At 67.3% G+C, this 48,536-nt stretch carries 42 protein-coding genes (1 of these 42 cut by a window edge); 18 read left to right on the top strand and 24 right to left on the bottom strand.

Features of this window, described 5'->3' with window-relative positions; translation table 11 throughout:
* Positions 1-282 precede the first annotated feature (282 nt).
* Positions 283-1,410 (bottom strand): methyltransferase, encoded by a 1,128-nt coding sequence (locus tag Ssi02_RS01000; protein WP_204020033.1) that lies wholly within the window; start codon positions 1,408-1,410, stop codon positions 283-285.
* Between the two features lie 216 nt (positions 1,411-1,626).
* Here Ssi02_RS01000 and Ssi02_RS00995 point away from each other — a divergent pair, with 216 nt between their 5' ends.
* Together Ssi02_RS00995 and Ssi02_RS00990 are read left to right on the top strand one after the other, a co-directional pair.
* Entirely contained in the window at positions 1,627-1,944 is a 318-nt protein-coding gene (locus Ssi02_RS00995) for an alpha/beta fold hydrolase (RefSeq protein ID WP_204020031.1), read from the top strand.
* Positions 1,945-2,253: 309 nt separating this feature from the next.
* Positions 2,254-2,595, top strand: a complete 342-nt coding sequence (locus Ssi02_RS00990; RefSeq protein ID WP_204020030.1) for an alpha/beta fold hydrolase — start codon at positions 2,254-2,256, stop codon at positions 2,593-2,595.
* A 331-nt stretch (positions 2,596-2,926) separates the two neighbouring features.
* On the opposite strand, the gene Ssi02_RS00985 is transcribed toward Ssi02_RS00990, so the two are convergent.
* The 3 genes from Ssi02_RS00985 to Ssi02_RS00975 form a co-directional block, all read right to left on the bottom strand.
* Positions 2,927-3,769 carry a class II fructose-bisphosphate aldolase gene (locus tag Ssi02_RS00985; protein WP_204020028.1) on the bottom strand — a complete coding sequence of 281 codons (843 nt, stop codon included), beginning with the start codon at positions 3,767-3,769 and terminating at the stop codon, positions 2,927-2,929.
* Between the two features lie 143 nt (positions 3,770-3,912).
* On the bottom strand, positions 3,913-5,319 hold the full coding sequence (locus tag Ssi02_RS00980; protein ID WP_204020026.1) for a 1-phosphofructokinase family hexose kinase: 1,407 nt from the start codon (positions 5,317-5,319) through the stop codon (positions 3,913-3,915).
* Positions 5,320-5,990: 671 nt separating this feature from the next.
* Positions 5,991-6,926, bottom strand: coding sequence for an SIS domain-containing protein (locus Ssi02_RS00975; protein ID WP_204020024.1), 936 nt, complete (start codon positions 6,924-6,926; stop codon positions 5,991-5,993).
* Positions 6,927-7,176: 250 nt separating this feature from the next.
* On the opposite strand from Ssi02_RS00975, the gene Ssi02_RS00970 reads away from it, so the two are divergent.
* Entirely contained in the window at positions 7,177-7,944 is a 768-nt protein-coding gene (locus Ssi02_RS00970) for a DeoR/GlpR family DNA-binding transcription regulator (RefSeq protein ID WP_204020021.1), read from the top strand.
* Between the two features lie 518 nt (positions 7,945-8,462).
* Here Ssi02_RS00970 and Ssi02_RS00965 read toward each other — a convergent pair.
* On the bottom strand, positions 8,463-9,536 hold the full coding sequence (locus tag Ssi02_RS00965) for a protein kinase family protein (protein ID WP_204020019.1): 1,074 nt from the start codon (positions 9,534-9,536) through the stop codon (positions 8,463-8,465).
* A gap of 174 nt (positions 9,537-9,710) precedes the next feature.
* On the opposite strand from Ssi02_RS00965, the gene Ssi02_RS00960 reads away from it, so the two are divergent.
* Positions 9,711-9,956, top strand: coding sequence for a DUF2630 family protein (locus Ssi02_RS00960; RefSeq protein WP_204020017.1), 246 nt, complete (start codon positions 9,711-9,713; stop codon positions 9,954-9,956).
* Between the two features lie 74 nt (positions 9,957-10,030).
* Here Ssi02_RS00960 and era read toward each other — a convergent pair whose 3' ends face one another.
* The 7 genes from era to Ssi02_RS00925 all read right to left on the bottom strand — a co-directional run bounded on the left by era (position 10,031) and on the right by Ssi02_RS00925 (position 15,651).
* On the bottom strand, positions 10,031-10,933 hold the full coding sequence (gene era / locus Ssi02_RS00955) for a GTPase Era (RefSeq protein WP_204020015.1): 903 nt from the start codon (positions 10,931-10,933) through the stop codon (positions 10,031-10,033).
* Positions 10,930-11,265: a cytidine deaminase-like protein gene (locus Ssi02_RS00950; protein ID WP_204020013.1), complete on the bottom strand. Its 336-nt coding sequence runs from the start codon at positions 11,263-11,265 to the stop codon at positions 10,930-10,932. The genes era and Ssi02_RS00950 overlap by 4 nt, the downstream gene beginning before the upstream one ends.
* Before the next feature lie 13 nt (positions 11,266-11,278).
* Positions 11,279-11,983: a hypothetical protein gene (locus Ssi02_RS00945; protein WP_204020011.1), complete on the bottom strand. Its 705-nt coding sequence runs from the start codon at positions 11,981-11,983 to the stop codon at positions 11,279-11,281.
* Between the two features lie 361 nt (positions 11,984-12,344).
* Entirely contained in the window at positions 12,345-13,649 is a 1,305-nt protein-coding gene (locus Ssi02_RS00940; protein ID WP_204020008.1) for a hemolysin family protein, read from the bottom strand.
* Entirely contained in the window at positions 13,646-14,125 is a 480-nt protein-coding gene (gene ybeY / locus Ssi02_RS00935) for an rRNA maturation RNase YbeY (RefSeq protein WP_204020006.1), read from the bottom strand. Before ybeY ends, Ssi02_RS00940 begins: the two co-directional genes overlap by 4 nt.
* A gap of 14 nt (positions 14,126-14,139) precedes the next feature.
* Positions 14,140-15,177, bottom strand: coding sequence for a PhoH family protein (locus tag Ssi02_RS00930; protein ID WP_204020004.1), 1,038 nt, complete (start codon positions 15,175-15,177; stop codon positions 14,140-14,142).
* Positions 15,178-15,306: 129 nt separating this feature from the next.
* Complete coding sequence (locus Ssi02_RS00925) at positions 15,307-15,651, bottom strand: histidine triad nucleotide-binding protein (protein WP_204020002.1); 345 nt, start codon at positions 15,649-15,651, stop codon at positions 15,307-15,309.
* Between the two features lie 282 nt (positions 15,652-15,933).
* Between Ssi02_RS00925 and Ssi02_RS00920 the strand changes: the two genes are divergently transcribed.
* Positions 15,934-16,413 carry a SigE family RNA polymerase sigma factor gene (locus Ssi02_RS00920; RefSeq protein ID WP_204020062.1) on the top strand — a complete coding sequence of 160 codons (480 nt, stop codon included), beginning with the start codon at positions 15,934-15,936 and terminating at the stop codon, positions 16,411-16,413.
* Positions 16,410-17,054 carry a hypothetical protein gene (locus Ssi02_RS00915; protein ID WP_204020000.1) on the top strand — a complete coding sequence of 215 codons (645 nt, stop codon included), beginning with the start codon at positions 16,410-16,412 and terminating at the stop codon, positions 17,052-17,054. Before Ssi02_RS00920 ends, Ssi02_RS00915 begins: the two co-directional genes overlap by 4 nt.
* Positions 17,055-17,218: 164 nt before the next feature.
* Here the strand turns inward: Ssi02_RS00915 and Ssi02_RS00910 are convergent, their stop codons facing one another.
* From Ssi02_RS00910 to hrcA, 3 genes are read right to left on the bottom strand one after another with little or no spacing between them, the layout of a single operon-like run.
* Positions 17,219-17,950 carry a 16S rRNA (uracil(1498)-N(3))-methyltransferase gene (locus Ssi02_RS00910; RefSeq protein ID WP_204019998.1) on the bottom strand — a complete coding sequence of 244 codons (732 nt, stop codon included), beginning with the start codon at positions 17,948-17,950 and terminating at the stop codon, positions 17,219-17,221.
* Positions 17,947-19,074 (bottom strand): molecular chaperone DnaJ, encoded by a 1,128-nt coding sequence (dnaJ, locus tag Ssi02_RS00905; protein ID WP_204019996.1) that lies wholly within the window; start codon positions 19,072-19,074, stop codon positions 17,947-17,949. The genes Ssi02_RS00910 and dnaJ overlap by 4 nt, the downstream gene beginning before the upstream one ends.
* Positions 19,075-19,085: 11 nt before the next feature.
* A complete protein-coding gene (gene hrcA, locus Ssi02_RS00900; protein WP_204020061.1) occupies positions 19,086-20,093 on the bottom strand; it encodes a heat-inducible transcriptional repressor HrcA in 1,008 nt (335 codons plus the stop codon).
* A gap of 708 nt (positions 20,094-20,801) precedes the next feature.
* Between hrcA and Ssi02_RS00895 the strand changes: the two genes are divergently transcribed.
* Genes Ssi02_RS00895 through Ssi02_RS00885 form a run of 3 tightly spaced genes read left to right on the top strand, consistent with a single transcriptional unit; the run spans position 20,802 to position 22,913 of the window.
* Positions 20,802-21,338, top strand: coding sequence for a hypothetical protein (locus Ssi02_RS00895; protein ID WP_204019994.1), 537 nt, complete (start codon positions 20,802-20,804; stop codon positions 21,336-21,338).
* A 27-nt stretch (positions 21,339-21,365) separates the two neighbouring features.
* On the top strand, positions 21,366-22,184 hold the full coding sequence (locus tag Ssi02_RS00890) for a DUF3097 domain-containing protein (protein ID WP_204019992.1): 819 nt from the start codon (positions 21,366-21,368) through the stop codon (positions 22,182-22,184).
* A gap of 24 nt (positions 22,185-22,208) precedes the next feature.
* Positions 22,209-22,913: a DUF4870 domain-containing protein gene (locus tag Ssi02_RS00885; protein WP_204019990.1), complete on the top strand. Its 705-nt coding sequence runs from the start codon at positions 22,209-22,211 to the stop codon at positions 22,911-22,913.
* Between the two features lie 73 nt (positions 22,914-22,986).
* Here the strand turns inward: Ssi02_RS00885 and hemW are convergent, their stop codons facing one another.
* On the bottom strand, positions 22,987-24,198 hold the full coding sequence (hemW, locus tag Ssi02_RS00880; protein WP_204019988.1) for a radical SAM family heme chaperone HemW: 1,212 nt from the start codon (positions 24,196-24,198) through the stop codon (positions 22,987-22,989).
* A gap of 128 nt (positions 24,199-24,326) precedes the next feature.
* Here hemW and Ssi02_RS00875 point away from each other — a divergent pair, with 128 nt between their 5' ends.
* A complete protein-coding gene (locus tag Ssi02_RS00875; RefSeq protein ID WP_204019986.1) occupies positions 24,327-25,592 on the top strand; it encodes a glycoside hydrolase family 18 protein in 1,266 nt (421 codons plus the stop codon).
* A gap of 9 nt (positions 25,593-25,601) precedes the next feature.
* Positions 25,602-25,934: a hypothetical protein gene (locus tag Ssi02_RS00870; protein ID WP_204019983.1), complete on the top strand. Its 333-nt coding sequence runs from the start codon at positions 25,602-25,604 to the stop codon at positions 25,932-25,934.
* Here the strand turns inward: Ssi02_RS00870 and Ssi02_RS00865 are convergent, their stop codons facing one another.
* Both Ssi02_RS00865 and lepA read right to left on the bottom strand, forming a co-directional pair.
* Positions 25,935-26,546 (bottom strand): MOSC domain-containing protein, encoded by a 612-nt coding sequence (locus Ssi02_RS00865; RefSeq protein ID WP_239128486.1) that lies wholly within the window; start codon positions 26,544-26,546, stop codon positions 25,935-25,937.
* A 129-nt stretch (positions 26,547-26,675) separates the two neighbouring features.
* Positions 26,676-28,517, bottom strand: a complete 1,842-nt coding sequence (lepA, locus tag Ssi02_RS00860; protein ID WP_239128485.1) for a translation elongation factor 4 — start codon at positions 28,515-28,517, stop codon at positions 26,676-26,678.
* 743 nt (positions 28,518-29,260) lie between these two features.
* On the opposite strand from lepA, the gene rpsT reads away from it, so the two are divergent.
* Both rpsT and holA read left to right on the top strand, forming a co-directional pair.
* Positions 29,261-29,530: a 30S ribosomal protein S20 gene (rpsT, locus tag Ssi02_RS00855; RefSeq protein ID WP_204019977.1), complete on the top strand. Its 270-nt coding sequence runs from the start codon at positions 29,261-29,263 to the stop codon at positions 29,528-29,530.
* 452 nt (positions 29,531-29,982) lie between these two features.
* A complete protein-coding gene (gene holA, locus Ssi02_RS00850) occupies positions 29,983-30,954 on the top strand; it encodes a DNA polymerase III subunit delta (RefSeq protein ID WP_239128484.1) in 972 nt (323 codons plus the stop codon).
* Between the two features lie 5 nt (positions 30,955-30,959).
* Here holA and Ssi02_RS00845 read toward each other — a convergent pair whose 3' ends face one another.
* Together Ssi02_RS00845 and Ssi02_RS38480 are read right to left on the bottom strand one after the other, a co-directional pair.
* Positions 30,960-33,131, bottom strand: coding sequence for a ComEC/Rec2 family competence protein (locus Ssi02_RS00845; RefSeq protein ID WP_239128483.1), 2,172 nt, complete (start codon positions 33,129-33,131; stop codon positions 30,960-30,962).
* A 992-nt stretch (positions 33,132-34,123) separates the two neighbouring features.
* Positions 34,124-34,567, bottom strand: a complete 444-nt coding sequence (locus tag Ssi02_RS38480) for a ComEA family DNA-binding protein (RefSeq protein WP_239128482.1) — start codon at positions 34,565-34,567, stop codon at positions 34,124-34,126.
* 3,196 nt (positions 34,568-37,763) lie between these two features.
* Between Ssi02_RS38480 and Ssi02_RS00835 the strand changes: the two genes are divergently transcribed.
* Together Ssi02_RS00835 and Ssi02_RS00830 are read left to right on the top strand one after the other, a co-directional pair.
* Complete coding sequence (locus Ssi02_RS00835; protein WP_307825571.1) at positions 37,764-38,183, top strand: serine hydrolase domain-containing protein; 420 nt, start codon at positions 37,764-37,766, stop codon at positions 38,181-38,183.
* Positions 38,184-38,376: 193 nt separating this feature from the next.
* Positions 38,377-38,661, top strand: a complete 285-nt coding sequence (locus Ssi02_RS00830; protein ID WP_204019968.1) for a hypothetical protein — start codon at positions 38,377-38,379, stop codon at positions 38,659-38,661.
* Between the two features lie 196 nt (positions 38,662-38,857).
* On the opposite strand, the gene Ssi02_RS00825 is transcribed toward Ssi02_RS00830, so the two are convergent.
* The 4 genes from Ssi02_RS00825 to Ssi02_RS00810 form a co-directional block, all read right to left on the bottom strand.
* The gene (locus Ssi02_RS00825) at positions 38,858-39,733 is read right to left on the bottom strand and encodes a DegV family protein (RefSeq protein ID WP_204019966.1); all 876 of its coding nucleotides are present in this window, start codon (positions 39,731-39,733) and stop codon (positions 38,858-38,860) included.
* Between the two features lie 268 nt (positions 39,734-40,001).
* Positions 40,002-41,210: an imidazolonepropionase gene (gene hutI, locus Ssi02_RS00820; protein ID WP_204019964.1), complete on the bottom strand. Its 1,209-nt coding sequence runs from the start codon at positions 41,208-41,210 to the stop codon at positions 40,002-40,004.
* Positions 41,211-42,033: 823 nt separating this feature from the next.
* On the bottom strand, positions 42,034-43,410 hold the full coding sequence (hflX, locus tag Ssi02_RS00815; protein ID WP_239128488.1) for a GTPase HflX: 1,377 nt from the start codon (positions 43,408-43,410) through the stop codon (positions 42,034-42,036).
* A 189-nt stretch (positions 43,411-43,599) separates the two neighbouring features.
* Complete coding sequence (locus tag Ssi02_RS00810) at positions 43,600-44,301, bottom strand: DUF4097 family beta strand repeat-containing protein (protein ID WP_204019960.1); 702 nt, start codon at positions 44,299-44,301, stop codon at positions 43,600-43,602.
* Positions 44,302-44,564: 263 nt separating this feature from the next.
* Between Ssi02_RS00810 and aceB the strand changes: the two genes are divergently transcribed.
* The 3 genes in view from aceB to Ssi02_RS00795 are tightly spaced (at most 19 nt apart) and all read left to right on the top strand, a layout consistent with a single transcriptional unit that may run on beyond the window.
* Positions 44,565-46,154, top strand: a complete 1,590-nt coding sequence (aceB, locus tag Ssi02_RS00805) for a malate synthase A (protein ID WP_204019958.1) — start codon at positions 44,565-44,567, stop codon at positions 46,152-46,154.
* Between the two features lie 19 nt (positions 46,155-46,173).
* Positions 46,174-47,640, top strand: a complete 1,467-nt coding sequence (locus Ssi02_RS00800; RefSeq protein ID WP_373870059.1) for an FAD-linked oxidase C-terminal domain-containing protein — start codon at positions 46,174-46,176, stop codon at positions 47,638-47,640.
* Positions 47,640-48,536: the 5' portion of an FAD-binding oxidoreductase gene (locus Ssi02_RS00795; RefSeq protein ID WP_204019955.1), read on the top strand. Its footprint extends 354 nt past the window's final position; the window shows 897 of its 1,251 coding nt (coding positions 1-897); its start codon is at positions 47,640-47,642; the stop codon falls past the right edge of the window. Before Ssi02_RS00800 ends, Ssi02_RS00795 begins: the two co-directional genes overlap by 1 nt.

Below are 48,536 nucleotides of genomic sequence, written 5' to 3'. Positions count from 1 at the left end.
CCGGAGGCCCGTGGCCGGTAGCCGAAGGCCAATGGCCGGAGGCCCGTGGCCCGTGACCGGAGGCCGAAGGCCCGTAACCGGTAGCCGAAGGCCAATGGCCCGTGGCCCGTGCCCGGAGACCGAAGGCCGGAAGCCCGTGACCGGTAGCCGAAGGCCAATGGCCCGTGGCCCGTGGCCCGTGGCCCGTGGCCGGTGGCACAGCCGAGCATGTGCCCGCATGCGCGTCCGTGTGCGCCCACCCAGCTCGGCCTGCCACCGCGCACGCAACCAACCACGTGATCATCAACTGTGGACGAGTCGCCATAGGGATGTCGTTTCCGCACTCCGCGCCGCATGCAGCGCATCGGCCTCATCGAACACACGCGGATGCCGAGGCCGCACATCCAACTTCCCGACAACCCGCAACCCGGCGGCGTCGAAAATCGACAGGAGCTCTGCCCTGCTTCGCAGTGAAAGGTGTTCGGCCAGGTCGGAAATGATCAACCAGCCCACACCGCCGGGCTCCAGGTGGCCGGCGAGACCGCCGACAAAGCCACGCAGCATCCGGTTACCGGGATCGAACACCGCATGATCGAGCGGCGAAGCGGCCTTGGCGGGGATCCATGGCGGATTGCAGACGATCAAAGCCGCACGCCCCGGCGGAAACAGATCCGTCTGCAGGACCTCAACACGTCCCTCCAGCCCCAGCCTGCCGATGTTGTCGCGAGCACAAGCGACCGCGCGCCGATCACGATCGGTCGCCACCACCCGGCGCACCCCTCGACGAGCCAGAACCGCTGCCAGCACACCGGTCCCGGTGCCGATGTCGAAAGCCAGCGAACGACTCGGAAGCGGAACCTGAGCCACCAGGTCCACGTACTCCCCACGCACCGGGGAGAAAACCCCGTAGTGCGGATGAATGCGAGAACCGAGCGCCGGCACCTCGACCCCTTTCCTCCGCCATTCGTGTGCCCCGACGATGCCCAGCACCTCCCGCAGCGAGGTAACGAACGGCAGCTCCCCGACCGCGTCATGGGTGTCGTAGGCCTCCACACATGCCTGCCGGACGTCGGGGGCACGCCGCAGCGGCATGACAAATCCACGCTCGAACGGCACCAGCAGCATCCCGAGTGTCCGCGCCCGGCGCGAACGTGCCTGCCGGTGCAAATGAAACACATGCGCCGGTGAATCAGCCGGAGAAACCTTCGGCGTAGCTTTCATTCGCCGCCCCATGGCCTGCAAAAGCGCGCGGGCACGGTGATAATCACCCCGCCACAACAATCCGATCCCCTGACGCGCCAGACCGATAGCGGCATCGGCACTCATACGATCGTCGGCGACCACCACACGCGCAGGCGGCAATGCGCCGCTCTCAGAACGCCAATGGGCGGACTTGTTCTCGTTGTTCTCGATCCAATGGACATCGAGCACTTCGGCTCCTCATGTAAAAACCATCGATGGCCATGAGAAGCGCTTCATCGCGGAGGGTCAGCCGTCGACGCCCTCCTGTGAGGAAGCGCGAGCCGGAACATCACCTAAAACCATGCCGGGCGGTGGAAACGACACAATCGACCTCCTCACAAGAGTCACCCATGCTAGACCGTAAACAGATTCGATCTTCACTTCGCGGGGATGGAAGGTTTCGTTGTGAGCGGTTCGTTCGGAACATCCGGCCACACCACACTACGCGCCGGCCGCCGATTGCACCACGTCACCCTGGGCAGCGGCACACCGCCCGTCGTCTTCGAATCGGGAGGGTACGGCTCCCGCATGACATGGGGCCTTGTCCAAGGGGAGATCGCCCGCACGACGAGCACACTCGCTTACGACCGCTCGGGCTTCGGCCGCAGCGACCCCGACCCAACCGCCGCACGACACCGGAACCGCATGCTGGTCCACCACGTAGAACCGCACCCGGACGACCGGCCGCCGCACGACACCCGGACCGCATCGTCGACGAACTGAAAGAACTCCTCGACAGCACAGGCGAAGGCCCGTTCGTCCTTATCGGGCACAGCCTCGGGGAAACCCTATCTGCCGTTCCCTGACCTACCGGCGACCGAAACTCGTCGCGGGCCTTGTCCTGGTCGACCAGAGGGCGGAAGACTGCGACTTCTATTACAACAAGAGCATGAGCCTGATCGGCGGAGCGGTCGGCACTCTGCATGATGCCCGGCAGGCCGTCGGCCATCGCGAAATCGTCCGCCCCATGGCCGCACAGGAGTCCTGAGCGCCCTCAGCACACGTCAGGTCTACGGAAAGTTTCCCGCGGAAATGCGCGCTGAAATCCGCGCCGAGGAGTTCGACACCGCCGCTTTCCGTGCGCACAACGCCGAGAAACGCCACCTGACCGACAGCCTCACCTCCCTGCGCCGAACCAGCGCCACCACACCACTCCCCGACATCCCCGTCACCGTGATCTCCGCCGACAAGAACCGGGCCAACAGCATGCACACCACCCTCACCGAAAGCCCTCGGCGCCTGGCGAACTCCCTTCCCCAAGGCAAACACGTCTGGGCGGAGGACAGCGGCCACATGGTTCCCAGGCACGCCCCCGACATCGTGGTCACGGAACTGCTCAGGATGGTGAATTTCTTAAGAGCCCGGCAACGCTGATCCCAGACTTTCCAGGCACCCAGCCCCCGACCGACAATCCGCCCACGGATGGCGAGTCTGGCTTCGGACACATCGATCAGACTCGTGCTCACGGTGGTTTGCTATGCCTGGCGACACTCTCCCACCGGGGTGCCTAGGTCTTGCGACAGAGGGCGCCTATGTCCTGAGCCGGGACACTCAGACTGTCCTCCTCAACCACGCTCTGAAGCACCCACACCCGTCACAGCACCCCCTGTCAGCCCTCTCAGCCTGTCTGGAGGCTAAGCAGGCGAAGCAAGTGCGTGACCTGCGTGGCCACCGCCGTGCGGCCACCACCACCTGTTTGCCCCTCTCAGCATGCCTGGAGACTGAGCAGGCGAAGCAAACGCGTGACCTGCGTGGCCACCGCCGTGCGGCCGGCGCCGAGGTAGGCGCGGGGGTCGACTTTTCCGGGGCGTTGTCTCATGTTCTCCGTGACGGCTTCGGTGAACGCCTTGTTCAGGTGTGTCGCAATATTGATCTTGGTCATGCCATGGAGCACCGCGTCTTGGAGGCCCATGTCGGGCACGCCGGACGAGCCGTGGAGGACCAGCGGGACGGGGACTGTGGCGCGCAGTTGTGCGATCAGGTCGAGGTCGAGGACCGCGTCTCGTGTGAGCATCGCGTGAGAGGTGCCGACCGCGACGGCGAGCGCGTCAACCCCGGTCGCCGTCACATAGGCGAGGGCTTCCTTGGGATCGGTGCGGGCACCGGGGGCGTGAACTCCGTCCTTGCCGCCCACCTCACCGAGTTCGGCCTCCACGAACACCCCGCGCTTGCGTGCCTGAGCCGCGACCTCCGCAGTGGAGGACACATTCGCTTCGTACGGCAGAGCCGAGGCGTCGAACATGACCGAACCGAAGCCGAGAGCCACGGCTTCCTCCACGAGGGGCGCGCTTGTCGCGTGATCGAGGTGCACTGCGACGGGAACACGGGCGGTCTTGGCGATCTCGAGAACGGCGGCGGCTATCGGCGCCAACGCGCCGTGATAAGTCACGGTGTTCTCGCTGAGCTGGAGGATCACGGGGAGCCCGGCCTTCTCCGCCCCCGTCACAATGCCCTGAGCGTGCTCTATCTGGATGACGTTGAACGCTCCAACGCCGTGTCCAGCTGCCCTTGCCTCACCTAGAATCTCGGCCGTCGGTGTGAGTGCCATTTCCTTACTCCTTCTCTGCTCCACGCATCGCGGAAGCCACCCCGAAAAGTCCAGCTCGTCTGTCCCACCGCGCCATGAATTGGCTCACGTGGGCGGCCGGGTTCCAGATCTCGCCGCCAGCCGGTTGCCTCGCCGTCGACTGGTTAGTCAGGTGAATCGGCACCACGTCCTCCAGACGCAGACCGGTCAGTGGCAGACCCCTCGGGCTCGGTCCTTGGCAGGCCGGCCACATGCGGACCGGCGAGGTGGCTGGCGGAGGTGGTCGTCTCGGCAGGGTGGTCTTTTAAGGTGGCGGCGACAGAGCTGCCGGTCTCTTGGTCTGGGCCGCTCACCACCACCCTCTGGAGGTTCGCTCGATAGATCGCCATGTCAACCTCTCCTGCGAGGGGAGCTTGAACGGCGGCGGCGGACAGAGCCGTCGCGTGGCGGAGAAGGTGTGGCCAACTCCACGACTCCGTGCGCTCGTCGCCGGCGGCCCTCTCGGACGTGTGCTCCCGTGAGTGGGAGTCAGGGCATTGAGAACCGTCGGCCGCGTCGTGACGGCCTTCGGCCAGAGCTTCGGGAGTGCGGCAACCGTGCCATCGGCCTGAGAGGCCGAGGGCCAGCACGGCGACCACGGCGTCACCCGCGCCCGTGGGATTGCCGGAATCAACCTGTGGCGGCGTCGCGCGCCACAGACCGGCTGAAGTGGCGGCCCACAATCCTCGGGGGCCATCGGAGGCGATCACGCACCGGGCGCCCTCGGCGCGCACCCGATGCACGGCCTCGGCCAGCCAACCGTCCCCAGGTGACTGCTCCGCTGACCGCTGGAGACCGATCGCCGCGGCGAGCTCAACCGCATTGGGTTTGACCACGTCGGGCCGCTCGGGGAGTGCTGCTCGGAGGGCTTCGCCGCCCGCGTCCAGCACCACCAGTGCTCCGGCTTGGCGGGCCATGCGGGTCAGCACCGCATAAGCGTCACCCGGCACACCGGGAGGGAGACTGCCCGACAGGACCAGCACCCTGGCGTGTGACAACAGTGAATGCACCCGGTCGCACAACTCCGCCCACTCATGAGGTGCGATCACGGGACCCGGCTCATTGAGCATGGTCACTGTGTTGGTCACCGTGTCCACCACGGCCAGCGTGCGACGGATCTCCCCACCGATCGGGATCAACTCATGTGGCACCCCGCCGTCGCGGTGACCGTCTCCCTCTGCGGACAAACGACCAAGGCCATCGGGCCGCTCTCCACTCACCGGCTGTCCAAGGCCATCCGCCTCGTCTGACCGCCCAAGGCCGTGCACGTGCCCGGAGGTGCTAGATCTCCCGAGATCATCGGATCGTTCCAGCAGAGCCCGGAACATCGCCCCCTGCCGACCAGCGGCAAAGGTCACCGCCATCACGTCCGTGCCGGGACCTCCCACGGCCCGAATCACTCGGGCGACGTTGATGCCTTTGCCCCCGGCCCGCACGGCGACGGTGCTCACGCGGTTGGTGGCGTCGAGGGAAAGCCCGGGAACCTCGTAAGTGATGTCCAGGGCAGGGTTGAGAGTGACCGTGACGATCAACAGACCGCTCCTTCCCAGCAAACCGACAACCAGACGGTCGGCCACGTCGCCTCTAGGTCATGCTGAGGCTTCGCCGTACCCACCCTCACAGCTCCATGCCCGTCTCTTTCAGTCGACGGGCCGAGGAGAGGTAGACCCCGCCCCCGCCACTCTTGTGCGGACGCCACCGCCAAACCGAGGGGAGGCGGGCACCGTCCCTGCCACGCTTCTTCGGACGCCACCGCCAAGCGGGGAGGACGTAGGCACTGCCCCCACCACGCTCATGCGGAGGCCACCGACAAGCCGAGGGGAGGCAGACACCGTCCCTGCCACGCTCCCCCGGACGCCACTGACAAGCGGGGAGGACAGAGGCACTGCCCCCACCACGCTCATGCGGACACCGCCGACAAGCCAAGAGCAGGCAGACACCGGCCCCACCACGCTCCCCCCGACGCCACCAACGAACCGAGAAGAGGCAGGCACTGCCCCTACCACGCTCGTGCGGACACCACCGACAAACCGAGGAGAGGTAGGCGCCCTCCCAACCACGCTCCTGCGGAGGCCGCCGGCGGGGCGAAGAGAGCCGGTTGCCGCATCCGTGCGGATGTCGCCGCCGACTCCGCCCCCGCGAGGAGTCGGCGGCGACGTCCACCCCAGGCCCCCTGTTCCCTACCCCGGCGCGACCGGACGGTCTACTTGACGATCACTGCGCGTGACAGGTGGACAGGGGTGTCGCAGTCAAGGCCGCGTGCCCGTGCGTAAGCAATGGCGAGACGGTGCACCCGGACCAGCTCGGCCTGGGGATCGGTGGTGGCGATCCGCAGGGTCGCGCCGGTCGCTTCGATGGACGCGATGACGTCGGCGGGAAGTGGGGCGAAGGACCAGATCAGGCTGCGTGGGCCGGCGCAGGAGATGGGGCCGTGCCGGTATTCCAACGTGGCGTAGGCCTCGGTCCACAACTGGGCGGACTCGCGGCACTTGAGTGCGGCCTCGTCGGCGAGGCCGAGGGTCCAACCGGTGCCGAGGAAGACCAGGTGGTCGTGGTCTGCCGGGTCGGCCACCAAGGGGTCGGCCAGTGCCTCGCGGGCCGCGTCAGGAAGGTCCGCCACGGTGTCGCCGGCCGAGGCTCGGAAAAGGGTGAGCGCGGAGGTCGCGAACCTCGTCTGCACCACCGAACGCTCGTCGGCGAAGTCGAGCAGCACATGGCTGTCCGCGACCTCGGTGATGGGTGAGGCGGGGGTGCCGGTCACGGCGATGGTCTCGATCTTGCCGGAGAGGTCGCCGGCCAGCCGGACGAGGTCGCTGGTGGTGCCGGAACGTGTCAGCAGCACGGCCACGTCGAAGGGACCGTGGTCGTCCAGCTCGGCGGGATCGAGCTCTGTGGCGATCATGGCGCGTGTGCGGCCATGCCCGAGACTCTGTCTCAGCCGGGCGTATGAGTCGGCGATGTAGTAGGACGTGCCGCAGCCGAGGGCGAGCACGCGAGCGCCCTTGGCTGGCAGGAGGGAGCGGGCGTCGTCCACGAGGTCCAAGACCTTGGCCCAGACCTCGGGCTGGCTCTTCACCTCGGCCTCGGTGTGCTTGCCGAGCTCGTCGGCCGAGGAGGCGGATCCCGTCGTGAGTGTCATCTGAGTCACCCTTCCGCGCAAGAACGGCTGGTCGCCCGAGAGATCGATCAACATCGATCAGAAACTCTCAGAAACTTCAGCCACGACCATAGAACGCCACCCTCGGACTGTCAATCCAAGGCATGAATTGCACAAATAGGATGAACCATGCGCGGTAGACTTCATCCGATGATTGAAGTTGAAGTTTTCTGAAAGCCTGTCGAGATGGGATCCTCATGTACCCCAGGACACAAGAGGGAGGCCGGACCCGATGCTGAGTGAGAAGCGGAGAAGCACCCTGCTTCACCACGTGCGCACCAACGGATCGGTAAGCGTCGACGACCTCGCCGACATCCTCGGCGTCAGCGTGTCCACGGTGCGGCGTGATCTCGACGAGATGGACGAGCGTGGCCTGCTGCGCCGCGTGCACGGCGGCGCGATGGCGATCTCGGGCGGGGAGGCCACCGAGGTCTCCCTGGTCGAGCGGGCCATCCGCAACCTCGACGAGAAGGGCCGCATCGCCGCCCGGGCGGCGGAGCTGGTCAAACCCGGCAGTGTCGTGCTGCTGACGGGAGGCTCCACCTGCGCGCAGATGGTGCCCCACCTCGGGCGGGTGCGCGACCTCACGGTGGTGACCAACTCCGTGGCCGTAGCCCATGCCATCGGCACATCGGGCGACGAGGTGGAGGTGCTTGTGCTTGGCGGCCTCATGCGCAACACCGAACTCTCGCTGCTGGGCCACCTGACCACCCAGGCGCTGGCCGACATCCACATCGACACGGCGTTTTTCAGCGCTTACGGCCTCGATCCCGATTACGGCATGCTCGGCGCACACCTGGCGGAGGCGGAAACCGATCGCAACATGATCCGAGTGGCTCGCGACCTGGTGGTGCTCGCGGACCACACCAAGTTCGGCCAGCGGAGCGCGGTGCGCATCGCGCCAGTGTCCCGCATCAATACGGTGATCACCGACACCTCGGCTCCTGACGCGGCCGTCGCCGGGCTCCGCGCCCACGACGTCAACGTGATCATCACCTGACCCGCCCGCTCAGCGCGTCAGGACCGGGCACCGCGCACCGGATCACACATGATCCCGCCGGCCGTCACCGACCACGAGGAACACCACAACGGCGACGGCAGGCGGCACCGATCGCACCGCGCCACACCACATCCGGCCGTCAAGCCGATGAGGCGCCCCAGTGATCATGGTCAACCCTGCGGACATCAAAGACAGACGGCAAGGCTTCGGCTCATAAAGGCGACCACCGGAGGGCCGTGCTCAGTCGGCCAAGGCGCGACCGGGGCGGCCCGTCGCCCCGGAGGCGGTCGCGGAGCACCCGACCGAGCCGGTCGGGGACTGGTGGTCACCCCGCCAGACGAGGCCCATGCCGTACGGCACGGCACAAATAGGCAGGACGCGAAAGAGGCAGGGCACGAAAGAGGCAGGGCACGAAAGAGGCAGGACGCGAAAGAGGCAGGGCACGAAAGAGGCAGGGCACGAAAGAGGCAGGGCAGGAGAAAGCGAGCGGGGCACACCGCAGGCAGCAGTCGCCGTGATCACCCCATCGCGCTCAAAGCACGTCCGATCTCCTCATGCGGGTACGGCGTGGCCCGGTCGGCCCCGAACAGATCCCAGCAGAAGTCGTTCATGACGGCCGCCACAGCCGCATACCGCCGGATCACCGTGGCCGCGGCCGGCGGAGCGCCGACGGGGTCCGCGCCCTCCGCGCACGCGCGGATGTACTCGTTGCGCAGCACCGGCCCGCCGCCCCCCGGCTCGGTGACGCCGCAGACGTCGGTGACGAGCCAGTTGACCAGCCGCATCAACGCATACCCCATGTCGTGGGTGCCGTTGCGCTCCAGGAACCCGACCTCCTCCCCTGAAAGGTCGAACCGAGGGGAGCTCGCCAGCCCGAAGTCGGTCATGTACAGGCGTTCACCATCGGTGAGGATGTTGCCGAAGTGGGCGTCGAAGTGCATCAGCCCCTGGCTGTTCATGAACGCCACATCGGCCGGCAAACACGTCTCGACCATGTCGCACGCCGCCAATGCCGCCTCCTCGCCTGCGGCAAGCCGGACGGCCAGCCAATCCCCGAGGTTGTACGGGATGTACTCCTGAAACAGCACGACACTGGCAGAGGCCCCCGCAAGCGCACTCAGCCGCTCGTGGACAGCCGGCGACCCGCCCCAGTAACGCACGACGGCCTCGATGTCGGCGTGCTCCTCGGTGGGTGGAGGCGCTCCCGGCAGCACCCGCCAGTGGTACAGGACCGGAAAGGCCGCACTGCGCCCGGCCAGCACCCACGTGGTCGCCATGACGTTGGCCGCGAGTTCCCGCCAGACACCGAATCCCGGCGATCCCAGCGATCCAACCCCGTAATGACAGAACGTCGGCAGCTTGAACAGGTTGGCCGTGGACATCACATTGCCCGCGCGGCGCTCCAAATCGCTCAGCGGCACCCGCTTCGCGAAGACCGGCACACCTTCGACGGTCAACAGGACCAAGCTGCCGCCGATCCCTGAGCCCAGAACCTGCGCCTCATCCACCATCGTGGCGAGCTGCCGATCACTGCGCAACGCCAACGCACTCGCCACATCGCCGTATCTGCCGACCCGATCCTGGTGGGACATGTCCAACCGTGCACCTCGCAACCCTCGACAACCAGCGCTTTCATGATCGTGGACGGCGGCCCCCACCATCGGTACATCGCAAGGGAGGGTACACATGACGTATATGGTCGAATCTAGGGACGGAGCCCACCATTTGAACTCCACGACGGGGGGCTCGGCGATCTTGGGGGCGTCATGCGAGACGACGAGATCCTCGGCAGGATCAACGACCTCGTGACCGAGGAGCGAGAGCTGCGGCGGCGACTGGCGACGGGCGAGGTGACCTCAGTAGAGGAGAACCAACGCATAAGATCGCTGGAGTTCGCCCTCGACCAGTGCTGGGACCTGCTACGGCAACGCCGCGCACAACGCGACATCGGCGAAGATCCCGACTACGCCCGCCCAAGACCCGCCGACGAGATCGAGAACTACCAGCAATAGCAGCACCCAGCCAAATCACCACGAAAGACGCGACCGAGCGCGGCATCCCGCACCCGGCCACGCCCCAGGGGCGGTCAGTCGTAGAACCCCAGCCGGCGAAGCTGTTTCGGGTCCCGCTGCCAGTCCTTGGCGACCTTGATCCGCAAGTCCAGATAGACCCGCGTGCCCAGCAGCGCCTCGATCTGGTGGCGGGCCCGGGTGCCGACCTCTCGGAGCCTTTCGCCCTTGCGTCCGATTACGATGGCCTTCTGGGAGGGCCGTTCGACGAACATGAACGCGTAAATGTCGAGCAGATCGTCGCGTCCCTCACGCAGGCCCATCTCCTCGACGACCACCGCGATCGAATGCGGCAGTTCATCGCGGACCCCTTCGAGGACCGCCTCCCGGATCAACTCCGCGACAAGCACCTGTTCGGGCTCGTCGGTGAGCTCCCCCCCGACATAGAGCGGGGGGCTTTCCGGCAGCCGTTTAATGAGCAGGTCGGAGAGAATGTCCAACTGCTCCCCCGCCTTCGCGGAAACCGGGATGATCTCCGCAAACTCCCCCAGATTTGACACCGCCAGGAGCTGCTCGGCGAGTTTCTCCCGCGACACCAGATCGCATTTGGTGACGATCGCCATCACCGGCGTGCGTTTCACCGCGGCGAGCTTGTCCGCGATGAACTTGTCTCCCTTGCCGATCGCCTCGTCCGCGGGGATGCAGAAGCCGATGACGTCGACCTCGCTCAACGTGGACAACACCAGGCTGTCGAGGCGTTCGCCGAGCAGGGTGCGCGGACGGTGCAGACCGGGGGTGTCGACGATCACAAGCTGGGCGTCGGGGCGGTGCACGATGCCGCGAATCGTCCGGCGGGTGGTCTGCGGCTTGGAAGAGGTGATGGCCACCTTGGTGCCCACCAACGCGTTCATCAAAGTGGATTTGCCCACATTGGGCCGCCCGACGAAGCAGGCGAACCCGGCCTTGAACTCGTCACTCATCGGCTCTGCCGTACCGAACCGTCGGGGGCGGCCGTGAGCAGGATCGGGGTGCCGAGGTCGGCGACGACCGCGCGGTCGGCGTCGGTCGGGGTCTCGGCCTCGGTGACCAGCGCTGCGGCCTCCAGCGCGCGCGCTCCGCTCGACACGGCCATCGCCACCGCGACCTGCAGCGCCGACAGGGTCAGCGACGGCAGCGCCACGTCGGTCGCCACATATGTACGACCGGTCTCGTCACGGACGGCAGCTCCCTCGGCCGAGCCGTTGCGCGCTCTGGCCGACCGGGCCAGCACGATGATCTTGTTGTCCTCGGGGTCGAGAGTCGTGTCAGTCACCCGACAAGGCTACTCAAGTACCGGTGCGTGCCGATGCCACGCGTTCGGCTACAGCTCGGGCGATCTGCTGGGTGCGTGCCGGATCAAGGTTGGCGACACCGGTGTGAGCGAGGGAGATCATGGTTTCCCCGATGCGGACGAAGACCACATGCAGCCTGTACGGATAACCGTGCAAACGTCCGGTCACCTTGGCCGCGACGGCACTCTCACCGACCCGCTCCATCGGCAGGTGGCGCATCTTCAGCTTGGTGCCGTTACCGGCGTTCTTGCCGACGAACTCCCTGTTCGTCGCCGATGAGCAGCGAGTCAGGGCCGATCCGAGCTCCTCCAGAGTGCGATTCGCTCCCCCGCTGCTATATCCGGCAAGCGCGACCCCCACCACCTCGCCGAGCCCCCGCCCGGGGAAGGTCGCCTCGGCGTGGGCGAGCAGCGACTCCTTGGGGGGACGGCCGCCGGCGGTGTCGAGTACGGCACGGCAGTGTGGATCACGCGGCCGGAAGGGCGTGGTCCACCCGTCGCGCGGCCTGGAGGAGAAGCCCTCGGGCAGACCACGTTGATCGTGTAGCAATCCCTTGATGCGGGCCAGCTCACCGCGGTCCTGCTGCACGGCATGGACCTGTGGCTTCCTCGCCCCGCAGCCCCCCAAAGCCGCGGCGATAAGCCCTGCGGCCGCGATGACGGCTACCGCCCCCACCAGCATCTGCATCCGGCGCGTCATATTGTCCCCCGTTGCTCCCCCGTCGGTGGTGTTCCCACCTATGAATGGAGCAATCCCCAATAGACGCTTAAGGGTGCTCTCACCTGCATAAGCCTGGCGAGAGCACCCTTATCACGAGGGGCGTCTCGGCCGGCTAGCTGGCCGGGACGCCCTCACCCCCCGGAAGGCCCTCACGCCGCGAACCCCACCCAGCGTTTGGGTCTTCCTTACGGCGCCTGCAGCACCAGGCGCCGTGAAAGAACTATCCCGCGTCCCGCTTGCAAATGACTTGTAGAGGGCTTGCATATTATTCGCAGGTTTGTCGGGAATCGGATTGCATCGCTCCCCGGTCCGGCACACCCTTCCTGACCTGCGAATTCGCCTACTGGCTGTCCTTCTTGGCGTTCACGAAGTCCCGCTTCGACGGCCGCAGCCTCCTGACGAGCACCGTGCCGATCCGGTTGCGCCGCCCCGCGATGCTCTCCGCGGTCAGCCGCAGCCCCTCGACCTCGACCTCCGACCCGGCGATCGGCACCCGGCCGAGCGCGTGCGCGAGAAGCCCGCCGACCGTCTCGACGTCGTCGACCTCGATCTCGACGTTGAACAACTCGGCCAGATCGCTCACGGGCAGGCGGGCGGTGACCCTCATCGAACCGTCGTCCAAGGACTCGACCCTGGGGAGTTCCTGGTCGTATTCGTCGGCGATCTCCCCGACGATCTCCTCCAGCACGTCCTCGATGGTGACGAGGCCCGCCGTACCGCCGTATTCGTCGATGACGATGGCGAGATGGCTCTGCCTGGCCTGCATCTCACGCATGAGTTCGTCGATCGGCTTGCTCTCCGGCACATAGGTGGCGGGGCGCATGACCGTCTCGACCTTCTCCCCCTGCCCGCTGTCGCCGGACTCGTGCACGTGGCGCACGACGTCCTTGAGGTAGACGATGCCGACAACGTCGTCCTCGTTCTCCCCGACGACCGGTATGCGGGAGAAGCCGCTGCGCAGGGCGAGCGAGAGAGCCTGGTTGAACGTCTTGCCGCGCTCGATGAACACCATGTCGGTGCGCGGCACCATGACCTCGCGCACCAGGGTGTCGCCGAGTTCGAACACCGAGTGGATCATTTCCCGCTCGTCGGGCTCGATCACCCTGCGCTCCTCGGCCAGGTCGACCAGGTCGCGCAGCTCGGCCTCCGAGGTGAACGGGCCGTCGCGGAAGCCTTTACCCGGGGTCACCGCGTTGCCGATGAGGATGAGCAGCTTGGGCAGCGGCCCGAAGATCCGGGTCAGGCCGTAGACGATCGGGGCGCTCGCCAGGGCGATGGGCTCGGCGTGCTGACGGCCGAGGGTGCGCGGGGACACGCCGACGATCACGTAACTGACGACGATCATGGCCGCGGCGGCCGCGGCGTAGGCCCATCCCTGATCGCCGAGCACGTCTATGAAGATCAATGTGGCGATGACAGTGGAGACAAGCTCACAGCTCAGCCGGAGGAGCAAGAGGAGATTGAGGTAGCGCGGCGGGTCGGCCACGATGGCCCGCAGCCGCTCGGCGCCCCTGCGCCCCTCGCGCACGAACTCCTCAGCGCGCACCCTGGAGATGCGTGTCAGAGCCGTCTCCGCGCTTGCGATCAGGCCGCCGACCACTACAAGGACGACGACCGTCACCAACCACCCGTTCGCGGCGTTCACCGCTGGGTGCGCACCTCCCGCCACGCCGTGAGAAGCTCGGCCTGCAAACCGAACATCTCCTTGTGCTCATCGGGCTCGGCATGGTCGTAGCCCAGCAGGTGCAGGATGCCGTGCGTGCACAGCATCTCCAGCTCGTCCTGGGCCGAGTGACCCGCCTCCACGGCCTGCTTGGCCGCGACCTGCGGGCACAACACCACGTCGCCGAGGAGCGCCGGATCGGCCGGCCCCTCGTTGCCCTGCCGCGCCCCGGTCTGCCCGGGACGCAGCTCGTCCATCGGGAAGGCCAGCACGTCGGTCGGACCCGGCTCGCCCATCCACTGCTCGTGGAGACCGGCCATCACATCCTCGTCCACGACCAGGATGGACAGCTCGGCCAGCGGGTTGACCCGCATATGGCTCAGCACATGCCCGGCCAGCGCCACGAGCGTGGTCTCGTCGACCTCCACGCCCGACTCGTTGGCCACCTCGATCGTCATCGCTCGCTCATCCTCTATCTCCTGCCGCGCTGCTGCTTGATCTGCTTGGGCTCGGTCAGCGTGGCGTCGTAACGGCCGTAGGCGTCGACGATGTCGCTCACGAGACGGTGGCGGACCACATCAGCGCTGCTCAGACGGCAGAAGTAGATGTCGGGAATGCCGTCCAGAATCTCCTGAACGACTTTAAGCCCGCTCTGGGTGCCGCCGGGAAGGTCGATCTGGGTGACGTCACCGGTCACCACGATCTTGGAGTTGAAGCCGAGCCTGGTGAGGAACATCTTCATCTGCTCAGGCGAGGTGTTCTGTGCCTCGTCCAGGATGATGAAGGCGTCGTTGAGGGTGCGCCCGCGCATATAAGCCAGGGGGGCGACCTCGATCGTGCCCGCGGCCATCAGCCTCGGGATGGAGTCGGGGTCGACCATGTCGTGCAGCGCGTCGTAGAGCGGGCGCAGATAGGGGTCGATCTTCTCGTAAAGCGTGCCGGGCAGGAATCCGAGCCGCTCACCCGCCTCGACCGCCGGTCTGGTCAGGATGATGCGGTTGACCTCTTTGGCCTGAAGCGCCTTCACGGCCTTGGCCATGGCCAGGTAGGTCTTGCCGGTGCCCGCCGGTCCGATGCCGAAGACGATCGTGTGCTTGTCGATCGAGTCGACATAGCGCTTCTGGTTGACCGTCTTGGGGCGGATCGTGCGCCCACGTGAGGACAGGATGTCTAGGGAGAGCACCTCGGCGGGGCGCCCTGACGACATGCGCAGCATCGCGATGCTGCGCTCGACGGAGTCCGTGGTGAGCTGGGTGCCGCCGCGCGCCAGCTCGACCAGCTCTTCGAAGAGCCGGACGACCGCGCCGCTCTCCTCGGGACTGCCGGTGACGGTGATCTCGTTGCCCCGGACGTGGATGTCGGCGCGAAAGGCGCCTTCGATGACCCGCAGCAGCTCGTCTCGCGAGCCCAGCAGGCCAACCATGAGCTGGTCGTCCGGTATAACCACCTTCGCCTGGGTCCTGGTGGGACCGCTGGGTGGCGTCTTACGGGAATCTTGTGGCTCGGACATGGGCAGGCCTACGGCCTGATCGCCTCCTGGATAGATGCAACAGGGCTGCTACCACATGCTATCCGGGTTGGCTCTGATCCGCTCCGCAGTAAACCGGTGCTTCCGCGCGTGACCGCCGGCCGGGAGAGATCACCCCGGCGGCCAGGTGAGCGCCCGCCCTCCGAGCACGTGTCCGTGCACGTGGAAGACGGTCTGGCCGGCGCCTGGACCGGTGTTGAAGACGACCCGGTAGCCGGCCTCGGCGACGCCTTCCTGGACTGCGATTTTGTGCGCGGTTGTGAAGACCTCGTCGGCGAGGCCGTCGTCGGCCTCAGCCAGCTCCGCGGCGTTCGCGTAATGCACCTTGGGGATCACGAGGACGTGCATGGGGGCCTGTGGGTTGATGTCGCGAAACGCGATGGTCCGCTCGGATTCGTAGACGATCTGAGCCGGAATGTCCCTGGCCACGATCTTGCAGAACAGGCAGTCGATCACCCTGGCACTTTAGCGTCAGTTGCCGTTGCCAATCGGTAATCAGTGCCTGGGTGCGCGGAAAGATCCCCGCAGATAGGGTGTGTGTGCCACACTACAGCGGAAAATTGGAACAACTCAGGGTCGGGCGAGGCCACCTGGCGAGGACACGACTGGGTCATGCCCCCTAATGAACCGGAAGAGCGTAAACCCTCTGGGAAGGCCGCGCGTCCCACTGATGTGACCACCGAGACCCTCGTGGCCGATAGGTCGCTCGGGGCGGTGCCTGTCGGGTGGGATGCCGATATGGCCGTGACTGCGCTATACAGTGCGCACTATCGGTCACTTGTGCGTCTCGCCGTACTATTGGTCCGCGATATGGCAACTGCGGAAGAGGTCGTCCAAGACGCGTTTGTGGCCATCCACGGCGCGTGGCGACGGCTTCGGGACCCCGACAAGGCACTCGCATACCTGCGGCAGTCGGTCGTCAATCGTTCCCGGTCCGTGCTGCGCCACCGCGCAGTTGTGGAGAAATATGCCCCTAAGGGACTCCCCGATGCGCCTAGCGCTGAGCACGGCGCGATCGGCGAGCTTGAGAGGGGCGCTGTTATCGAGGCGCTGAGGAATCTCCCCACGCGCCAGCGCGAAGCACTGGTCTTGCGCTATTACGGTGATCTGTCGGAAGCCGAGATCGCTCACGCCATGGGCATCAGCAAGGGCGCGGTGAAAAGCCACACTGCCCGTGGAATGGCCGCCTTACGCAACGTCCTGGAGCAATCGTCATGACCCAAGCCCCCGATGAGCACGGCGCCATCCTCCGCCATGCTCTCCGCGCGGAGGCGGAGGCGGTCGTTCCCTCTCCCGAAGCATTGGAGATCATCCGCGCCCGCATCGAGCGGCGCGGGTCATGGGGCCTGTTCTGGTGGCGTACGGGCGCGTCCATCGCAGGAGCCGTCCTGGTGGCGGGGGCGGTGGTCATGGTGGTGCCCGGCCTGCGGCAGCAGGTGACGCCGGAGGATCGCCGCATCACCGAGGTCAACCACGGCACGCGGGGACCGGAGGCGTCCGGCACCTCCCGGCCCGTGCCGCAGCAGCCGCCGCCGCACAACCCGCCTGAACAGGCGGTGGTCCCGGTGCCGGTGCCACCGCGCCCGACCAGCGCCACCGTGCCGAGCGAGCCGGCCCCCCGCCAGCCCAGCGCGTCCCCGCGCAAACCGACCTCGTGCCCTTCCACGGCCGACGAGGCGGCACGCGAAGCCCGCGAGGCGGCGGGCAAGCACTGCCCGCCGACCGCCAAACCCAGCTCGTCGCCGTCACCGTCGCCTTCGGCCTCGGACTCCGGCGCACCCTGTCCCGGTCCCGCCGAGGAGTGCCCGCCGGTGGAGCCCGAGCCCTCCACCCCAGAGCTGATCACCCCGACCAACTAGACCGCGAGCCCCTCCCCAGGCCAAGGCCGAGCCCACGGCGTACGGCTCACGCCCTCACAGTGCCGCCCTCAACAGTGCGCGCCTGGAGCACGGCCCTGCCGTCGACGTGCGCAGCCTCCTGGGCACGGAGCTCCGGCGGCCTCACACCAACCGCGCCGAAGCCTTCACCACCGTCCGGTGCGCGCCTGGAGCACGGCCACCGCGGCGACACCTGCCGTCGACGTGCGCAACACCGTAGGCCCGAGCAGACAGGGGATGGCTCCCGCCGCCCTGAAGGCCGCCAGCTCATCGTCGCCGATGCCGCCCTCGGGACCGACGACCACGACCACGTCCCCCGAGAGGGGAAGGTCGACGCCCGAGAGAGCTGTCGTGGCCTCCTCATGCAGCACCACGGCCCGCTCGGCGCCCGTGAGGAGGGCCGCGACCTGAGCCGTGGTGGCCTGCTCGGCGACCTCGGGCAGCCAGAAGCGCCGGGACTGCTTGGCGGCCTCTCTGGCGGCCGAGCGCCACTTGGCGAGGGACTTGCCCGCCCGGTCGCCCTGCCAGCGTGTGACGCAGCGTGAGGCGGCCCACGGCACGATCGCGTCGACGCCCGCCTCGGTCATCATCTCGACGGCGAGCTCGCCCCTGTCGCCCTTGGGCAGCCCCTGCACCACCACCAGGCGGGGCCGCCCCGGGGGCACGTCGTAGCGGCGCAGCACATCGACGGTCAGCGAGTCCTTGGCCGCCTCGCGCACCACGCACTCGGCGACCGCGCCCCGGCCGTCTGTGAGGTCGAGCCGCTCACCCGCCCGCAGCCGCCTCACCGTCGCGGCGTGGCGGCCCTCGGGGCCGCCCAGCACGAAGGAGTCCTTCGCCAGCTCCTCACGCCCGGCCAGGAAGACCGGAGCGGTCATCGGCCGTTGAAGGCGTCGCGCAGCCGGGAGAAGAAACCCTGCTGGCCCGGCGCGAACTTGCCGGGCGGACGCTCCTCGCCACGCAGCTTGGCGAGCTCACGCAGGAGCTCCTCCTGCTGCGGATCGAGCTTGGCGGGGGTCTCGACGTTGACGTGGATGAGCAGGTCGCCCCGCCCCGACTCGTTGAGCCTCTGCACGCCTCTGCCGTAAAGCGGGATGACCTGGCCGGACTGCGTGGAGGGCCGCACATCGATCTCCTCGGCGCCGTCGAGCGTCTCCACGGTGAGGATGGTGCCGAGCGCGGCCGCCGTCATCGGGATCTGCACGGTGCAGTGGAGGTCGTCGCCGCGCCGCTCGAAGATCTCGTGGGGCTTCTCGACGATCTCCAGGAACAGGTCGCCGGGCGGGCCGCCGCCGGGGCCGACCTCGCCCTCGCCGGCGAGCTGGATGTGTGTGCCGTCCTCGACTCCGGCGGGGATGCGCACCTTGATCGTGCGGCGGGTGCGCACGCGCCCGTCGCCCGAGCACTCCTGGCAGGGGTGGCGGATGATCGTGCCGTAGCCGCCGCACTGCGGGCAGGGCCTGGACGTCATGACGTTACCGAGGAACGACCGCGTGACCTGGGACACCTCGCCGCGGCCGTGGCAGATGTCGCAGGTGTCAGGGTGGGTGCCGGGCGCGCCGCCCGCCCCCTGGCAGACCTCGCAGAGCACCGCGGTGTCGACGACCAGCTCGCGGGTCGTGCCGAACGCCGATTCCTTGAGGTCGAGCTCGACCCGGATCGTCGCGTTGCGTCCGCGACGCGCCCGAGATCTCGGGCCCCTGGCGGCGCCGGCGGAGCCGAAGAAGGCGTCCATGATGTCGCTGAACTGGAAGCCGGCCCCGAAACCGCCCGCTCCAGCACTCGACAGGGGATCGCCCCCCAGGTCGTACATCTGGCGCTTGTTGGGGTCAGACAGGACCTCGTAGGCCTGTGTGATCTCTTTAAAGCGCTCCTGCGTCTCCGGATCAGGGTTGACGTCTGGGTGCAACTCACGCGCCAGACGCCGATAGGCCTTTTTGATCTCTTCCGGAGTCGCGTCACGGCGCACCCCAAGGGTGCCGTAGTAATCGCTCTTAGCCACCTATGACCCTCTTATGAAGCAGCCAGGATCTGGCTGACGTAGCGTGCCACTGCCCGCACCGCTCCCATCGTCACCGGATAGTCCATGCGCGTCGGACCGAGAACGCCGAGACGCGCCAGTTGCTTATCGCCCGAGCCATAGCCCGCGGCCACGATCGATGTGCCCTGCAAATAGGGGTTCTCCGAGCCGATCCGCACTGTGATCGCGGCTTTGTCGGGGGCGTCGCCGAGCAGGCGCATCAGCACGACCTGCTCCTCAAGCGCTTCCAGAACCTCTCGCAGACCCACGGTGAAGTCAGGCGCCGCCAGGTTGGCGGCCCCTGCGAACACAATCTTCTCATCATGTCTGTCGACCAGCGTCTCCAACAGGACCGACAGAATGGTGGCCGCGGCCGGTCTGTCCTCCTCGGGAAGCCTTTCCGGCAGATCGGCGACCAGATCAGGCACCTTGTTGAGCCTGCAGCCGTCGAGGCAGGCATTGAGCACCGCCCGCATGTGCGCCACCCGGATCTCGTCGACCTTGTCGGGCAGCTCGACGACCCGCTGGTCGACCCGGCCGGTGTTGGTGATGAGCACCAGCATCACACGGTGATCGGTCAGCGGCACGATCTCGACGTGCCGCACGGTCGAGGCGTCCAAGGTCGGATATTGCACGACCGCGACCTGCCGGGTGAGCTGGGCGAGCAGCCGCACGGTGCGCATGACCACGTCGTCCAGATCGACCGCGCCGGCCAGAAAGGTCTCGATCGCCCGGCGCTCCGCGCTCGACATCGGCTTGATCTGCGACAGCTTGTCGACGAACAGCCGGTAGCCCTTGTCCGTGGGCACGCGTCCCGCGCTCGTGTGCGGCTGGGTGATGTAGCCCTGCTCCTCCAGGACCGCCATATCGTTTCTGATCGTCGCGGGTGACACGCCGAGATTGTGACGATCGACAAGCGCCTTGGAGCCCACCGGCTCACTGGTGGACACGTAGTCCTCGACAATGGCCCTGAGCACGGCCAGCTTACGGTCGTCGACCAACGTGCTCACCTCCTTGCCTGGCACCGGAACCGGGAGACACCAGATCTAGCACTCTGCATTCCCGAGTGCCAAGTGTACGGCGCTCGCCCCCGGCGTGCGATAACACGGGGCGGAGTCGGATATCTGGAAGGTGTCAGGCGCGCTGCTATCCGCGGACCGCGCCGACGCGTCAAACTGCCGGATATGACGGACAAGACAGAGCCCTCCGACGACGAGACGACCCGGGTGTCGCGCCCAGGACCGCCCGGGCAACCATACGACCCGCAGCAGCCCCCGCCGGCCCCCTTCGCCTCCCCGTCGGGGCCGCCCACGGGGCGCACCTCTCCGGAGGGCTCCTTCCCTGGGGGCGTGTTCCCCGGCGGCGCCGCGCCCGGGGGGCAAAGTCCGGGAGGGCAGGGGCCTGCGGGGCAGGGTCCGGGGGGGCAAGGTCCATGGGGGCATGCTCCGGGCGCTCCGGTCCCGGGGGCACCTGTCCCGGGTGGCCATGTTCCCGGAGGCCCGCCTCCCGCGGCTCCGCCGTACGGTCCGCCCCCGCAGGGCGGTCCCAGGTTCGGCGGCCCGCAGCCGCCCCCCGCGCCCCCCTTCGGCACACCGCCGCCCGGGAGCACCGGCTACGGCGGCCCGCCCTTCGGCGGGCAGGCCACGGGGTACGGCGGAGCCCCGCGGCCGGCCGCCCGGCAGCTCCGGCCGCGCCGCCGCTGGATCCTGGTGGCGTGGATCTTTGCTTTCGTCACGTTGGTGGCGGGAATCATCGCCTTCAACATGACCACCGCGGCGGACGTCCAGGACATCCTCCCCAAGGACCAGTTCGGCTCGGGGGAGACCCGCACTGTGCTGCTGGACCCCGAGCGGGGGCCAGCGATCTACGCCAGCAGCAAGGAGCCCGTCAACTACACGTGCAACGTCACCGGGGGGCCGGGCAAAGCGGTGCTCGCCAGGCCGCTGGTGGAGCAAAAGTATGAATACCCCGGCTACACCTGGGAGCTCATCCAAGAGATCAAGGTGGAGCAAACGGGGACCTACCAGATCTCCTGCGTGACCGAACGGCAGGTGGGCACCGCCTTTGGAGTGGGGCGCAGCCTGTCCTCCGGGAACACGACGGAAGAGCTCTTCATCGGCGTCGCGCTGCTGATCGCCATCCCTGGCCTCGGTGTGGTGGTCGCGGCCGCGATGACCATCGTCGTGCTCGTGCGGCGCCGGGCCTATCGCCGGAGGCTGGCCGCCGGCTGGCACCCGGGCGGGTGATCCGCACTTTTGCTAGCGTGCCGAGATATGTACGGGCGAGATGTCCTGTCCGATGACTGGCGGCGGCCGAAAAAGCGGGTCATCCCCACGGTAACCGCCGATCACGGTCTTGTCGTGGAAGACGTGGCGGGCGAGTTCTGCGGTGCGGTCGTGGGGTGCGACAAGGAGGCCGTCACGCTGGAGGACCGGTTCGGGCGGCGGCGGCTGTTCCCACTGGTTCCCGCCGGATTCCTCCTGGAAGGCGAGGTCGTCACCCTGGTACGGCCTCCGGCTGGGCCCGCGGCACCCCGGCGCAGTGCCTCCGGTTCCATCGCGGTGGAGGGATTGCGGGCCAGGGTGGCGAGGGAGAGCCGGATTTATGTGGAAGGTGTGCACGATGCGGCGCTCGTCGAGAAGATCTGGGGGCACGATCTCCGCGTAGAAGGCGTGGTCGTGGAGTACCTCGCGGGTGTGGACGATCTGCCCGATGTCGTGGCCGAGTTCGCTCCCGGCCCCGGTCGCAGGCTTGGGGTGCTGGTGGACCACCTGGTTCCCGGCTCCAAGGAGAGCCGGATCGCGGAAAAGGTGGCCTCATCGCCGGATGTGCTGATCGTCGGGCACCCTTTTGTGGATATCTGGGAGGCTGTGAAGCCCGCTGTCCTCCGGATTCCGACTTGGCCACAAGTGCCAAAGGGTGTTCCCTGGAAGGAGGGGGTGATCCAGGCTCTTGGTTGGGGAATCGAACCGGCTGATGCTTGGCATCGCATCCTTGGCTCGGTGTCCACTTATGCCGATTTGGAACCAGCCTTGCTCGGCCGAGTCGAAGAACTGATCGACTTCGTGACCTCGCCGGACGCAGAGCGATAGCCTCGAATCAAGGAGACCATCTTAATGAGCGAGAATCCGCACGAACCTACGTATCGGCCTCCGACAGAGGACTATCCACGCGCGTCCTACCCGCCCCCGCCCAGTGCGGATCACACGGGGGGACATCACGCCGGTGGAGGTTATCAAGGGGGCTACTCGAGCGGGGACTATCCCCCGCCGCAGCCTGATTACGGCACAGGCGGCGGTTATCCGCCGCCCGGTCAGGGCTATCCGCCTCCGGGTTATGGATATGAGCAGCCGGCGCAGGGCTACGGCTATGAGCAGACGTCCCAAGGCTACGGTTACGGGCAGCCGGCGCAATATGGCTCGCCGTACGGCCCGCATGTGCCGGGGAGGTATGGCCCGAGGCCGGGCAGCGACGACACCAATATGGCGATGCTGGCCCATCTCAGCGGCCTGGGCAACCTGCTTCTCTGGCCGCTCGGTTTCATCGGCTCGCTCGTCGTCTATCTCACGCGCAAGGACCAGGCTCCTTATGCCAGGGATCAGGCGGCCGAGGCGCTGAACTTCTGGATCACCATGACCATCGCCTTCTTCGCGGTGTCCGTGGCCGGTTTCATCCTCACGTTCATCCTCATCGGGGTGGTTTTCTTCCTCGTACTGCCGGTCATCTGGATCTATGCCCTGATCGTCGGGATCATGGCGAGTGTCGCGGCGAGCAGGGGTCAGGCCTATCGCTATCCGACGTCGATCCGGATGGTGAAGTAAGCCCTGACGGATCGTGTCGCCTCCGCCGCGCCGAGCGGCGGAGGCGCTTTCATGTCCAACACCTCGCGAAAGCTCAGGTGAGATCGCGGATCAACGCGTCCGCGAGCAGCCTCCCCCGCAACGTCAGCACCGCCATGCCGTCCCGATAGGGCTCGGGCTCCAGCAGCCCCTCGGACAACGCACGGGCGGCCTCCCCCGGCCTCGCCACCTCCGCCAGCGGGAACCCCGACGAGAGCCGGAGCTCAAGCATGATCCGCTCGACCGCCCGATCGCCGGGCGACAACTCTTCACGCGCGTGCGCCGGGGACACCCCCTCGGCCAGCCGCGAGGCGTAGGTCGCCGGGTGTTTCACATTCCACCACCTGGTGCCGCCGACATGGCTGTGGGCGCCCGGTCCGACTCCCCACCAGTCGCCGCTGTTCCAGTAGAGCAGGTTGTGGCGGCAGCGCGCCGACTCTCCGGTGGCCCAGTTCGAGACCTCATACCAGGAGAATCCCGCCGCTCCGAGCAGCTCCTCGGCTATGAGGTAGCGGTCGGCGGCCACGTCGTCGTCCGGCATCGGCAACTCGCCGCGCCGGATGCGTGTAGCGAGCCGGGTGCCCTCCTCCACGATGAGTGAATAGGCCGACACGTGATCGGGTCCCGCCTCGATCGCCGCCTCCAGCGACGCACGCCAGTCGTCGTCCGACTCGCCCGGCGTCGCGTAGATCAAATCCAGGTTGACGTGCTCGAACCCCGCCTGCCTGGCCTCGGACACCACGTCGGCCGCCCGGCCGGGAGTGTGCTGCCGGTCGAGCACGGCGAGCACGTGCGGGCGCGCGCTCTGCATGCCGAAGCTCATCCTGGTGAACCCGCCCTCGGCAAGAGCGGCGAGGTAGGCGGGGCCGACCGACTCCGGGTTGGCCTCCGTGCTCACCTCGGCCCCCGGCGCGAGGCCGAACTCCTCGTCGATCACTCGCAAAATCCGCACCAGGTCGGCCGCGGGCAGCAGCGTGGGGGTGCCCCCACCGAAGAACACGGTTTCGACCGGCAGATCCGCGTCACCCAGGACACGCCGCGCCAGCCGTACCTCGTCGATGGCGGTGTCGGCGTATTCCCGCTGCGAGGCGCCGGGCCCCAGCTCAGAGGCGGTGTAAGTGTTGAAGTCGCAATAACCGCAGCGAGTCACGCAGAAGGGCACGTGGACATAGAAGCCGAAGGGGCGTGTCCCAAGCGTGCTGATCGCTCCGGCGGGCAAAGCGCCAGATGAGGGCATGGGATCCCCGTCGGGGAGTCTGGATGGCACATATCAAGTCTGCACCTTTGCGATGGATGCCATTGACGGGCCGATGGCACCGCTCTACGATCCGTGGAAACTTAAAGGAAACTTTCCTATAAGTAACCCTTAAGGACTCCCAAGTAGTGGAGAGGCCCGTGAAGAGAGTTCTCCTGACCGTTGCTCTCATGGCGGGGCTGGTCGCCCCCGCCACGTCCGCCCAAGCCCAATCTTTCGATCATGACGATGACGACCGCTACCGCAGGGTCGCTTACTTCATCAACTGGGGTATTTACGGTCGCAACTACAACGTCAAGAACCTCGACACAAGCGGTGCCGCCGCCAAGCTGACCCACCTCAACTACGCCTTCGGCTTCGTCGACGCCGAAGGCAAGTGCATAGCCTCCGACCCCTGGGCCGACTGGCAGCGCCCCATCGGAGCCGACCTGGCCGTCGACGGCGTCGCCGACCCCGAGGAGCCCGGCCTCAAGGGCAACTTCCAGCAGATCAAGAAGCTCAAGGCCAAGCACCCCGGCCTCAAGGCTCTGATCTCCCTGGGCGGCTGGAGCGGTTCGAAGTACTTCTCCGACGCGGTCCTCACCCCCGAGCGGCGCTCGGCCCTCGCGGCCTCCTGCATCGATCTCTGGATCAAGGGCAACGTCGGCGGGCTCCCGGCCGGTGCCGCGGCAGGCGTCTTCGACGGGATCGACCTCGACTGGGAGTGGCCCGGCTCCGACGGAAACGAAGGCAACATCATCCGTCCGGAGGACAAGCGGAACTTCACCCTCTTCGTCGCCGAACTCCGCCGCCAGCTCGACGCCGTCAACGACGACCTGCTGATCAGCGCCTACCTGCCCGCCGCAGCCGCCAAGATCGACGCGGGCTTCGAGGTGCGCAAGGTGTTCTCGCTGATGGACTACGCCACCATCCAGGGCTACGACCTGCACGTCTCGGGCGAAGCTCGCACCGGCCACAACGGCAACCTCTACACCGACCGCCGGGACCCCAACCCCGTCCGGTACAGCGTCGACCAGACCGTACGTGACTACCTCAAGCGCGGCGCCCCCGCGAACAAGATCGTCGTCGGCATCCCCGCCTTCGGCCAGGGCTGGACAGGCCTGTCCGGCGGCGGCGACGGCCTCTACAACTCCGCCACGGCCCCCGCCCCCGCCACATGGGTAGCGGGCTCCGACGACTACAAGAACCTGGTCAAGCTTCCCGGCAAGCGCTACCGCGACCAGCGCACGGGCGCCCAGTGGCTCTACGACGGCAAGGTCTTCTGGTCCTATGACGACCCCAGCGTTGTGCGCCAGAAGGCTCACTACATCAAGGACCGCCGCCTCGGCGGATACATGATGTGGTCCATCGACCAGGACGACGACCAAGCCACTCTCACCTCGGCGCTCTACCGCGTTCTGAGGTAACCCGGCCGGGTGCGGAGGCGGGCGCCCTGGGTCGTCGCCCGCCTCCGCACCCTCGCCCACGCACCCAACCTGCCAGGGTGCCACGAAAAATGCGGGACCGGTCTCATCGGGGAAACCGGTCCCGCTTTCGTCTGCCTCCAGGCCATGCCGTACGGCGAAGCCTCGCGGTCGGCCAATGTCCGGGCCGTCACGGGACGTCCACGTGCCGTACGGCGAAGCCTCACGGTCGGCCACCGCCCGGGCTACGCCGTGCAGCCGGCCATCATCCGGGCTTCGCCGTACAGCGCGGCTGCGATGCGGCAAAGGCCCACAGCCGGCTCCGCCGTACGCCACAGCCCGTGATCACACCGGTGTGGTGTCGCGGAAGACCCGGGCCGCCACCCGATCCCACCTGGCGGCGCGCCCCGGGGTGGCCAGGATCCGGCGCAGCAACTCCCTGTCGCCGTGATAAGCCAGGAACGACTCCCGAATGGTGACACTTTCCTGCGGGACGTACAGCACTTCGATCTTGTCACCGACCCCGAGCTCGCCCTGCTCAAGGACCTTGAAATACGTCCCGATGCGCCGTGCCTGGGTGAACCTCTTCACCCAGCCTCGCTCGTCCAGCCAGTTGCGAAAGATGACGCAGGGGACGCGTGGCGAGGTCACCTCCAGCACGACGTCACCCACACGCCAGCGTTCGCCTAGTTTGCACTCGTTGACGTCGATGCCGACGGTGGTGAGGTTCTCCCCGAACCGCCCGTCGCGCAACTCCCGGCCCAGCTCGTTTTCCCACCAGTCGTAGTCTTCGCGGGCATAGGCATACACGGCCTGATCTGGGACGCCGTGGTGCTCCTTGTCGGCCCGCTCATCACCGGCCAGACCGTTGTCCCCGACGCGGACACGACCCAGCACTGCGCTCTTGTCGATGGCGGTGCGCTTCAGCTCTCCCGCCCAGTCGGCGTCGACCGCCATCCCCACATTTACCGAGCGAATATACATATCAACGACGCTAGCTCACGAATGAGCAGCGTTGTTAGCCGATATCCCCACTTCAGAGCGGTCCCGGAAGTTCGAACTCCCCCGGCCGCCAGCGTGATCGACCTACTTCTTGGGTTTGTCGGGGCTCGAAGTCTCCGTCGAGAGGGCGGCCACGAATGCCTCCTGCGGCACCTCGACCCTGCCGACCATCTTCATGCGCTTCTTGCCTTCCTTCTGCTTCTCAAGCAGTTTGCGCTTGCGTGAGATGTCACCGCCGTAGCACTTGGCAAGAACGTCCTTGCGGATCGCCCGGATGTTCTCACGGGCGATCACGCGGGAGCCGATCGCGGCCTGGATGGGCACCTCGAACTGCTGCCGCGGAATCAGGTCCTTAAGCTTTTTGGCCATCTCGACGCCATAGGAGTAGGCCTTCTCCTTGTGGACGATCGCCGAGAAGGCGTCGACCGGGTCGCCGTGGAGAAGGATGTCCACCTTGACCAGGTCGGACTCCTGCTCACCCGAGGGCTCGTAGTCCAGCGAGGCATAGCCGCGGGTGCGCGATTTGAGCTGGTCGAAGAAGTCGAAAATGATCTCGCCGAGCGGCAGCGTGTAACGGATCTCGACCCGGTCCTCCGACAGGTAGTCCATGCCGAGCAGCGCCCCGCGCCGCCCCTGGCACAGCTCCATGATCGCGCCTATGTGCTCGGACGGCGAGAGCAGCGTGGCCCTGACGACCGGCTCATGCACCGTGGCGATCTTCCCGGAGGGGAACTCCGAGGGGTTCGTCACCGTGTGCTCGGTGCCGTCCTCCATGATCACCCGATAGATGACGTTGGGCGACGTGGAGATCAGCGACAGGTTGAACTCGCGCTCCAGCCGCTCCCGGACGATCTCCATGTGTAGCAGGCCGAGGAACCCGCAGCGGAACCCGAACCCCAGCGCCGCCGACGTCTCCGGCTCGTAGACGAGCGCGGCGTCGTTGAGCCGCAACTTGTCCAGCGCCTCACGCAGCTCCGGATAGTCGTCGCCGTCGATCGGATAGAGGCCGGCGTAAACCATGGGCTTCGGGTGCTCATAGCCACCCAGCGCCTCCGTGGCCGCCCTGACCGCCGACGTGACCGTGTCACCGACCCGCGACTGGCGCACGTCCTTGACGCCCGTGATCAGATAACCCACCTCACCGGCCCCGAGCCCACGCGCGGCGGGCATCGGCTCCGGCGAGATCACTCCGATCTCCAGCGTCTCGTGCTGGGCCTGAGTCGACATCATCAGCAGCCGCTCACGTTTGCCCAGATGACCGTCGATGACCCGGACATAGGTCACGACGCCCCGATAAGTGTCGTAGACCGAGTCGAAGATCAACGCCCGCGCCGGCGCGTCGGAGTCGCCCACAGGCGGCGGCACCTCGGCCACCACGTGGTCCAGCAACTCCCGCACACCCACACCGGTCTTGCCGGACACACGCAGCACGTCCGACGGGTCACAACCGATCAGGCCCGCGATCTCCTCAGCGTATTTCTCCGGCTGGGCGGCGGGCAGGTCGATCTTGTTGAGCACCGGGATGATGTGCAGATCGGCATTCATGGCCATATAGAGGTTGGCCAGCGTCTGCGCCTCAATGCCCTGCGCCGCGTCGACCAGCAGCACCGCACCCTCACACGCCTCCAGCGACCGGGACACCTCATACGAGAAGTCCACGTGACCGGGCGTGTCGATCATGTTCAGCACATAGTCGGTGTCGCCGACCTTCCACGGCAACCGCACCGCCTGCGACTTGATCGTGATGCCACGCTCACGCTCGATGTCCATGCGGTCGAGGTATTGCGCCCGCATCGACCGGTCGTCGACCACACCGGTGAGCTGAAGCATGCGGTCGGCAAGAGTGGACTTACCGTGGTCGATGTGCGCGATGATGCAGAAGTTGCGGATCACCGCAGGGTCGGTCTGGCCAGGCTGAGTGCGCACCGGGATCCGTTTCGGGTGAATGGTCGACAACAGGGCTGGGGGTAGCCAGCCTCTTCCATGGTGGCATGCCCAGATCCATGCTTGGGCATGAGCTCGACGCGGCCCACACCGTGATGTCGCCGCGACCACGGCCATGTGCAGTCGTGCACGGCCGCCGCTATTACCGCCCCTAGTTTAGCGGGGCACCCACTGCAACCCACCCCAACCCACACATCACCGACACGCCCGACTGATCCACCCCGATCGCCGACAGGCCACGCTGCGATGCCCTAGCCGCCGGTACGGCAGGCGCCAGCACGGCCCACTGAGCCACCCCGACCACCCGTACGGCAGGCACCGTCCCACCCGGATTGCCCAGACACCTCGCCGAACCCCCCTGGTCGCCGCAGCCCGCCTCGCCGAGCCACCGCGGTTGCCGGTACAGCGGCCGGCACCAGGGCGGCCGACCGAGCTTCAGCCGCAGTTTGCCCGGCACACCTCCCTGAATTACCCCAATCTGCCCGTACGGCAGACGCCGCGCGACCGGCCGAGCCGTCCAGTCCGCCGCGATGCCTCGCCGAACCACCCCGGTTGCCCGTACGGCGGGAGCCGGTGCGGTTACACTTGATCCAGCGGCCGTGCGTTCCCATCACGATTTGAGCGGGAAGCCGGCCTATTGATAGCCTGTTCAACTGCGTGTGGCGTGCCCTCTCAATCCTGCCCGCGCGCCCCATCCGCACCGACATTCATACCGAGGCTTCTTCGTGGCGAACATCAAGTCCCAGATCAAGCGCAACAAGCAGAACGAGAAGGCTCGCCTGCGCAACAAGGCCGTCAAGTCGTCTCTGAAGACTGCGGTCCGCAAGTTCCGCGAGGCCGCCGACGCGGGCAACGCCGACGAGGCCATCACGCTCATGCGCTCCGCCTCCCGCCAGCTCGACAAGGCCGTCAGCAAGGGCGTCATCCACAAGAACCAGGCCGCCAACCGCAAGTCGGCAATCGCCCAGCGCGCCGCCGCCCTGCAGGCCGGCTAGGTCAACTTTCCCAAACGCCGCACCCCATCGGGGGTCGCGGCGTTTTGGTGTTTCATGCTTCCGTCGTCCAGGTGGCCCTGAAGAGCGGCGACGTGACCTTCTCGCGGGTGGCGTGGTGGCGTTCGCCCTCCTCACTCGTTCCTGAGCCCACATGGACACCGATCAGCCGCCTCACCACCAACAACCCGGTTATCCGTACACACGTCAAACCTTCAACCACCACCACAGCCACGCAGACACCAACCGGCCCCCGGGGCGGGGGCGCGGCGAGGTTACTGCCAACAGCCGGGCATCCGTACAGATGTCACTTGAATGCGGACTGCGATGGAGGCGCATTTGAGGGGTGATCTGTTCTTGGGAGGCGTGGCAGGAATTGCTCTCCCGAGCCCCTGGAAAGGCTGAATCGTTCGGTGGGTTCGTGCTCGCCTCGGTGGCGTGGCATGCTGCTTGGCATGGCGGAACCAGCAGCCGTGACCCTGGTGGTCGGCGACGAGGAGTTGCTCGCGGATCGGGCGGTCAGTTCGATCGTCGAGGCGGCGCGGGCAGCCGAATCCGGGGCGGAGGTGCAGGAGCTGCTCGGTGGCAAGGTGGAGCCGGGGGACCTCACGACATTGGCGTCGCCGTCGTTGTTCGGCGACCGGTCGATCGTGGTGATCCGCTCGGCTCAGGACCTGGCCAAGGAGGTCATCGCCGAGATCGTCTCCTACGCAGCCCGCCCGGCCGACGATGTCGTGCTTGTGCTGGTGCACCCCGGCGGGGTCAAGGGGAAGGCTCTGGTCGAGGGGGTGAAGAAGGCCGGCGCTCAGGTGATCACCGTGTCCAAGGTCACCAAGGCGGGTGAGCGGCTCGACTTCATTAGGAACGAGGTCAAGCGCGCCGGCCGTACCATCGCGCCGGCAGCCGCCCAGGCGCTCCTCGATGCGGTCGGCAATGACTTGCGTGAGCTGGCCGCCGCTTGCAACCAGTTGGCGTTCGACACCCCTATGGACAAGAAGACCATCGACGAGTCGGCCGTCGCCCGTTATCACCGGGGCCGGGCCGAGGTGAGTGGGTTCACCGTGGCGGACGCCGCGGTCGAGGGCCGCCTGCGGGACGCTCTGGAGCAGGTGCGCTGGGCACTGAACACCGGCGTGGCACCCGTCCTGCTCGTGAGCGCACTAGCGGGAGGGCTACGCTCCCTGGCCAAGGTCGGCGGCGCCCCCCGCAACCTGCGTGGTGGACAACTCGCCAGCCACTTGGGCATGCCACCGTGGAAAGTCGACCGCGTCAAGCGCCAGTTGAATGGCTGGGGACCGGAAGGACTATCCCTCGCACTCCAGGCAATCGCCACTGCCGACGAACAAGTCAAAGGCGGCGGAGCCGACCCCGCCTACGCACTCGAACACACAATTCAAGTAATTGTCGCAAATCGCACGGGCCGATAACCACCTCACCCGCCGCCAACCGCAGCCGCCACGCCAGGCCCGCCGCGAACGACAACCGCGACTCCGCCCTGCCGCTCCACCACTGCCACGTCGCCGGAGACATCCGTCCGGAAGATCCGCATGCCCAACCAATGCAGACGCGCCAGCGTTGCGGGGGCCGGGTGACCGTAATCGTTGCCGGCCCCCGCACTGACCAGGGCGGCCTTTGCGCCGGTTGCGGCGAGGAATGCGGGGTCTTGGGAAGCCGAACCGTGGTGCGGCACTTTCAGGATGTCCACTTGCGGTAAACCCGCACGCACCAGATCCTCTTGGGCTTCTATCTCGATATCACCGCTGAGGAGGGCGGATCCGGCGCGCCAGCGCACGTGGAGGACGACACTCGCGTTGTTGATCGTTGACCCGTCACCGTGTTCACCTACTGGCATGTCCTTCAAGGGGCCGAGCACCGTGAACTCGGATGGCCCGAAGACCCATCGGCCTCCGGGGACAGCAGTCCATCGTGCACTGCCGCGGAGAACTGGGTCTGTGGCGAGCCTGCGATCCTCCGCCTCGTCGGGGATCGTCCCGGTGAGGATCGCGCCGACTCGGCGTCCCCGTGAAACGCCTGCTCTGCCGCCAACGTGATCGAGATGTGGGTGGGTGAACACGAGGAGCGGCACCTCGCGCACGCCCAGCGTGCGCAGGCAGCGTGCGACCGCGACCGGCTCAGGTCCTGCGTCGACGACGACGGCCTTTCCTGGCCCCGCAGCCACGACAATGGCATCGCCCTGCCCCACGTCACAGACCACCATTAGCCACCCGCTAGGCGGCCACACGACGATCAACGGCCTGATCGCGACGAAAGCGACAAGCACTCCCCCCAGAGCCGTCGCGGCCACACGTCTCACAGGCGCGTGCCGGAGCACGGCGATCGCCACGGGCACGGTCAGGGCCAGCATCACCAGTCCCGGCACACCTCCCGGCCAGGGAAGCACCCCAAGTGGTAACGCGGCGGCCCGCTCAGCCACAACGGTGACCCAACCGGTGGCGACCCCCGCGGGGTGGACGAGCACCTGGGCGAGTCTCATGTGCAGAGGAGCCACGAGCGCGGCTCCGAATCCGAGGAGTGTAGCCGGTGGTACGGCGGGGCCGGCGAAAACGTTCGCCACGACCGCGACAGGGTTCAGCCCGCCCGCCATCAACACGAGGACGGGGGTGACCGCCGCTTGAGCCGCAGCGGGTACGGCTATCGCCTCGGCAGCCCAGCGCGGCATGCGTGTGGCCAGGCGCCGTCCCCACACAGGCACGAACAGCAGGATCCCCGCCGTGGCGGTGACGGACAGCGCGAACCCGTAGGAGCGGGCGAGTTCGGGCTCGAACAGCAGCGGCCCGAGCACCGCGACCGCCAAGGCGGTCAGGCCGTGACGCGCCCGTCCGGTGCCCAGGGCTGTGACGGCCACAAGCCCCATCACCAGGGCGCGCACCACACTGGGTGACGGCCGGGCGACCACGGCGAACGCCACCATGGCCAAACCCGCGAGCGCCGCGCGGGGAGCCAACGGCAACCCGACCAGGCGTCCCACCACCAGAGCCGCTCCGGCCACGTAGGCCAGGTTGGCGCCGGAGACAGCGGTCAAATGACCAAGCCCGGCATCTTGGAAGTCGGCTTTCACCTGTTCGTCCATGCGGGACACGTCTCCCACGACCAGCCCCGGCAGGAGCCCTCGCTGCTCGGAAGGCAACACGTCAGCCGCGTCGCGCAACCCCTGGCGAAAGACGCCCGCCGTACGGTGAAGCCGCGAAGGCCCGGAGAGCACTTGTGGCCTGGCGTGCACGAAGACCAGGGCCGTAACAAGATCCCCACGGTTGGCCGGCGCCAGTCGCCCCCGCACATGAACACGCTGGCTGGGCAGCAATCCCTCCCAGCCCGGCCCCGTGGCCAGCACCACCACCGGCACCCGAACCTCCAGGCGTGTGCCGGCCCGCTCAAACACCTCAACCCGCCCGTCCACCACAAACCGCTCCCGCCTGACCACTCCACCGACACCGCCCAATGCCCGAGGATCGCCAGTGAGGACCACTTCCATCCCCGCCTCCGCCCTTTCCCTTGCGGCGGCAGCAACCGGCCCACTTTCAACCGCGTGCACCTTGAACGCCACCACGACGGCGACCGCCGCCACACACACCGACGCCCCCATCGCGACCGTCCGCCATGACGGCCCCCCATACGCAGACCGTGTCATGCTCCGCCGTCGACCGACCTCACCCGCGAACAGAGCCAGACACACACCCCCACTGATCGCGGCCACGCATGCCCCGACTACCGCCGGACAGCCGACCAACACAAAGGCGGCACCCCACACCGCCAGCGCCGGCACCCCTATGTGAACCGCGTGTTTGTACGACGCCCCCGCCCCAACGGCCGACTCCCCCGCCTCCGCGGCAGCCAGACTCCCAACGGAGGACAGGCTCCCAGCCGAGGACAGGCTCCCGGCGATAAACCAGCCCCGGGTTCTCCGCTTCCAAGCCTCAACGCCAGCAGCAGCAACCTTGCTCCACGCCCAATTCCACACCGCACGGCCCCCCAACACCCCGTTCCTTCACCGCATCCACCGCTTCCTTCAGCCCACTCGCCGCCCCCCTCACCAAACTCGCCGCTTCCTTCGCCACCCCACCGTCTTCACACCGCATCCAGTCACCGCATCCACCGTTCCCCTTCACCGCCCCCGGTCCTTCACCACGTCCTCGCCCCTTCACCCGCTCTCGCCCTTTCTCACGCATGTGCGGTCGTGAGCAGCCCGAGCGATGAGTTTCCGTACAGGGACGCATGCTCCTCAGCCGTCAGAGTTCGGTCGGCCTGCAGCCACCCGCGCTCGAGTGCTAGCTCCGCATAGATCGAGGACGCTGTCTTCGCAGGGATCAGGTGGCACGATGCTGAACAGGCCAGGTACGCCGCGGGAGTTGAAGACGCCCTGAGATTCCAGCCTTTGCAAAGCTTCCGCCCCACCAACCGTTCCAGGCCCCGGCCAGGGGGGACTTGCTCATTCCGACGTTCGCAAGGCTTCCACCCACCCCTTCTCCCGGCGTGAGCAAGCTGATCGAGCAGGAGGCGTAGGGTTCTCGCCGCCGGACTGCACCCGCTTCTCACCCCAGGCTCCCGAATCCCTCGTCTTTACGAACCCTCGTGCCTTCACACACGCACCTTGTCCTTGAGGTCGGAGAACTTTGCGGGACCGATGCCGGTCACCTCCTTTATCTGGTCGACGCTGCGAAACCCCCCATGTGCGTCGCGATACTCGACTATGCGGGCCGCCAGCACGGCGCCGACACCGGGTAGTTGCTCCAACTGCTCGGCCGTCGCGCCATTGAGGTCGATCAAGGGGGTGTCGAGCGACGGAATCGACTGGGTGGTGCCCTGCACTGTGGCACCCTGTGGCGCGGAAACACCCACCAAGATCTGCTCACCGTCCACAAGCCGACGCGCGAGATTGAGGGTGCCCGTGTCGGGGGTGCCGCGCACGCCGCCCGCCGCCTTGATCGCGTCGGCTACTCGTGCCCCGGGCTGTAGCGGGAAGACACCGGGATGACGGACCTTTCCTGCCACGTGCACCGTCACATGCATGGTCGGCGACACAGCCGGCATCCGTGGTCCGATGCTTGGCAGCGATGCTGGGGTGGGCAAGGGCAATGGTTGAGGTTCGGGCTGGGCTTGCCACGCATAGATCGCCGCCACAGCGGCGGCCACCGCCCCAACCACCAGGAGCACTCGGAGCGTGGGCCGCCCCGGATCAGTCGTGGAGTGGGGCGTGCCGATGGCGGATCTCAGCGCTTGCAACGCAGGAGGCAAGGGCGGAACCGGCGACAGCGGAACCTCCGGCGAAGGGGCTGGGGCTGGGAACCCCTGCGGCAGAGGTATCTGCATGGGCGAATCCTCCGCCGAAGGGAACGGCACGGGAGACAGGTGTGCCGGAGGCCCTTGTGCCGGGAGTGCTTGAGGCAGACACCCTGGTGACGGAACACCTTGTGCCGGGGACACATCGGACAGACGACCTGGTGATGGAAAACCTTGTGCCAGCGGCGCCTCGGGCAGACGACCACGTGCCAGGGGCGCTTCAGGCAAAGAACCTTGTGCCGGAGACACCTCGAGCAGACGACCTGGTGACGGAAAACCCTGTGCCATGGGCACATCGGACAGACGACTTTGAGCCGGAGAACCTTGGGCTAGAGGTGCCTCGGGCAGACGACCTTGAGCCAGGAGTGCTTCGGGCAGACAACGTGGTGACGGAAGCGGCTGTGCCAGAGCAACCCGAGCCTGAGCAGGGTGCTCTGGATCTGCTTGTGCTGGAGGAACTTGAGCAGAAGGAAAGCGACCTGGAGACACCCACGCCGGAGGAACCTGTGCCGGGGAAAGGTGTGTCGGAAGCGCCTGCGCCTGAGAAGGCTGTCTCGGAGCAGTTTGTGATGGAGAAACCTCCACCGAACGACCTTGTGCTGAGGGAGCACGCACTGAAGATGTCTGCGCGGCTCGTGCGTGAACGCGTGCTCTGGTTGCAACACGACGGCCTCTGGAGCCAAACCGATCGGCGTTCCCCACGTCCCCGCCTTCTGACATGCAACGCCGTGAATTCCCTACCCGGTCCTCGACATCGCGCCGACCTTCTACTCCCGGGGTTGCGGAATTTGGAAAACCAACTCGCTGGGAAGCCCCAACCCACTCCCCAGCCCACGCAGCGGCGCCATGCCCAGATGAAGCGGACCCCTCGTCACTCCCCTCATGACGATCACGCCAGCCTGAGGCATAGACAACCCGATCTTGATTGCGCTGGGAACCAAGGGCAGCTACGGCAAGCCGGCCTGAACCAGGGTCGCTCTCACGAGGCATTTCAGCCCACCCGCCGACTCCTACCGGAATGTCCACTCCGACCGGAACGGATTCCCCGCCATCATCCCCACGTCGGCCACGCGAACCTGAGGCATCGGTGACAATCCGGACTTGGCCGTTCCCAGAGCCGCGGGTAGACGCACTGGCCTCAGCCGCTGGTCCCTCACCCGTGCGCCGGCGTGCGACGCGGCCGACTGCGTCATTGGATGCGTCGAGTTCCTGTCGCCTGCCTCCCTCGGAGAGTTGGCTTCCATCCCGGATCTGGTGTGGAGCCAAAGAACTGTCTCGCCCTCGTGATGTTCGCGGAGACCGGTTGCCGGCTTCACCTCTCACTGGGTTTGGGACATGCATGTCTTGTGGAGCAGCACCTTCCTCCTTCTGTCCTCTCCCTTCCGTGTGACGCGTTGTCGTGTCGGCGGACACCATCGGCGACGCCTCCCCTGACACGTCGGAGGTATCGGGCATAGCGGCACCGGTAGACATGGAAGGCGGAGCGGGAGCAGCCGAACCAGGCAGTACAGCGAAGGCCGCAGGCGTGACAGACCCAGCCTCCGACAGACCGGGAGCAATGAGCACAGCAGGATCAGTCGACACGAAAGCCTGGGCAGGCGGTGCCGCCAAGGCCGCAGACATGACGAGTCCACTCCCCGACAGGTCGGGGGCAACCGGTATAGCAGGATGGGCGGGGACGAAAGGCGAAGCGGGAGCAGCCGAAACAGGCGGCACGGCGAAGGCCGCAGGCGTGGCGAACCCGGCCGACACAGTCGAGGGCCGACTTGAGTTGGGCACGGCGTTTGCCGCAGCGACGGTTGCTGCATAGCTGTCTTTTTGGTCTGTCGAGTTGACAGGCAAGCCCGGTGAGCGGTCGGACAAGTCGGCCACTGGCTTGCAGAGCGGCTGGGCCGGCTTCGACACCCTCGGAGGGCGGTCGGGAGTGCTTGTCACGACGGCCCGGAGGCGGGCCTCGGCATTGGCCTGCTGGGTCTTTCGTTGAGCTCCGCGCATGCCGACCAAGGTAGGGACTCGAAGTTCGTCCGGCGGGCCTGCGCGGCATTCTGTGGAAAAGGCCAGCGGCTCAGCTCAGGCTGTGGATAAGTCACCTCGTTGATCGCCCGCGGCCAGGCTGAGGGCATCAGACGCGCAGCCGCCAGCAGTTCCGGGCCAGAAACGAGGGGCCTGAGCAGGCATGCTTCGGCTAGAGAAGGGGACCGAGCCTGGCCGAGCTGGTTGAGCCCGAAGGCCTCAGAGCTTCGCCGTTCCGGCTGAAGCGTGGCCACCCGTGCCTCACTGCGGTAGCCGAAAAAGGGAGACCCCATGCCTGCCCCACCCATTAGATGACAAAGGCCCCGGAGGCTCACTTTCCATCTCCAAGTGTGGATCCCAAGCCTGGCCGCAAGAGCTGGAGTAGGGAGCCATGAAACCGATCCGGACAGGAGCGAAGGCTGCAGAGCTCACAATTCCAGCTGAAAGCGCAGGTCTCCGAGCCTGACCACCACGGAAGGGCACTGCGAGCCTCGAATGCCGCATTCCGGTCAGGGATGGGATGACAGGTTTGGCTACTACCCATGGAGGCAACTCCCCGAGTCGACTGGGGGCGGAGGCCCGGGGTTCCCCTTACGCCTGGAGAAGGAGGGGAAGTCGTTCTCCGGCCCGACGATCCGAGGGCATGCCACTACATCCGGCAACCCATAAGGCCGACTACATCGCACATAAACGCCTGTCCCTAATTGATGCGGCACGACCGAAATACCAACCACCAGCACACAAGGGACGCCTATGAAGCGTGCCGTGTCCTTGACGGTCCTCACCGGGACCACCCCGGCTTTGGTCACCTTGCCTCCTGCTGCTCACACTGCCAGGGCGCCGGGGAGTCACCTGCAGCGGGAAATGGACAAACCGGCCGACTCCCCTCAGGTGATCGCCGCGATCGCCGAGGCGCAGGTAAGGGGTGAGCTCTGGCGGGCATCCAGTGGGAGCCGGCGTTTCGACGCGAACGGGCAGGGGGCCGCCGGGGGTGCGTTTCCGGATTGGATCCATGACGAAACCCGTAATGGCGACGGCGATCCTGCGACTTGTCCATGAAGGCAGGTTGAGGCCCGACGACAGGCTCTCGACGTTGTTGACGCAAGTAGTCGATCTGGTAGAGCAGGCCGACGAGATCACTCTGGGACGGTTGATCAATCACACGGCAGGGATCCCGGATTACGCTGAAGTTCTGATGCAAGACCCAGTTTATTTTCAGGATTCCACGCTATATAAGCCGGCCGACATTCTTAATACCTATCGCAAGATGCCGAACACTCAAGAACCGGGCGAGAAGTTCTCCTACTCCAACACCGGCTACTTCCTTCTCGCCATGATCGCTTAAGAGGGCACTGGCAATTCATGGCGTTCGGAGGTCAAGAAACGGGTCATCCTCCCGGTAGGCATGAAGCACAGCTACCTACCCGGGACACGAACCACTTCAAAGGCCCCCATCCGCCCGGATATCACCTCACGGGAAAGGCAAACTGCACGTCGTACACCGGTTCAATCCCACCATCGTGGATGCCTCCGGTGAGATGATCTCCACGAGCCGCGACCTTAACCGCTTCTTCCATGCGCTGTTCAGCGGCAAACTGGTCGGCGTCCACCTGCTGGACGCGTTGAGCGCTCCGTCGGCGACTCCCGCTCCTGCCCCGCCGCGCAAGGGGTTGATCGGTCCTATTCAGGGTGGTGTGCCGGGCCCCACCACCACGTCCTACGCGTCGTCCGAAGGTGGCCGCTACATCACCATCTCCACCACGACAAAGGTCGCCGAGCTCGCCCCCGCGGCCAAGGATGTTCCCTTTGCCCAAGTGTCGTGAGGGGGTGGCGAGGAGTCCGTTTTGTCTAGGGGCGACGCCTCTACAGCGTTTCCCAAGCACGCTCCCTGGCTCAGGCGGGCTTGCCGCACCTAACCCAGGGAACGCTCGGCCCCAGGCCATGGCGCAGCACGCCACAGCAGCCGAACAGTCGCCTCTCAAGCATTCCCAAGGCCGCCCACCGCACCGACAGGTCACCTCACCACATGACTGGCGCGACGGTGACCCCCAGCATTCCGGGCCCCGCGTGGGCGCCGATGACGGCGCCCACCTCGGTGACGGTGATGTCGACGGGACCGGGGACCCGGCGTGTCAGGTCGGCGGCGAGGGTGTCGGCGCGGGTTTGGGCGCCGAGGTGCTGTACGGCTATCGCCACGCGCCCTTCGCCGGAAGGACGGACCTGGGCTGCGGCCTCGACGGCGAGGTCCTGCAGCCGGGCGATGGCCCGCGAGGCGGTGCGCACCTTCTCCAACGGGGCGATCACTCCGTCTGCGATGTGCAGCAGTGGTTTGATCAGCAGCGCGGTCCCCAGGAGGGAGGCGGCGGCGCCGATGCGTCCGCCTCGGCGGAGATACTCCAACGTGTCGACGTAGAAGAAGCTCCGGCAGGCCGCCGCGCAGCGGCGGGCCGTCTCGGCGACGTCGCCCGCTGTGCCACCGCGGGCCGCGGTCGAGGCGGCGGCGAGTACGGCGAAGCCCAGCCCCATGCCGACCGATCCGCTGTCGACGACCTCGACCGGCAGGGATGCGCCGGCGGCTGCGTTGCGGGCGGATTCCAGGGTGCCCGACAAGTGTTCGGACAGGTGGATGGAGACCACGGCTTCGGCCCCGGCGGCCTTGGCCGTCTCATAGGCGGCGCCGAAGGTGGCCGGGGAGGGGCGGGACGTGGTGGGCGAATCGCCCGAGCCGGGAACCGGTGCCGAGGTTGAGGTGGTTTCGGGACACGCATCTGTGTCGTCAAACGCCTGACCGTTGACGATCACCTGAAGGGGCACCACGGTGACGTCTAATCGCGAGGTCGTATCGGGTGGGAGGTAAGCGGTTGAGTCTGTGACCACTACCACCGATGACGCCATAGGCAGAGGTTACCCATCGAACGCAGGTTCTCCGAAGCACCTGGCGACCAGGTCGTCGCTCAAGTCGCGGCTTCGCCCCCCGTGACGCCCGGTCACCGTACAGGCGTCACCGTACAGACCAAGCGGCCGGCACCTGAACAGCGTCACCGTACAAGCGTCACGAGAAGGCCCCCGCCACACCCGGTCACCGTACAAGCGTCACAGGCACGAGGCCCTGCGCTTGACCCCGGTCACCGTACCCGCATCACAACACGATCCAAGCAAAAGGTCACTGCACCGGCACCCCACCCCGCCAGACGCGACGGGGCTTGAGGCCGAACGCCCAAGCGAACGCACCCTCGTGGTCGGCGTCCCACTGCACGATGTCCGCCAGCCGCCCTGGAGCAAGGACGCCCCGGTCGGGAGCGCCAAGCACGGTGGCCCCGCCGAGGGTGGCCGCGCGGAGCGCGTCGCCGACGCTGATGCCGAAGGCGGAGACCGCGAGGCTGATGACCAGGGCCATCGAGGTGATGCCGCAGTGTCCGGGGTTGTGGTCGCTGCCGAGTGCCACGGCGATGCCTTGGGCGATCATGCGGCGGACCGGAGGGAGGTTGCCGCGTTGCATGGCGGTGGCGGGGCAGACGACGGCGGGCACGCCGTATCTCGCCATGACCGCCAGGTCTTCGTCGGAGGTGTAGTGGAGGAGGTCGGCTGAGGCGCAGCCGAGTTCGGCGGCGAGTTGCACGGCTCCCCGGCGGCTGTAGGCGCCGGCGTGGATGCGTGGCAGGAGGCCGACGTTGCGGCCGGAGGCGAGGACCCAGCGGGCTTCCTCGGTGGTGAAGTGGCCTTCGTCGCAGTAGACGTCCACGCTGTCGGCGCCGGCGGCCGCGGCGTCGGCGCACCAGGCTCCGACGGCCTCGATGTATTCGCGTTGGCGTCCGAAGTATTCGGGTGGCACGACGTGCGCGGCGAGGAACGTGACGTGCACGCGCGGCATCATGGGCTCCTTCTCCAGCTCGCGGAGAAGGCGCACGTCGGCGAGTTCGCCGTCGCGGGTGAGGTGGTAGCCGGTTTTGGCCTCGACGGTCGTGGTGCCGCTGAGGAGCCAGCTGCGGAGGCGTTCGCGCACGCCGTTGCAGAGGGTCCAGGGGTCGGTGCCTCTGGTGACGGTCACGGTGGATCCGATGCCGCCTCCGGCGGCGGTGATGGCGGACGGGGTGCAGCCGCCTGACCGCATCGCCATCTCGGCGTAGCGGTTGCCCGCGTAGACGGGATGGGTGTGGGCGTCGATGAGTCCGGGGGTGACGAGTGCGCCACCGAGGTTTTCGACGTGGTCGACGTCGACGATGTCGTCGACGACGCCGGGAACGCCCTGGGGCAGCTCAGCCGCTCGGCCGACCCAGGCGATGCGATCATTGTGCACCAAAATAGCCGCGTTGCTACAGACGTCATTGCCTGTCCACAAGCGGCCGATGTTGGTGAGAAGGCGAACGGTCATCGCATCACCACCCACACAAAAGGCAGCTCCCAGCCCATGCCGGGCACGGCGCCCGCCTGATCCGCTCCGAGTCCGGATGACATGGGGGGTCTCCTGCTCTAATCCGCCATTAGGTTGTGCGGTGACCGTATCGCCCAGATCATGTCCCGGCGATTTCAGTTCAGTTACGTTATTTCACAGGTCGGCCCGCCGTACAGGGTTATTGGGAAGAACGCCGGCCAACCTCAGCCGTCCGCGGATCGGAGAACGAACCTCGCCCCCGGCATCTCGGAGCTTGGTCACAACTCCCGCTTCGGCCCCTGCTCACAACACCACTCACAGCAGTCACCATGCTAAAACCCACGACGGATTGTCTGGTTAAGATTGGCTTATCCTAGCAATCCCCACGCCGCACTACCACTGTCGCTTTTGCCCCATTTCTATCGCTCACTGAGAGCCCTTTCGGCCCGCCCGGAGCGCACTGGAACGGGTTCCCAGCAGCGGTCCCAACAGGTCGGCGCCACCCTCCCAGCGGGGACGACGTCGGCACCGAAAGCCCGGCCGACCAGGAGTGCGTCAAGCAACAACGATCATATGCCCCGGAGAGCAGAAGCGGGAACACGTTCCAGTTCCAACCTGCGCCGACCGGCACTCACCACCCCGCGGATCAATGCTGCCACGCGAAAAAGCAACCAAAGTTACCTATTAACCAGTATGAAATACACAATTTTTCAGCTATTTACCATCAATTCATGCCATGGCCGGAAGCACCTCGGCGCCGGACCCTCGAAGGGGTTCCGGCGCCGAGGTCTAAGCCCAGGTCAGGCGGGATTTGAGGGCCGTGTCAGACCGTCTCCACCGGCTTGCTGACACGCTCCAGCTCATGGTTGAGGTCGGCGAGCACGCGGGCGTGCAGGATGGTGCCGTCCTCGGTGTGCTCCACCGAAAGCACCTCGCCCTCCTCGTGAGCGCGTGAGATGAGATCGCCCCTGCCGTACGGCACGAGCATCCGCACCTCGTGATCAAGCACGGGCAGCTCACGCTCGATGATCGCCATCAGCTCGGCCACACCGGCCCCGGTGCGCGCCGAGACCACGACGCTGTGCCGCTCGCGGGCCGTCAACTGGGCCAGCGTCACCGGGTCGGCGGCGTCGGCCTTGTTGATGACGACGATCTCGGGCACGCCGGTGGCGTCGATGTCGGCCAGCACCTCGCGCACGGCGGCGAGCTGGGACTCGGGGTCGGGGTGGGAGCCGTCGACCACGTGGAGAATGAGATCGCTGTCGGCGACCTCCTCCAGCGTGGAGCGGAAGGCCTCCACCAGCTGGTGGGGCAGGTGGCGCACGAACCCGACGGTGTCGGCGATCGTGAACATCCTGCCTTCGGGCGTGCGTGCCCTGCGGACCGTGGGGTCGAGCGTGGCGAACAGCGAGTCCTCCACCAGCACACCCGCCCCGGTGAGGCGGTTGAGCAGCGAGGACTTGCCGGCGTTGGTGTAACCCGCGATGGTCACCGACGGCACGCCGTGGGAGCGGCGCTTGGACCGCTTGGTGTCCCGCGAGGTGGACATGCCGGAAAGCTGGCGGCGGAGTTTGGCCATGCGCTCGCGGATGCGGCGCCGGTCGAGCTCGATCTTGGTCTCACCGGGGCCTCGGCCACCGATGCCCACGCCGCCGGCGGCGCGGCCGCCGACCTGGCGCGAGAGGTTGCCACCCCAGCCTCGCAGCCTCGGCAGGAGGTAGCTGAGCTGGGCGAGCTCCACCTGGGCCTTGCCCTCGCGGCTCTTGGCGTGCTGGGCGAAGATGTCGAGGATCAGGGCGGTCCGGTCGATCACCTTGACCTTGACGACCTCTTCGAGCTGCCGGAGCTGACCGGGGGCCAGCTCGCCGTCGCAGATCACGGTGTCGGCGCCCTCGGCCTCCACGATGTCGCGCAGCTCCTGCGCCTTGCCCGAGCCGATGTAGGTCGCCGGGTCGGGCCGCTGGCGCCGCTGAATCAGCCCTTCGAGCACCTCGGAGCCCGCCGTCTCGGCCAGCGCCTTGAGCTCCATGAGGGAGATCTCGGCGTCGAGCACCGTGCCCGTGGTCCAGACACCCACTAGGACGACCCGCTCCAGCCTGAGCCGGCGGTACTCGACCTCGGTGACGTCTTGGAGCTCTGTGGACAGCCCTGCCACACGCCGCAGCGCATGACGGTCTTCGAGGTCGAGGTCGCCTGTCATGGGCGCCGCGTCCAAGTCTTGATCATCCCACTGCCGCGCCGAGTCACGGGTGAATCGAGTACGAGAGTCGTTATGCATACCTGTCATCTCTGTGTGACAACGTCTGAACACCTGAGTGTCTTCCCCGATGGTGACACGACACTCGGCCCGGTGACACCTGGTTATCCCCAGCGTCCCATGAGCGTTGTCCTAGGACTTGAGCACCTCGACCTCCCCGGTGCCCGCCGTCACCTCAAGCCTGCGGGGTGAGGCGGGGTCGTCCTTGATCTGGACGGTCACCTCGCCGAGCCCGCTGTCGCCCTCGACGTTGTAGCCAGAGTCGGGAACACGCAGGCTGGCGTCGCCGACGCCCGTTTTGATCGTGACCTCGTCGGGGGCGCCGGCGAAGGCGAGATCGACGCGGCCGGTGCCGGACTCGGCGTCGGCCCTCTTGCTGGTGATTCCTGCGCCCTCGATGTCGCCGGTGCCGGAGACGACGGTGAATTCCCCGGAGAGGTTGCGCAGGGTCACCGTACCGACACCGTTGTCGACGCGGATGTTGAGCCCGCGGGGCACCTCGACCTTGTAGTGCACGCCGCAGTCGGACACGATCGCCCGCTCACATGTGTAACGCAGGGTGAGCTTCTTGTCGTCCACCGGGCGCTCGGTCACTGGTTTGCTGCTGCGCCACTGGAGGGTCTCGGTGACGCGTACGCCCTTGCGGTCGGACTCGTTGACGACGACGTCTCCGACCTTGGCCTCGACGACGAGGTGGGTCACATCCGCGGAGAGGTCGTAGGTCTTGGCCTCCTGCTCCGAGGCGCCGAGGTTCACGTCGAACTCACACGCCGTGAGCAAGAGCCCCGCGCCGACCGCCAGGCCCGCCAGCGCCATCCGCTTCATCAAACCCATCTCCACTCAATAAGGGGCCAGGCAGTCCGCACTTTGCCGCATCTTTGCCTGGCCCGCCCCGTCTTGGCCTGACGGATGGTCCCCGTCAGCACTCACGTTACTCACAGTGACAGAGCTTCAGGCGCATGCCTATCGGGGACGCCCCCGTGACCCCCCGGGAGTCAACCCTGAGAACGACCCCCGGGTTGGCCGCACTTCAGGGCGTCGAGTAGCGTCAGTTCCACAATTTAGAAGAGTTTTTCCACCATATGGAAAGGATGCGCATGGACGGCGTCGAGATCACCGGCCCGCTGCTGGATCGATTCGAGGAAGTCCTCACGCCGGAAGCCGTCGCCTTCGTGGCCGCGCTCCAGCGCGAGTTCGGGGCGCGGCGCCTGGAGCTGCTCAAGGCCCGGGAGACCCGCCAGGAGGAGCTGTCCGCGGGCGGCACCCTCGACTTCCTCGCGGAGACCAAGCACATCCGCGAGGACGAGTCCTGGCGCGTGGCCGGGCCCGCCCCCGGGCTCGTGGACCGCAGGGTCGAGATCACCGGCCCGGTCGACCGCAAGATGACCATCAACGCCCTCAACTCGGGGGCCAAGGTGTGGCTCGCCGACTTCGAGGACGCCAACTCCCCGCTCTGGGAGAACTGCGTGGCCGGGCAGCTCAACCTGCGCGACGCACTCGACCGCGCGATCGACTTCGAGACCGGCGGCAAGAGCTACGCGCTGCGGCCCGACGAGGAGCTGGCGACGATCGTGGTGCGCCCCCGCGGCTGGCACCTCACGGAGAAGCACCTGGTGGTCGACGGCGAAGCCGTGTCGGCCTCGTTGTTCGACTTCGGCCTCTACCTCTTCCACTGCGCCGGCCGCCAGATCGAGAAGGGCAAGGGGCCCTACTACTACCTGCCCAAGATGGAGTCGCACCTGGAGGCCCGCCTCTGGAACGACGTCTTCGTCCGCGCCCAGGACACCCTCGGCATCCCGCGTGGCACGATCCGGGCGACTGTGCTAATCGAGACCTATCCCGCGGCCTTCGAGATGGAGGAGATCCTCTACGAGCTGCGTGAGCACTCGGCCGGGCTCAACGCCGGCCGGTGGGACTACCTGTTCAGCGTGATCAAGAAGTTCCGCACCCGGGGCCGGGAGTTCCTGCTCCCCGAGCGCAACGCCGTGACGATGACCGCCCCCTTCATGCGCGCCTACACCGAGCTGCTGGTCCGCACCTGCCACAAGCGCGGCGCCCACGCCATCGGCGGCATGGCGGCCTTCATCCCGAGCCGCAGGGACCCCGCGGTCAACGAGGTCGCCCTCACCAAGGTGCGCGCCGACAAGACCCGCGAGTCCGGCGACGGCTTCGACGGATCATGGGTCGCCCACCCCGACCTGGTCCCGATCTGCCGCGAGGTCTTCGACGGCGTGCTCGGCGACCGGCCCAACCAGCTTGATCGCACCCGCGAGGACGTCGCGGTCTCCGCGGCCGACCTGCTGTCGGTCTCCGAGACCCCCGGGCAGATCACCGAGACCGGGCTGCGCAACAACGTGGACGTCGCGCTGCGTTACCTCGCGGCCTGGATGGGCGGCAGCGGCGCCGTCGCCATCCACAACCTGATGGAGGACGCGGCCACCGCCGAGATCTCCAGGTCGCAGATCTGGCAGTGGATCAAGAACGGCATCGCGCTGGACGACACGGGCCGTACGGTGACCCGCGAGCTGGTCGAGAAGATCATCGAGGAGGAGCTCGCCGGGATCCGCGCCGAGCCCGGCTACGATGCGGACCTGTTCACCCAGGCCACCGCGCTGTTCAAGGAGGTCGCGCTGGACGACGACTTCGCCGACTTCCTCACCCTGCCCGCCTACGCGCGCATGCCGTGACGGGTGCGATTCTGAAGAGATGACGACGATGCCCGGCGACACGCTCACCCTCCTGGCCGACCGCCTGCGCGGCCCCCTGGGTGACCAGTGGGTGATCACCGATCCGGTGCGGCTGCGCACATACGAGTGCGACGGCCTCACCTACCACCGCGCGACGCCGGGCCTCGTCGTGCTGCCCGAGACGGCCGAGCAGGTGTCGGCCGTCGTGCGGGCCTGCGCCGAGGCCGGTGTGCCGTTCGTGGCGCGCGGCGCGGGCACCGGCTTGTCCGGCGGGGCGCTGCCCCGCACCGACGGAGTGCTGATCGTGATGTCGCGCATGCGGCGCATCCTGTCGATCGACCTGCCCAACCGGCGGGCGGTCGTGGAGCCGGGCGTCACCAACCTCGCCGTCACCGAGGCCGTCCGCGCGGACGGCTACTACTACGCCCCCGACCCCTCCAGCCAGCAGGTCTGCTCGATCGGCGGCAACGTGGCGGAGAACTCCGGGGGCGCCCACTGCCTCAAATACGGCTTCACCGTCAACCACATCCTCGCTCTGGAGATCGTCAGCCCCGACGGGGACATCATGCAGCTCGACGCGCTGGATCCCGGTTACGACCTGCTCGGGGCGTTCATCGGCTCGGAGGGCACGCTCGGCGTCGCCACCAAGATCACAGTACGGCTGACGCGTGCGCCCGAGGTGGTGACCACGGTGCTGGCCGCGTTCCCCGGAGTGGCCGCGGGAGGCAAGGCGGTGTCGGCGATCATCGGGTCGGGCATCGTGCCCGCCGCCATCGAGATGATGGACGCCCTGGCGATCGAGGCCGCCGAGGCGGCGGTCGCGTGCCGCTACCCCGAGGGAGCAGGGGCGGTGCTCATCGTGGAGCTGGACGGCCCAGCGGCCGAGGTCGCCGGTCACTTCGAGCAGGTCGAGCGCATCTGCCGGGAGGAGGGCGCCTTCGAGATCCGCGTCGCGGACGACCCGGCCGAGCGGGCCGCGATCTGGAAGGGGCGCAAGTCGGCCTTCGCCGCGGTGGGGCGCATCAGCCCCGCCTACATCGTGCAGGACGGGGTCGTGCCGCGCACGGCGCTGCCCGGCGTGCTCGCCCGCATCGCCGAGTTGTCCGCCGAGCACGGCATCCGGGTGGCCAACGTGTTCCACGCGGGCGACGGCAACCTGCATCCGCTGGTGCTGTTCGACGACGCCGAGCCGGGCGCGGGCGAGCGCGCCGAGCACGTGTCGGGCATGATTCTCGACCTGTGCATCGAGCACGGCGGCTCCATCACCGGGGAGCACGGCGTCGGCGTCGACAAGGCCAGATATATGCCGAAGATGTTTACAGAGGATGACCTCGACACCATGCAGCTGGTCAGATGCGCGTTCGACCCGAAAGGGCTCTCCAACCCCGGCAAGGTGTTCCCGACACCGCGCCTGTGCGGCGAGGTGCCCGGTGTGCGGAAAGGTGTACACCCCCTCGTGGAGTCGGGGAAGGCGGAGCAGTTCTGATGACCGGCCGATCCCCCCTCGACACCCTCAAGGCGACCGGAGTGCCCGTCAGAGAGGCCGTCCCCGAGGACGCCGTCGCCGGAGTGCTCCCCTCGTGGGTCGCCGCGCCGGGCGGCGTCGGCGAGGTCGCCGAGATCATGCGGGCCGCCTCCTCGCTGGGCCTCGCCGTCGTGCCCTCGGGCGGGCGCACCAAAGCGGCGTGGGGCCGTCCGCCCGAGCGATGCGATCTGGTCGTCGACACCCGCGCCATGGACCGCGTGCTCGAACACGAGGCCGGCGACCTCGTCGTGCGGGTGCAGGCCGGCGTCACCCTGGACGGGCTCGCCGCGGCGCTCGCCGTCCACGGCCAGGAGCTCGCCCTCGACCGTCCGCTTGACGGCGCGACCGTCGGCGGCACCCTCGCCACCGCGACCGCCGGCCCCCGCGCGCTGCGCTACGGCACAGCCCGCGACCTGCTCATCGGCATCACGGTCGTGCTCGCCGACGGCACCGTCGCCACCTCGGGCGGCAAGGTGGTCAAGAACGTCGCGGGCTACGACCTGGGCAAGCTGTTCACCGGCTCCTACGGCACGCTCGGGGTGATCGCCGAGGCGGCCTTCCGGCTGCATCCCATGGCCGCCGAGCGGGCCTGCGTCACCTCGGCCCACCCGGTGTCCGAGGACCTCGGGCCGCTGCTCCGCCGGGTCACCGCGGCCCAGGAGGAGGTCTCCGCGGTGGAGATCGACTGGCCGGACCCGCGCGAGCCGTACACGCTCACCTGCCTGGTCGAGGGGGTGGGCGCCCAGAGCCGGGCTTCCGCCGTACGCGAGCTGCTTGGGACGCGGGCGAGCGTCGGCGGTGAGCCTCCGGGCGAGTGGGCGCGGCTGCCAGGGGAGACGTTCGTGCTTGAGGCGCGG

The organism is Sinosporangium siamense, assembly GCF_016863435.1.
GTDB lineage: Bacteria > Actinomycetota > Actinomycetes > Streptosporangiales > Streptosporangiaceae > Sinosporangium > Sinosporangium siamense.
The sequence above is the reverse complement of the archived record's forward strand: the minus strand, read 5'-3'. Positions and strand labels throughout refer to the sequence as shown.

Bases quoted from the DNA above. Each gene is read 5' to 3' on its own strand.
- Ssi02_RS00990 (WP_204020030.1), top strand. From the start codon at position 2,254: ATGCGCGCTGAAATCCGCGCCGAGGAGTTCGACACCGCCGCTTTCCGT.
- Ssi02_RS00985 (WP_204020028.1), bottom strand. From the start codon at position 3,769: ATGGCACTCACACCGACGGCCGAGATTCTAGGTGAGGCAAGGGCAGCT.
- Ssi02_RS00975 (WP_204020024.1), bottom strand. From the start codon at position 6,926: ATGACACTCACGACGGGATCCGCCTCCTCGGCCGACGAGCTCGGCAAG.
- Ssi02_RS00970 (WP_204020021.1), top strand. From the start codon at position 7,177: ATGCTGAGTGAGAAGCGGAGAAGCACCCTGCTTCACCACGTGCGCACC.
- Ssi02_RS00965 (WP_204020019.1), bottom strand. From the start codon at position 9,536: ATGTCCCACCAGGATCGGGTCGGCAGATACGGCGATGTGGCGAGTGCG.
- Ssi02_RS00960 (WP_204020017.1), top strand. From the start codon at position 9,711: ATGCGAGACGACGAGATCCTCGGCAGGATCAACGACCTCGTGACCGAG.
- era (WP_204020015.1), bottom strand. From the start codon at position 10,933: ATGAGTGACGAGTTCAAGGCCGGGTTCGCCTGCTTCGTCGGGCGGCCC.
- Ssi02_RS00945 (WP_204020011.1), bottom strand. From the start codon at position 11,983: ATGACGCGCCGGATGCAGATGCTGGTGGGGGCGGTAGCCGTCATCGCG.
- ybeY (WP_204020006.1), bottom strand. From the start codon at position 14,125: ATGACGATCGAGGTGGCCAACGAGTCGGGCGTGGAGGTCGACGAGACC.
- Ssi02_RS00930 (WP_204020004.1), bottom strand. From the start codon at position 15,177: ATGTCCGAGCCACAAGATTCCCGTAAGACGCCACCCAGCGGTCCCACC.
- Ssi02_RS00920 (WP_204020062.1), top strand. From the start codon at position 15,934: ATGGCCGTGACTGCGCTATACAGTGCGCACTATCGGTCACTTGTGCGT.
- Ssi02_RS00915 (WP_204020000.1), top strand. From the start codon at position 16,410: ATGACCCAAGCCCCCGATGAGCACGGCGCCATCCTCCGCCATGCTCTC.
- Ssi02_RS00910 (WP_204019998.1), bottom strand. From the start codon at position 17,950: ATGACCGCTCCGGTCTTCCTGGCCGGGCGTGAGGAGCTGGCGAAGGAC.
- Ssi02_RS00890 (WP_204019992.1), top strand. From the start codon at position 21,366: ATGTACGGGCGAGATGTCCTGTCCGATGACTGGCGGCGGCCGAAAAAG.
- Ssi02_RS00885 (WP_204019990.1), top strand. From the start codon at position 22,209: ATGAGCGAGAATCCGCACGAACCTACGTATCGGCCTCCGACAGAGGAC.
- Ssi02_RS00865 (WP_239128486.1), bottom strand. From the start codon at position 26,546: ATGGCGGTCGACGCCGACTGGGCGGGAGAGCTGAAGCGCACCGCCATC.
- holA (WP_239128484.1), top strand. From the start codon at position 29,983: ATGGCGGAACCAGCAGCCGTGACCCTGGTGGTCGGCGACGAGGAGTTG.
- Ssi02_RS00845 (WP_239128483.1), bottom strand. From the start codon at position 33,131: ATGGGGGCGTCGGTGTGTGTGGCGGCGGTCGCCGTCGTGGTGGCGTTC.
- Ssi02_RS00830 (WP_204019968.1), top strand. From the start codon at position 38,377: ATGATCTCCACGAGCCGCGACCTTAACCGCTTCTTCCATGCGCTGTTC.
- Ssi02_RS00825 (WP_204019966.1), bottom strand. From the start codon at position 39,733: ATGGCGTCATCGGTGGTAGTGGTCACAGACTCAACCGCTTACCTCCCA.
- hutI (WP_204019964.1), bottom strand. From the start codon at position 41,210: ATGACCGTTCGCCTTCTCACCAACATCGGCCGCTTGTGGACAGGCAAT.
- hflX (WP_239128488.1), bottom strand. From the start codon at position 43,410: ATGACAGGCGACCTCGACCTCGAAGACCGTCATGCGCTGCGGCGTGTG.
- Ssi02_RS00810 (WP_204019960.1), bottom strand. From the start codon at position 44,301: ATGGGTTTGATGAAGCGGATGGCGCTGGCGGGCCTGGCGGTCGGCGCG.
- aceB (WP_204019958.1), top strand. From the start codon at position 44,565: ATGGACGGCGTCGAGATCACCGGCCCGCTGCTGGATCGATTCGAGGAA.
- Ssi02_RS00800 (WP_373870059.1), top strand. From the start codon at position 46,174: ATGACGACGATGCCCGGCGACACGCTCACCCTCCTGGCCGACCGCCTG.